Raw genomic sequence first — 57,671 nt, forward strand, 5'->3', positions numbered from 1 at the left:
GTTTCCCTGTGGGAGAGCAGTGTCCGCACTCCCACATACAAAAGCTGCGAAAGCCACGAGAGTCGCCATGAACCTCAAATTTCTCGAAACCTTCGTCTGGGTTGCCCGACTGCAAAGCTTCAGCCTGACCGCGGAGAAAATGTTCAGCACTCAGGCCGCTATCTCCAGCCGGATTGCCTCGCTGGAAGAGGAGTTGGGCCTGCGCTTGTTCGTGCGTGATTCGCGTGGGGTGTCGCTAACACCCGAAGGTGTGAAAGTGCTCGACTATGCCGAGCAGATGCTTGAGGTTCAGCGAGCGTTGAAGCACTCGCTGGACAACACCAGCCAGCAGCAGGGCCTGGTGCGTATCGGCGTGATGGATACGGTGATCCACACCTGGCTCAGCCCGTTCATGTCGACCTTGATGCAGACTTTCCCCACCGTGGAAATCGAGATCAACGCCGACGCCGCGCGCAACCTGTGCGACCAGTTGCAAAAGGGCTATCTGGACATCGTTTTCCAGACTGACCTGATCCGCCACGAAAGCGTACGTAATCTCGAACTGGCGCACTATCCCATGCACTGGATCGCCGCCAGCAACTCGATCTATGCCCGACCCTTTGCCTCCCTTGCCGAGTTGGCCAGTGAGCGCATCATCACCTTCGTTAAAAACTCACGACCTCATCAGGATGTACTCAACCTTCTGCACGCCCATGGCATCAGTACGCCGCGAGTCAGTTGCGTCAACTCTGTTTCGGCCATGACCCGGTTGATTCGAGACGGCTTCGGTATTGGCGCATTACCGGCCGCATTAGTGGCTAAGCCCTTGGCCAGTGGCGAGCTGATTCAGCTGGAACCGGGCACAAGCTTGCCGCAATTGGATGTCGTGGCTTCGTGGCGCGCCGGGGTCGGCCTGGAATTGATCGAGAGCATCGTAAACATGAGCCGCCAAGTGGTTTGCCAATACGCTGAAGATGTCGGCCCGCTTCGAATGGTTCCAACGCCCGGTCTCAACAGTCGACAGCCCCTTGAATAACTATTAGTTGTTCGGGGGTAACAACATTCCTAGTTGGACGGCGTCGTCATGGTTTTCTAAAAAGAGTCATCGAACCTGAAGAGATGCCGTGATGAATCAGTCAGTCCTGTCCTTTGAGCAATTGCAGCAGCGTTCCCCTCTGGCCCTGCGCCAAAGCATCGCCGCCGGGCAATATCGGGACCACACCAGCGGTCTGGCCCAAGGTCGGGTGCAAGCCAATATCGTGATTCTGCCCAATGATTGGGCTAACGAATTTCTCCGGTATTGCACGCTCAATCGGCAGGCGTGTCCGGTGCTCGACGTTACCGAGCCGGGTGATCCGCATTTTCGTAATCTCGGGACGGCCATTGATATCCGCCATGACGTGCCCCGATACAGGGTCTATCGCCATGGCGAGTTGAGCGAAGAACCGTCGGATATCGAGCATTTGTGGCAGGACGATATGGTTGCCTTTGCCCTCGGCTGCTCGTTCTCTTTTGAACAACCCCTGCTTGAGGCTGGTATCCGCCTCAGGCACATAGATCTGGGGCGCAATGTCGCGATGTTCCGGACCAACATCGACACACGCTCCACCGCTCGCCTGTCTGGCAAAATGGTGGTGAGCATGCGCCCGATGAAAGCCGCCGCGGCGATCCAGGCGATTCAGATCACCGCACGCATGCCCAATGTCCATGGGGCGCCCGTACACATCGGTGATCCGGCGCTGATCGGCATTCATTCGCTAAGCAGCCCGGACTACGGCGATGCCGTACCGATCGAGGCCGACGAAATCCCGGTGTTCTGGGCCTGCGGCGTGACCCCGCAATCGGTGGTGCAAGCTTCACGTCCGCCGCTGTGCATCACCCATGCGCCCGGTTGCATGCTGGTGACGGATTTATGGAATAGTGCTTTGTAAAGGCGTACGGGCTCATGTGTCATAGTCATGTGAGCCTCGAATGAGGCGGCTCTCAACCCAGTATGGATACGACGGACAAACAATGAACACTGCTCAACTATCGATTCGACAGTACATCAAAGCCAAGGACGGCAACCGTCCACATTTGTTAGACCAGGCCTTTGCGCCAGACGCGATACTGGACATGGTCGTGCACACCGGATCCATCTCGTTTCCACCCCACGTCGAAGGCCTTGGGCCTATCGGTGATGTGCTGGTCAGGCGGTTCGGCCAGACCTTCGAAAACGTCTATACCTTCTGCCTGGGACACCCGCCTGAACCGCAGGCCAAAACCTTCCAGTGCAAATGGCTGGTTGGCATGTCCGACAAGCACTCCGGCGACGCCCGGGTCGGTTGCGGTCTGTATGAATGGCAGTTCAGCCCCGAGTCGGGACTTGTCCAGAGGCTCACTATCACCATTGAGCACATGAAAACCCTGCCAGCGACTGATCTGCACTGCATCATGGAGTGGCTATCGCATCTGGATTACCCATGGTGCTGCCCGCAAGCGTTAGTGAGCAATGCTCCAGACATAGACACGCTTGAAGAGGTGATCCAGTACGTGAAACAGAGCTGATCGCGTTAGCTCAATAGCCGCTCGACCTGCGCCAACTCCCAGGTGCTCAGCAAGCTGACCGGGTCTGTACCGTAACGCCAGGCCTGGAGTGTTCCCTCGCGACCGTCCGGGCTCCGGCAGTGTTGGCAGTGGTGCAAGCGGTCGCCGTCGAAGTCGAGGGTCAGACGCCAGCCTTCGATATCGACCTGTACCTGACCGGGTTCACACGGTTCGTGGAGGCGCCGCAACGGGAGGACTTCCAGGGCGGCGTCTCGCAGGCGTTGGCAGACTTCGCGGGCGGTGAGGGCGGGTATCGGGGTTAGGCTCTGCAAGGTCATTCTCATTCTTGGGAGTGGCTTTTGGAGCATTGTAACGAGACACGCCGGCGTCATATCACCGGATACGGATTTTCGGCGTCACGGACATGCCGACTCGCAGCTTCGCCGCCGCGGGCTGATCGGGATCGATGCGAATGCGTACAGGCAAGCGCTGGACGATTTTCGTGAAGTTGCCAGTGGCGTTGTGTGGCGCAACGGCGGAGTAGGTGACTCCGCTGGCCGGCCCCAGGCTGTCCACCGTTCCTTGCAGCGTCTCGCCCGGCAAGGCATCCACCTCGATATCCACGGCTTGACCCTTTTGTACGCGCGCCAGTTGCGTCTCCCTGTAGTTGGCCGTGACATAGACGGCATCGAGCGGAACAATCGCCAGCAAGGGTTTCCCTGCATTGACGAAGGCACCGATACGTACCGATTTCTGCCCGATCGTGCCGCCGATCGGCGCAGTGATGCGGGTATAAGAAAGTTTCAGCTCTGCGGTGGCTTGTGCGGCTTGCGCGTGGGCAAGAGCCGCCCTGGCTTTCTCCAGATCAGCTTTCAGGATATCCACTTGTTGCCGAGCGGCCTGTAAACCCGCCTGGCTCGTTTCCCCACGGGCCTGTTGAATGCTCAATTGCGCTTCGGCCTGTTGCCGCGCTTGCACCGTTCCCGAGCCGTCGGTGGCCAGGTTGCGATAACGGGTCTGATTGACGCTAGCCAGCTTGAGCGCAGCGTCGTCTGCGGCAACGGCCGCTTGGGCCTGGCGGATGGCGGTTTCCTGCTGAATCAGGTGCGCTTGCAGGCTGGCGATGCCGGCCCGGGCACTGGCGACCTCGGCCTTTGCCGCGTTCAGGGCCGCAACGAAATCACGGTCGTCAATGATCGCGAGTAGATCGCCTTTCTTGACCAGCTGGTTGTCTTCGACCATCACTGAGTCGACCGTTCCCGACACCTGCGGTGCAACCGTGGTGAAGTCGGCGAGGACGTAGGCATCGTCCGTGGACTGGGTCGATGCGCTGGATTCGGGGCGATTGAGATAGAGAACACCGCCGATCGCCACTGCAAGCAGTAGCACCGCACTGATGATCCTGGCTTTCTTTGGCAAGGCCATGATGAGTTATCCGTGTGAGGAAGATGAAGGAGAGGTAGAGGGTGAGGCCGCGCGCACGTCGGGTGCGGGGATGTAGGTCAGCCGCAGCACCAGAGGAATCAACACCAGCGCCAGAATGCCCAGCACGCGATAGGCGTCGGCGATCGACAGCACCTGGGACTGCTGGCCGATGAGGTCCATCAATTGGGACGGCTCAAGCGCCAGGGCGTTATCTGTCAGGGCCGCATGGTCCAGCAGCATTTCCCCATGGAAACGACCGCGCACGGTCATCAGCTGTCCGACCACTGCCGCACCGGCCAATGAACCGAAGGCGCGCAGGGTGTTGATGGTGCCGGACACATAAGGTCCTTCGGGGGGCTGCACAACGCTGGTGACCAGAAACAGCATCGATACCACCGCCATTGGCTGGCCGAAGGCTTGCAGCGTTTGCACCACGACGAACTGCTCGCGGTTCCAGTCGGAGGTCAATTGCGCGCCGCAAAAACACGCCAGCGCGATCAACAACAACCCCAAGGCGAACACGAGGCGCGCATCGATCCACTTCTGATACAGCAGCAGCGCCACGACAGGCCCCAGGACCAGTTGCGGTAAGGCGACGATCAGACCGATCGATGCCATTTGCAGGGGGCGGTAGTTCTGCAACGGGCCCAGAAAGCTGGCCGGCAAGAGCGAGCTGGACATCAGCACCACCAACAGGCAGAAGAACAGAGTGCAGCCCAGTCCCAGGTTGCGGCGGCCGAGGATCTGCAATTTGATGAACGGCGAGGGGTGATACCACTCAGTCAGCAGGTAGACGGCCAGCAGGGCCAGCCCGGCCACCAGCGATAACGTGATCAAGGGCGAATGAAACCAGTCCAGCCGCACGCCTTGATCCAGTGCAACGGTGATCAAACCGAGCGCGGGCACACCGCAAGCCATGCCAGACCAATTGGCTTGCCCAAAGCGTGCGATCTGAATGGGCTCCCGCGGCAATCCCCATCCGACCAACAATCCGGCGATGAGGGCCAGGGGAATGATCTGCCAGTACACCCAGCGCCAGTCGAACAGCCCATCCGTCCAGTACCCGGCCAGCCAGATCGAGAGATTGGGCGCGAAGGTCGCGGTCATCGCATACAGCGCCAGCCCATACAGCCGGATGGGCGCTGGCAGGAATTTCAGCGCCGCCATCATCAGCAACGGAATCGTCGTGCCGCAGGCAATGCCTTGCACAAAGCGCAAGGTCAGCAGCAGGTTCAGATCGTGGATGAAGGGCAGGATCACCGCCAGCAGCGCACAACTGCCGAGCATCCACAGCTCGAAGCGGCGCAGCGAAAGCGTAATGGCGAACCATGCCGCAAAGGGCATGGCAATCAGTTCCCCGGCGCTGTACGCGGTGGTCAGCCAGGAGGCATCGTCGAGGCCAAAACCGAGTGCACCACGTACATCGGCCAACGCCAATGCGCCGACGCGGGTGTTCAACCCAGCCATCATGGCTGCGATGAAAATCCCGACGAGACCTGCCATTGGGCGTATCGAGGGATTGGCCACGGGCGTTGTGGTAGCAGGGACGTCCGCTGGCGACAGTGCGACTCCGTTCATTGGTCGGCCTTCGAGGGTGAAACGACCGGAGGCGCGAGGGCAACCGATGGAGGTGCCGTCGAATGATCGATGCCAGCCTGTGGGTCCCAACCGCCACCCAGCGACTTGTAGAGGTTGACCACGGTGAGCGTGGCGTTGGTCGCGCTGTCGTTGAGACTGGTTTGGCTGGCAAGCACATTGAGCTGCGCCGTCAGTACGCTCAGATAGTCCGTAGCGCCTTGCTGATAGCCGCGTTCGGCAGACTGCAGTGCTTGCTTGTTCTGTTCATACGAATCCAGCAATTCAGCGTGCCGGCGTTGTTGGGCCGCCCAGGCATCCAGGGCGTTGTCCACTTCATGCCAGGCTCGCAATACCGTTTGCCGATAAGCCAGCGCGGCGGTTTTTTGCCGTGATTCGTTCAGGGCCAGGCGCTGCGTCAACCGCCCCCCGTGGAAGATCGGAAGGTAAACCGTCGGGCCGACGGAAAAGAAGCGCGAGTCCCAACTCGCGAGATCGCCGCTTTCAAAAGCTTCCACACCGACTTTTCCTTTCAAGCCGATACGCGGGTAGAAATCAGCCTTGGCCACACCGATGGCGGCTGTCGCGGCATGCAGCTGGGCTTCGGCGCGCAGGATGTCGGGTCGCCGGTGAGCCAGTTCAGAAGAGACGCCGACCGGTACGCGAGTCGGCAGCGAAGGCAAGGGCATGGCTTGACGCAGTTGCGCATCGAGTGCGCGCGGCTGCTCTCCCAACAGCAACGCCAGTGCATTCATCAGGGCGTTGCGGCGCTGGGTCAGATCGGGAACCAAGGCTTTGATCGTCGCCAATTGCGCGCGAGCGGACGAGGTTTCGAAGCGCGTCGCGACGCCGTTACGCTCGCGGCTTTCGGCCAGGCCGAGGGTGCGTTCGGCAATCCTCAGATTTTGCTGCGCAATGTCCAGTTGTGCCTGCGTTCCGCGCAACTGCAAATAGGTGCGCGCCACTTCGGCGGACAAAGCTACCCGTGCCGCTTCGCGGTCATACACCGTGGCTTCCAGGGTCGCTGCAGCACCTTCGCGCGTGCGCTGGGTACGGCCCCACAGATCGAGCTCCCAACTGGCATCGAATCCAAGCTGCCAGAAATTATCGGGGGCAGTAGGCGCTCCCAGGGCGGCGAACTTGCCATGTTCGCTGAGCCCCTCACGCGTGTAGCTGGCATTGGCCGCCACGCTGGGCAGCAACTGCGAGGAGGCGATGCCCAGTTGCGCCCGGCTTTGTTCAATGCGTTCGGAGGCTATGAGCAGATCAAGGTTGTCAGCCTGCGCACGTGATTGCAGCTCGGCGAGCACGGCGTCGTTGAACAACAACCACCACTGGGAGGGCACTGCGGCGTCGGAAGTCAGGGGGACGCTTGGGTGGTCCTGTCTGGGCGCTAGCACCACTTCGCGAAGACCATTCTCAGGCTTCACGAAATCGGGGCCGACCATGCAGCCGGCCAGCGAAACTGCGCCTAGGGTTGCGATTGCGCACTGCCGTAATTGTGAAAGCAGCCGTTGTGAGGTCATTGCAGCGTCCTGTCGAGGAAGGTATCGCACCCCAGACCGACATCGTTGAATCGACGAAGCCGGCCGAGTAGGGCGTCACCGAGCACGCAGCTGGCCGCGTGTGCGGGCGGTGCTGTCAGTGCACCGGGGTAAAAATGGGCTTGCTCTTGTCCTTCAACAGGACGACCAGAAACTTGGCGGGTTTGGTGAGACTGGCGTTGCGCCCGACCGTGTGGACGTCGTCCGGGCCTTCGTAGAAGGTCTGGCCCGGTGTCAGCGTGACGGATTCGCCGCCGCGCACACCCATCACAATCGAACCCTCCAGCACATAGATGAATCCGTGTGCATTGTGCCGATGCACGGGATCGCCTCCACCCGGTGGAAACTCCACCGTGATCATCACCGCTTCCTTATCGGGATAGTCCGCCAGTGCTTTGGTCATCAGCGGTGTTACCTGCGCCGGTGGCAATGCCTCCTGTGCGCCAGCGGCGCCGGTGGTCAACAGAAGCCCTATGGCGAACGTTCTGAAAATGGACATGGCGTGTTCCTCGTTGTCGATCTGTCAGGGGTTAATGTCGGTCAGTCATTGTGGCGAGGGGGCTTGTCGGATCGCCGCATCGCCCCGTTTGAGTGCGTAGCACTCACAAGATCTTTGGTGTGTCAGAGATTTTGGGTCTGCTTCGCAGCCCAACGGGGGCAAGCCCCCTCGCCACAGGTCACTCCCACACTGTGCGCGGTCAGGACAGGCCGGACTTGTCTACGCCGAATGCCTTGTCGTACGAGCCGGGCACGACCTGGAAGCCCACGTTGATGCGATTCCAGGCATTGATCGACATGATCAGGAAGGTCAGGTCCGATAGCTCTTTCTCGGACAGTTGTATACGAACACGCTCATAGAGCTCATCAGGCACGCCATGGGCGGGAATCTGGGTGAGGATTTCGGTCCATGCCAAGGCCGCGCGTTCGCGTGGGCTGAACAGCGTTGACTCACGCCAGATGGCGACATGGTGGATCCTGAGCGGCCGCTCGCCATGGATCGTGGCTTCCTTCACGTGCATGTCCACGCAGAAGGCGCAGCCGTTGAGTTGCGATGCCCTGATATCCACGAGATCGCGCAGCGACTCCTCGATGGCGCATTGCTTGAAGGCAAGGCTGAACTCAACGAACTTCTTGAACAGCTCGGGGGATTGCTTCTGGTAATCGATGCGCTGGGTCATGGTGAATCCTCTGTGTGAGAAATACGTAGGTGGAGATTCGATAGCGTCCTGCCTGGCTGACTGGCGCGGTCCTTAAGCCGATGTGCGGCTGAGCCAGTTCAGGAAGCGTGTCGGACCGATGTGCGCGTCGTCGCCCGCGACCAGGGATCGATCATTCAACTCATCGCCGAAGTAGCGCGCATGCACGTCGGCGATGACCTGCCGTTTGTCGTGGTGCGCGGCAAGAAACTTGCGCGCCAGTTCGTCGAGAGGGAAACGATCCGGTCCGCCCACCTCGACCATGCCATTGACCGGCGCCCCGACCGCGAGATCGGCCAGCACCGCCGAGACGTCATCCGATGCGATGGGCTGGATGAGGGCGGGCGAAAGGTGAATCGTGTCGCCGTCTGCCCCTGAATTGACAATGCCTTCGATGAACTCGAAGAACTGCGTCGAACGCAGGATGGTGTAGGGGATCTTCGACGCCTTGATCAACTCTTCCTGGGCGACTTTTGCCCGGAAGTAACCGCTTTGCGGAAGACGATCGGGGCCTACGACAGAGAGCGCGACATGGTGCTCCACCCCAGCGGCCGCTTCGGCTGCAAGCAGGTTTCGACCGGACGTTTGAAAGAATTCCATGACGGCCCGGTCTTCAAATGAGGGAGAGTTCGCCACATCGACGACGACCTGGGCACCGGCAAGCGCTTCGGCCAGCCCCTCGCCAGTGAGGGTGTTCACGCCCGTACGTGGCGAGGCTGCCACCGTCTCGTGTCCATAGAGACGTAGCCTGCTGACAATGTTTGACCCGATCAGTCCGCTACCGCCAATAACGACAATTTTCATGTCCCGCTCCTCGGTTGGGTGTCGATCAAATTCGTTGCAGTGATCGATGTAGGGAGCATGCTCGCCAGCCGGGCGCGATACTTTGTCGAAGCCTTGGGTTTCCATTGAATTTGGCTTGGCTATTTGTCCAGGAACCCGTGTTATAAATCACGTCGCCTGGCCGCCAATCGTCGGCCGGTAACCACGGGCATGTGCCCGACGCGTGAGTACGGGACAGGAGCCCTGAATGCTATTGGTGTTTGATGACTGCGTGCTTGACCTGGACCGGCGAGAACTCCTTCGGGCCTCCCAGGTCGTTGCCACTGCGCCCCAGGTTTTCGACCTGCTGGTTTACCTGGCGCAGAACCGCGAGCACGTCGTCAGCCGGGACGACCTGATCAATGCGATATGGACCGGCCGAATCGTCTCCGAGTCGACCCTGGCCAGCCACATCAATGCGGTGCGCAAGGCAGTCGGTGACAACGGTCAGCAGCAGCGTGTGATTCGAACGGTGGCCCGCAAGGGATTCCGGTTCGTCGCCGACGTCAAGTCGCTGGATTGCGTTGGCCTTCCAGGCACCGAATCCGCCCCCTCGGTTCAAGCCTCTGCATCCGAGCCGGCGCTGCCGGCCAAACCGTCCATCGCGGTCTTGCCGTTCGTGAACTTGAGCGGGGACGAAGAGCAGGACTACCTGGCCGACGGCGTGGTAGGGGACATCATCGCGGCGCTGTCGCAGTATCGCTGGCTGTTTGTCGTCGCGCGCAACTCGAGTTTTACCTACAAGACCCGCACGGTGGACGTGAAACAAGTCGGTCGCGAACTGGGCGTTCGCTATGTGCTGGAGGGCAGTTGGCGCAAAGCCAACAATCGCGTGCGCATCACGGCCCAGTTGATCGATGCGACAACCGGGGCTCACCATTGGGCGGGTCGTTTCGAAGGTGTGTTGGGGGACATTTTCGAACTGCAGGACCAGATTACCGAGAGCGTGGTCGGCGCGATCGCGCCACAGCTTGAGCGAGCGGAGATCGAACGTGCGAGGCACACGCCCACCGAAAGCCTCGACGCCTACGATTATTACCTGCGGGCAATGGCCAAGCTTCATCATGGCACCCGGGAGGCCATCGACCAGGCGCTGCCGCTCTTCCATAGGTCCATAGAGTTCGACCCGGATTTTGCATCGGCCTATGCGATGGCGGCCTGGTGTCATAGTTGGCGCAAAGCCAATCGCTGGATGACTGATCACCCACGGGAGGTCGCGGAGGGTATCCGACTCGCTCGCCGGGCAGTGGAGTTGGACAAGGGCGATGCGGTCGCTCTCACCAGAAGCGGCCATACGCTTGGCTATCTTGCCGGCGACCTGCGGGGTGGCATTGCCTTGCTGGACAAGGCACTCGTGCTCAATCCGAACCTCGCCGCCGCGTGGTTCCTCGGCGCGTTCCTCAGGCTCTGGCACGGCGAAACCGATGCAGCCATCGAGTACTTTACGCACGCCATGCGGTTCAGCCCCCTGGACCCGGAGCTGTACAGAATGCAAGCCGGAATGGCGGTCGCGAATCTCTTCGTGGGGCGCTTTGATACGGCGTCGTCATGGGCAGAGAAAGCACTTCGGGAGTTGCCCGATTTTCTGTTGGCTGTCGCCATCCTTGCAGCGAGCCATGCGCTTGCCGGACGGATGGCCGAAGCGCAGCGTGCAATGGACCATTTGCGCAAGCTCGATCCTACGTTATGCCTCAGCACTATCTCTGATTGGCTACCGATCCACCGGCCGGAGAATCTCGCCACGCTGGTGGACGGTCTACGCAAAGCGGGACTGCCGGAATAAGGGGCGCCGCCTGTTCACTGAGCGCGGAGAGGCGTCTGGAGCAACCAGAATCGACATATCCAAACGCCCAACGCTGGTTAACGCTCCAGAGCCGCTTCGATCGCAGTGATGTCGATCTTGCCCATCCCCATCATGGCGTCGAACGCGCGCTTGGCCGCCGCTCGATCAGGATTGGCTATCGCGGCGCTGAGGACGCGTGGCGTGATCTGCCACGACAGCCCCCACTTGTCCTGGCACCAGCCGCATACATTTTCCTGACCACCGTTGCCGACAATCGCGTTCCACAAGCGGTCGGTTTCGGCCTGGTCGTCAGTCGCAACCTGGAACGAAAAAGCCTCGTTGTGCTTGACCCCCGGCCCACCGTTCAGTCCGAGACAAGGGATGCCCATCACCGTGAACTCCACCGTCAAGACATCGCCCTGTTTACCCGCCGGGTAGTCGCCAGGCGCACGAAGGACAGCACCCACCGCGCTGTCCGGAAACGTCTCGGCGTAGAACGTCGCAGCGTCCAGCGCAGTGCCGTCATACCAGAGACAAATCGTGTTCTTGCTGATCATCTTGGTTCTCCAGGGTTGGGACAGGTACGTGGATTTTAGCAGTGCAGGCGATCGCATATTCCTGATCTACGCTACAGGGCAGAACCGAGCGGCATATATGAGGTGGGGTTATGTCTGAGGATGGTTGTGGGCGCAGCAGGACAAGTATTTTTTTACCGGTTTTCAGTATCGGACAGTGCCCGATACGGCTAATGAAAAAGGCGCCTGACGACAGGATTGGAAATGCATTACTCATCACTTGTGGGGAGAGCCCATATATGATTTTTTAGCCGCTTTAGAGTCCCCCGAAACCGATAAACCAGGGGAGCATAGCCCCGCCTTTATGTCCTTTATACTCCGACTTTCTTCCAAGCTGCCTTCGACAATAAAGCAAGCTGATCATTGCTGGGATAAATAACAAGTTGAACAGCCATTGAAATGCATCTGTTGATTTCAAGGTGACCGCTGCAAGTAAATTTATTAGAACTATGCCAATGATTATAAGGTTGTATTTAATGTGTTGGCGATTGATTAAAGCAAAGCTTTCCCAGTCATAAATCAGCCAGTCGATGGAGAATTCGCCGCATTTAGGGCACTTATGGGTTGGCGGAAGTTTGTCTGCGATATAACCACAGCCAGGGCATAGAACTTTCATGGCGCTATCCTGAGACTCTCTCATTAGGTGACATGCCATGTCGCGTCTCTTGTCGCGGTAAGTGCGAGACCTATCGAGGGGAAACGCGACTGGGGCGACGGCAAGCCCGACTATGGTAAAGAGGGTAGCAGGGCCCCCCCTGTTTGCCACTAGTCTGTCCATCGACTGATTTTGGCCAATTTCTGCCTGTCACGAAGAGCAGCACCGACCCAATGCTGCCGGTCAGATCCCATGGATGTCGGACAAATAGCCCAAACGCCTATGGCATCATCCGCAGCGGATCAGCGTCGTCCGGTCCGGGTGCTCACATCTACCCACACGGCCAACACCAGAATGCTGCCCTTGACGATCATCTGCCAATAACTGTCGACGTCGAGCATGGACATGCCGTTGTCCAGGCTGGTGATGACCAGCGCGCCGAGGAGGGCGCCGTAGACAGTACCGGAGCCGCCGCGCATGGAGGTGCCGCCGATGAAGCAGGCGGCGATGGCGTCGAGTTCGCCCATGCTGCCGGCCGAGGGCGAACCGGCGGCCAGGCGCGCGGTGTTGACCACGCCGGCGAGGGCGCACATCACGCCCATGATCCCGAAAATCCAGAGCTTCACGGCCTGTACATTGATACCGGACAGGCGCGTCGCTTCCATGTTGCTGCCCACGGAATAGACGCGTCGGCCGAACACGCTCTGACTGGTCACGTAGCTGAAACCGCCCAGCAGGATCAGCAGAAGCAGGACCGGCACGGGAATGCCGTCATAGCTGTTGAGGGTCTGGACGAAACCGGCCAGTACCGCGCCGATCAACAGCACGCGTGCTACGTCACGCACCAGTGAATGGGCCGCCAGGCCGTGAAGGGCGCGATTGCGCCGTTGTTTCCAGGTCAGGAACAGCGTCAGTGCGAACAGCAGAACGCCCAGGCCTGTGCCGATCGTGTGTGGCAAATAACCCTGGCCAATGTAGACGAGCTCCGGCGACACCGGGGCGATGGTCGTGCCGCCGGTAATCCCCAGCAAAATGCCCCGGAAAGCCAGCATGCCCCCCAGCCCCACGATGAAAGACGGAATGCGCAGGTAGGCGGCCATGTAGCCGTTGGCGAGGCCGATCAGCAGTCCGCACAGGACGACAAGGCTCAGGTTCGCCAGCAGCGGTATGTGGTAGATAACGTCGAGAATGGCCGCGACGCCACCGAGCAGGCCCAGCAATGAGCCGACCGACAAATCGATCTCGCCGCTGATGATGACCAGCACCATGCCGCAGGCGAGAATCCCGGTAATGGACATCTGGCGCAGCAGATTGGAGAGGTTGCGCGGTGTCAGGAATCCGCCCTCGGTCTGCCAGCTGAAGAACAGCCAGATAAACGCCACGGCAAACACCAGCGCGAGCATCTTGTAGCGGGTGAAGAGTTGTTTGACCTGATTCATTTACGCGGATTTCCGATCTTTATTGTTATGGCTGTCAGGCTGACTGAGTGCGGCGGCGAGCACCTGTTCCTGAGTGAGTTCATGGTTGATGAAGTCGCCCTGCAACCGGCCTTCGCCGATCACCAGTACGCGGTCGGAAACGCCGAGCACTTCGGCCAGCTCCGAAGACACCATGATGATCGACACGCCTTCGGCCGCCAGCGCCCCCATCAACTTGTAGATCTCGTACTTGGCGCCGACATCCACACCTCGGGTGGGCTCATCGAGAATCAGGACCCGGGGTTTGGTCAGCAGCATCTTCGCCAATACGGCTTTTTGTTGATTGCCGCCGGACAGACTGGTGATCGGCAGGAACGGGCTCGCGGTCTTGAGGTGCAGGCGCGAAATTTCTCGATCGATGCTGCCGAGTTCGGCTTCGGCATCGATGCGGGTCAGTCTCGAGTAACTGTCCAGCACGGCCAGGGTGATGTTCTGGCCGACTCCCAGGTCTGGAATGATGCCCTGGCGCTTGCGGTCCTCGGGCACCAGGCACAGGCCGGCACGGATTGACTTGAGCGGCGTTCGGGTGTCGATGAGTTGGCCGTTCAGCCAGACTTCACCTTCGTGGCGACCGGGGTAGGCGCCGAACAGCGCGGTCACCAGCTCGGTGCGGCCTGCACCGACCAGCCCGGCGATGCCGAGGATTTCCCCGCGTTTGAGGTTGAACGAAATATCGTCGACCCGTTTGCGCCTGGGGTTGTCGACGTCGTAGCAGGTGATGTGGCGGGCTTCGAAAATCACCTCGCCAATGTCGTGTGGCTCGGTGGGGTAGAGGTTGCTCATTTCCCGTCCGACCATCTGGGTGATGATCTGTGGAATATCCATGTCCGCCATGGCGGTCGTGGCGATGTGTTTGCCGTCCCGGATCACCGAAATGGTGTCGCACACGGCGGCCACTTCATCGAGCTTGTGGGAGATGTAGACACAGGCAACACCCTTGGCCTTGAGGTCACGGATGATGTCCAGCAATACCTCGATTTCCGAACGGGTCAGGGCCGATGAAGGCTCGTCGAGGATCAGCAGGCGTGCCTGCTTGTTCAGTGCCTTGGCGATTTCCACCAGTTGCTGATAGCCGCCGCCGTACTGCGAAACCGGCAGCGATACGTTCATGTCCGGCACTTTCAGTTCACGCATCAGGGCTTCGGCGCGGTGGATCATCGCCGGGTAATTCATCCGCCCGCCAGGCAGCGTCAGTTCATGGCCCATGAAAATGTTCTCGGCCACCGACAGGTCGGGAACCAGCGTCAGTTCCTGGTGAATGATGACGATACCGGCGGCTTCCGTTTCGCTGATCGATTGCGCCTTGAGCGGTTGACCGTCCCAGAGGATCTCACCGTCCCAGGTGCCATGGGGGTACACCGCGGAAAGGATCTTCATCAGCGTGGACTTGCCGGCGCCATTCTCGCCGCACAGCCCGACGCACTCACCCGGCTTGACTTTGATATCGATGCCATTGAGCGCTTTGACACCGCCGAAGGTTTTGACGATACCGTTCATTTGCAGCAGATAGTCGGACATGGCAGAGACTCATAAGCGGCAGGTACGAGGCTGGTCCCGCAGGAGCGAGCTCCTGCAGGGGGGCATTACGGGGTGATGATCACTTTCCGGCAATCTGCGCCTTGGTGTAGAACCCGTCCTGTTCCAGCAGGTCGATGTTGTCCTTGGTCAACGGAGTCGGAGTGAGCAGGATGGTGTCGACTTTTTTGCTGCCGTTGTCGTACTGCGAGCTGTAGGCGGGTTTCTCGTTACGCGCCAGTTGCACCGAGAGCTTGGCGGCTTCGGAGGCGATGAGTTTCAGCGGCTTGTACACGGTCATGGTTTGAGTGCCGGCGATCACTCGCTTGACCGCTGCGAGGTCCGCGTCCTGCCCCGAAATTGGCACCTTGCCGGCCAGTTGCTGAGCGGCCAGGGCCTGGATGGCGCCGCCTGCCGTAGCGTCGTTGGAGGCGACGATGCCGTCGATTTTGTTGGCGTTGCGGGTCAAGGCGTTTTCAACAATGCTCAGCGCTTCGGTAGGGTTCCACTCCTTCACCCATTGTTGGCCGACGATCTTGATATCACCCTTGTCGATGGCCGGTTGCAGCACTTTCATCTGACCTTCGCGCAGGACTTTTGCGTTGTTGTCGGTAGGCGCACCACCGAGCAGAAAGTAATTGCCCTTGGGCGCTGCGTGCAGCACGCCGCTGGCCTGCATCTCACCGACCTTTTCGTTATCGAAGGAAATGTAGGCGTCGATATCCGCGTTGAGTATCAGACGGTCATAGGACACGACCTTGATTCCGGCTTTCTTCGCTTCGGCCACTGCATTGGTCAGGACCGTGGCGTTGAACGGCACGATGACGATGACATCGACGCCACGGGAAATGAGGTTTTCGATTTGCGAAATCTGCTTTTGCTCGTTGGCATCGGCCGACTGTACGAAGACTTTGGCGTCCATTTTCTCCGCCGCCGCAACGAAGTAATCGCGGTCACGTGACCAGCGTTCCAGCCGCAGATCATCAATGGAGAAACCGATTTTCGGGTGGGCAGCATCGGCCATCACCGGCAGCGACAGCAGAGCCAGGGCGCTGGCAAATAGCGCGCGTTTTACGTTCTTCATGGTGGTGCGTCCTTTTATTTTTGTTTGAAAGACACGGCCTGACGATGAGTATCGGGCTGGTAGAACTGTAGAGAATCTGCAGACGCAGAGGACACAGATTTGTCGTGCGAATGTCACAGCGTTGTTGCGCCCGCAGACCCCGTTGGCGATCAGCGATAGATAAACCGGTTGACGAGGTTTTCGAGCATCTCCTGCCTGCCGCTGACGGCCTGCGGATTCAGCTCGTTGGCGAATGCGTGTTCGGCCAATGACTGGAGGTTGAACTCACCCGCCAGCACCGCCTGCCCGAACGACTGCTGCCAGCCGGCGTAGCGTTGATCCTTGAGCTGCTGAAGCTGGTCGTTCTGCACCATGGCGGCTGCCCGCTCCAAGGACAGGGCTAAGACGTCCATTGCGCCGACGTGACCATGGAACAGATCGATCTCATCGAGGCTCTGGCGGCGGACCTTGGAGTCGAAGTTGAACCCGCCATTCTTGAACCCGCCGGCCTTGAGAATTTCATAGGTGACCAAGGTCATTTCTTCGACGCTGTTGGGGAATTGATCGGTGTCCCAGCCGTTTTGCGGATCACCGCGGTTGGCGTCGATGCTGCCGAAAATCCCCAGCGAGACGGCCGTCGCAATCTCGTGATGTAAGCTATGACCGGCCAGGGTCGCGTGGTTGGCCTCGATGTTGACCTTGATTTCCTTTTCCAGGCCGAACTGCTGGAGAAAGCCAAACACGGTGGCGCTGTCGTAATCATATTGGTGCTTGGTCGGCTCCTGCGGCTTGGGTTCGATCAGCAGGTCGCCTTTGAAACCGATCTTGTGCTTGTGCTCGACCACCATGCGCATAAAGCGGCCCAGTTGTTCGCGTTCACGTTTCAAGTCGGTGTTGAGCAGGGTTTCGTAGCCTTCGCGACCGCCCCACAACACGTAGTTGGACCCATTCAGGCGTTGGGTCGCGTTCATGGCGCTGAATACCTGGGCAGCGGCGCAGGCGAACACTTCGGGGTCAGGGTTGCTGGCGGCGCCTGCGGCAAAGCGCGGGTTGCTGAAGCAGTTGGCAGTTCCCCACAGCAGCTTGATCCCGGTTTCTTCCTGGTGTCGCTCCAGATGATCAATCATTTGCGCGAAGTGGTTGCGGTACTCCTTCAGTGAATTGCCTTCCGGGGCAACATCCGTGTCGTGGAAGCAGTAATAGTCGATACCCAATTTGGAGAAGAACTCGAACGCGGCTGCCGCCTTGCCAATGGCCAGCTCCATCGGATCGCCGGCGTGTTGCCACGGGCGCTTGAAAGTACCTGCACCGAACACATCCGAACCCGGCCAGACGAAGGTGTGCCAATAACAGGCGGCCATGCGCAGGTGTTCGCGCATGGGTTTGCCGAGGATGATTTTGTCGGCGTCGTAGTGACGGAAGGCGAGGGGAGAATCGCTGGCAGGGCCTTCGTAGCGGATCCGGTCGACATCGGGGAAGTACGGCATTGGCAATGTCCTTGTTGTTCTTGGGCGTGTCTCGATACTAACAACGGCCCCATGCCTGCTGATTATGAAAATCACCAACAGCGGGTGCGATTTTGCGTATTGAGATTCGCCGTCTGCACGCCTAGTCTGTGCAAACCGCCTCCGCGACAAGGGGCTCGGAACAAGCCTGAAAACAATGAAAACCGTACCGCCTGTTCACCGCATCGCACTGTTGTTCAACGGGAGCAAGATCTATGACCGCGGCATCATCAGCGGCATCGGCAACTACCTGAGCAGCACCCGCGCGTCCTGGGACCTGTTCCTGGAAGAGGACTTTCTCTGTCGGTTGAAAGGGATCGAGCGCTGGCAAGGTGATGGAATCATTGCCGACTTCGACGATCCGCTGATTGGCGAGGCGCTGGCCGATATCAAGTTGCCCGTGGTGGCGGTGGGTGGTTCTTATCAGGATGAACGGGCCTATCCCAAAGGGATCCCGTACGTCGCTACCGACAATAACGCACTGATCACACTGGCTTACGCGCACTTGATCGAGGCAGGGCTGCAGCGTTTTGCCTGCTTCAGCCTGCCTGAAGCGCAGGCAAATCGTTGGGCTCAGGAGCGGGAAAAATCCTTTCGACGACTGATGCAACGTGACGGCTTGCACGCCGAGGTCTATCGCGGCATGGGTACCAGCGCACCGCTCTGGGACAGCGCCGTCGAACAACTGATCGCCTGGCTCCAGAGCCTGCCCAAGCCCATTGGCATCATCGCCGTCAGTGACGCCCGCGCCCGGCAGTTGCTGCAAGCCTGCCTGACCGCCGGAATCGCCGTACCGGAGCAGGTGGCGTTGATCGGCATCGACAACGACCCCCTGACACGCTGCCTGACCCGGGTCCCCCTGAGCTCGGTCATCCAGGGCACCGAAACCATGGGCCGCACCGCCGCGCAACTGCTGCACCAGATGCTGCACGGCAAGCCGTCCACGGGCACGCACATCCTGATCCCGCCTGATGCAATCAACGTGCAGGTGTCGAGTTTGCACCAACCTTTGGGCAACCCCTACGTCATGCAAGCGCTGCTGTTTATCCGCCAGTATGCCTGCCAGGGCATCAAGACGGCGCAAGTGGCGGCTTATGTTGGCGTGTCGCGCTCATCGCTGGAGTCGCACTTTCGCACTGTGCGAGGCTGCAGCGTGCACGACGAGATTCTGCGCTTCAAACTGGCGGCCGCCACCAGCGGCCTGGAAAATACTGACACAGCGATTGCGGACGTTGCCCGTAATTGCGGTTTCAAATCCGCTCAATATCTACACACGGTGTTCCGTCGCGAGTTTGGATGTACGCCCCGTGAATACCAGCAGGGCGCAAGATAACGATGCGGGGTGCAATTGGTCGATTGTTGTGTGGTGCGAAGGGCTGGATTCAACTGGTCGATACAACACTCCTTCTACCTGTTGAATCCACAGTCCAAAGCGGACCTAACCGGTTTTTGAAGTCATCCAGGTCAAAAAATTATGGAGCTGAGTCGTAAACTCTTTTGGCTTAGCGTACGGGTTCCTGGCCTGGGACAAGAAAAAAGATATCTGCATTCTCATACACGGGTAATGCTGAACAAACAGCTCGACATGCTCTTCCAGTGTTTGCGGCCACATCAGGTCCTGTTCAGAGCGAAGTACTTGAGTTGACCGGATGAGTTTGCGCGAAGCTTCGCGTTGCAAGCGTAGCGATTGCGTCGGTGTGGTCGCCTGATCAATAAGATCGGCATATCGGGTCAGTACGGATTCAAAGTCACCATTCACGGCAATGGCGATATCACGCGACGGCTTGAACCGGTCGAAGCGTTTGGTCAGATCATTCCCCCATAAGCAACGACAGTGATGCTTGAGCCAATACCCCCAGCTCAATCGATTGTCAGCCGCCAACACTTCAGAGCGACTACCGATGTCGAAATCGATCTTGATGACTTCGGTATGCCGACTTTCCAGCATGCGCCTTTTCGACTCCAGCATTTCGAGACTCTGCGACGTAGGAGGGCTGTGCAGAACAAGGGTTAGGTCCAGGTCAGAAACCTCCGGGACAGCATCGCCCCTAGCGACGCTGCCATAAAGATAAACCCCGTCCAGCAGAGGTTCCGAGCGAGCGAGCGTCATGCAAACGTCCACCAGTAAATCCTGAAATTGTGGCTGCACCTCGACGTTGGGCACGGTGAGGATATAACCGTCTGCATCAATGCCACGAGGATGGAATCGTTCCATGAAGCCGTCCGTGAGTTGTGTTCAGAGAGGTACTTTAACAGCCAATAGTGACTGCTTTTGACCCCGAGTATGTCAAAACCCTTGTTAGCCGCTTTCCACTCCGGAATGTTTTGCTCTACTCAACCATCACCCGGGATCTGCCGTCTTTCCAGCAGCTTTATGATGAGCGCCTCTCCACGCTGCCCAACGTCCAGCGCCTGACATCCACCCTGGTGATGAAACGGGTCATTCAGGATCGTTCTCTTCCTTTGTGATTTGAACCTGTTTTTTGGGTGGTGCCGGATCAGATCATTCCACCACCCGATTGTCCTCCGAGCAGGTGAGGAAATGGACGCTTCTCATCCTTTTTGACGCGGCTCGTCAATTTCCGTTTTCAGTAACGCCTCCCCATTACCTTGATGGCGTGTCGCAAACGCTCCCTGACGTGTCGTCCCGGGCCAACTGCGCAAAACACAGGTGCGCTTGGTAATAAGCGTTATTAGAGATTGATCTAGGCAATTGCATTCTAAAAGCGACGCGATTCTTTTCTGTAAGCGACCAAGTCATTTTTCGAATAGATAAATAACTGAATGAATTTAAAGGAGAAATACAAAATTCACGGTGAATTTTTTATGTGTTTTCTATGTATACACAAGAAATACAATCTATTGACCACCCCGAAAACCCATGCGAGTCTGACCCCATCAGCCACCCGCATCTGACGGCGAAATCAACTCTGGAGGTCGTTCGTGAAAAACGGCAAAACCTGTCTCTACGAAGACTTGAAACGTCAAATCCTGACGATGGAACTGGACCCAGACGAGGCGCTGGATGAAGTGATTCTCAGCGAGCGTTATGGCTTATCCCGCACCCCCGTTCGAGAAGTTTTCCGTCGTTTGGCCGGTGAAGGTTATATCGACATTCGAGAGAACCGCGGCGCGCGGGTTATCCCGATGAATCACTCGACACTGCGCAATTTCTTCCTGGTTGCACCGATGATGTACGCAGCCATCGGTCGTCTCGCGGTGCAGAACTTCAAGCCACGTCAGCTGATCGATCTGAAAGACACGCAATACCGCTTCCGCCACGCCACCACCTCACGGGATGCGCTGGCGATGGTCGTCGAGAACAATCGCTTTCACGCGATCATGGGCGAAATGGCCGGCAACCAATATCTGCAGCCCAGCCTGGAAAGACTGCTGATTGATCACGCCCGAATCGGTAATACATTTTTCCGACCTCAGAATGAGGATATGGAACAACGCCTTGATCTGTCCGCCTGCCACCATGATTCGTTTATCGAGGCTATCGAGCGTCGCGATGAAGGTGCAGTCGTTGATCTTGTGTTTGAACACTGGGAACTGTCCCGAGAAAACATGGAAATTTTTATCGCGCCTCAAGGCATCCAGGCGGACGCACTCATTGACCTTCCACGTCACTCATCTTCGGAGAAATCATCTTGAAATTTGAAGGCATCTATACCCCCGCGGTGACTCCTTATAATCCTGATGGGGAGATCGACTGGAACGTGTACTCCGAAGTATTGGAGTCGCTGATCGAAGCGAAAGTACACGGCATTATTATCGGCGGGTCGACCGGCGAATATTATGCGCAGACTGCAGAAGAACGTACTGAGCTTGCCGCTTATGCGAAAGATGTGATCGGCACTCGGGTGCAACTGATCGTCAGCACCGGGGCCATTCGCACTGAAGATGCGGTGCAGTATGCAAAGGATGCCAAGGCGATCAAAGCGGACGCCATTCTCGTCACCAGTCCGCCGTACGTGCTCCCTACCTCCGAGGAAAACGCGATACATGCATTGACCATTGATCGCGCTGCCGACCTGCCGATCATGCTTTACAACTACCCGGGTCGCATGTGCGTTTCGATGGATGAGGATTACTTCACCCGTGTGAGCCAATCGAAAAACGTAATTGCCATCAAGGAAAGCTCCGGCGACATGGGGCAGGTGCATCTGCTCGCGCGTAAGTTCCCCAACATCGCACTGTCATGCGGCTGGGATGACCAAGCACTGGAGTTTTTTGCCTGGGGTGCCAGAAGTTGGGTGTGTGCCGGTTCCAACTTCCTGCCCAAAGAACATGTGGCGCTTTATGAAGCCTGCGTGATCGAGAAAGACTTCGATAAAGGCCGTCGGATCATGTCGGCGATGATGCCGCTGATGAATGCTTTGGACGGCGGCAAGTTCGTGCAGTCGATCAAGTACGGTTGCGAGCTTAACGGTCTGAAAGTAGGGGAGGTGCGCTTGCCGCTCCAACCGCTTAATGCCGAAGAAAAGCAAAGCCTTGCATCGGTCATCGCCGAACTGAAACGCAACGTTGCCAACATCACTTCGGGAGCCAGCCATGGGTGATCTTCTGAGCAAGGCCGAATACGCTGCCATCGCCAAGAGCATTTCGTTGCCTTCCAACGCATTTATCAATGGCGCGTTCAAACCGTCCCTCTCTGGCAAAACGTTCGTTACAACCAATCCGGCAACGGGTGAGTTTTTGACAGACGTCGCTGCCTGTTCGTCCGAGGATGTCGACGTAGCGGTCAGTAATGCCAAAGAGGCATTTGAGGATGGACGCTGGAGATCGATTTCTCCCAGGGAGCGCAAAGCCGTTCTCCTGAAGTTCGCGGATCTGCTTGAAAACCATCAGCACGAACTGGCAGTTTTGGAGAGCCTCGATAGCGGCAAGCCTGTCAGTGAATGTCAGTTGGTCGATGTACCAGACACCATTCACACCCTGCGCTGGCACGCGGAATTGATCGACAAGATTTATGACAGCACCGCCCCGGTGGGCAGTGACGCACTGACCATGGTTGTGCGCGAGCCGATTGGCGTGGTGGGCTGCGTATTGCCCTGGAACTTCCCCCTGTTGATGCTGGCCTGGAAAATCGGCCCGGCGCTTGCGGCTGGATGCTCGGTCATCGTCAAGCCTGCCGAGCAGACCTCGCTGACCACGTTGCGGGTCGCGGAACTGGCGTTCGAAGCGGGTGTGCCTGCCGGCGTGCTGAACATCGTGACCGGCACTGGCAAGGAAGTCGGAGAGCCGATCGGTTTGCATAACGATGTCGACATGGTGAGCTTCACGGGTTCCACCGCCACCGGTCGTCGTTTCCTGCATTACGCAGCCGATTCGAACCTCAAACGCATCGTGCTCGAATGTGGCGGTAAAAACCCAGCCGTGGTGATGGACGATGCCGAAGACCTGGACCGTGTTGCCGAACATGTGGTTAACGGTGCGTTCTGGAACATGGGCGAAAACTGCTCTGCAACCTCACGCCTGATCGTCCACGAGTCCGTGAAAAACGAGCTGCTGCAACGCATGGGCGCCTACATCCGCGAATGGAAAATGGGTGATCCCCTCGATCCGCAAAACCGTGTGGGGGCGCTGGTCAGCCCTGAGCATTTCGCGAAAGTTAAGTCGTACCTTGAGCAAGCCACCGCTGGAAAGCTGGCGGTTGTGTACGGCGGTGAGACTAAAGACGGCGCCTTCGTACAGCCAACCGTGATTGACGGTGTCGACAGAGAAAGCCGGTTGTTCCAGGAAGAGATCTTTGGCCCGATTCTGTCGGTCACCACCTTCAGTTCGATCTCCGAAGCGATCGCCCTGGCCAATGACACGGTGTACGGCCTGGCCGCCTCTGTTTATACCGGTAGCCTGCGCCGGGCCATCAAGTTGTCGCGAGAAATTCGCGCCGGCATCGTCACTGTGAACTGCTTTGGTGAGGGTGATGCTTCGACGCCTTTCGGCGGCTACAAAGAGTCGGGATTCGGTGGTCGGGACAAATCCATTTTTGCTCACGATCAGTACACCGAAATCAAAACCATCTGGATCGATGTGTCTGATCGGTCGGTTGATGAGACCGAAAAATGAGCACCCATACCATCAAGCGTCTGCCGGTAGACACCGGGGTTTCAGGTTGGGAGGCGATATCCACACGCACTGCGCCTGTCCGCATGCTTGATGGGCGCGTGACGGCGGACTGGCTGATTATCGGTGCAGGCTTTGCCGGTCTCTCCGCCGCTCGCAGGTTGTCCCAGTTGCATCCGGGCGACAGCATCGCGATTGTCGACGCCCATGAAGTGGCGAAGGGGCCGGCCGGCAGGAACTCGGGCTTCATGATTGACGTGCCGCACAGTCTTTCATCCGGGGAGTATTCGGTTGCCGGTGAGTCTGCAACGGCGCAGGAAATCGCTCAGAACCGCTTTGCCATTGCTTTCGCAGCAGAAGCCGCGCGCGAGTACGGCATGTCTACGGAGACTTTCGACCCCTCCGGCAAGATTAACGCGGCGGCAACAGAGCGGGGGATGAGGCTCAATGACAACTATGCAAAATCACTGAAAGGCATTGGTGAACAGTACGAGTTGCTGGACGCTGCGCAGATGCGAGAGATTACCGGTTCTCACTATTACCACAGCGGGCTTTATACACCTGGTGCGGTAATGATTCAGCCGGCTCAATACATAAGGGATCTTGCATTCGGACTTGATAAAAACGTCAGTCTGTATGAGCGGTCACCGATTATCGAGTTGTCGAAGTCAGGAAATAGTTGGACGGCCAAGTCCCATCGCGGTGTAGTTAATGCTCCTAAAGTGATTCTTGCAGTCAATGGTCATGTTGAAGACTTTGGCCATTTTCAAGGAAGACTGTTGCATGTGTTTACCTATGCTTCGATGACCGCTGCTTACAGTCATGATGAGTTTGACAGGCCGGTGACCGGCAAACCGCGTTGGGCTTTATTACCGGCGGATCCCATGGGGGCGACTGTTCGCAAGATCACTTCAAACGGACTTTCGCGCATTGTTATTCGAACCAAGTTTACCTATGACCCCAGTATTCAAGTAACGCCGATGCGTGTTGCTGAAGTGGCCGAAGAACAACGGCATTCGCTGGACGCACGCTTCCCGGAGTTGAAATCGACTCCGCTGGAATTCAGCTGGGCAGGGCGGCTCTGCTTGAGCCGCAACAGCGCGCCAGCCTTTGGCGAAATAGAAGAAAACCTCTACTCGGCGTGCTGCGAAAACGGGCTGGGGACGGTTAAAAGTACGTTGGCAGGCGTGATGGCTGCCGAATTGGCCAGCGGGGCACATTCACCGCTGTTGGAAAGTTTCAGTCAAATGCCAGGGCCTAGCCGGCTTCCACCCAGGCTATTAACCAAACTGGGTGTCAACTCGGTTATTCGTTGGCAGGCGCTGAGGGCAGGGCGAGAGGGCTGAATTGCTTCAAACATCCGGCTTTTATTTCATAAAGGCCTAATCTCAAGTTGTAAACCGTAGATCGGAGTTCGCCATGAAAAAGATTTGGAAGGCTATCTGCGCTGTCGCTGTGGCTGGCTTAATGAGTTTGCCAGTTCACGCCGAAGAAAAAACGATCACCATGGGTACCTTGTCATGGGAAGACTTGACGCCTATTACCGGTATTACCAAAAAAGTACTTGAGGATTCCGGTTATAGCGTAAAAGTTGTTGAGTTTTCCGAGTGGGGTATTGCTTACGCGGCGCTGACCAAGGGCGATATTCAAGTGCTCGCCTCTCAAACAGATTATGCAGCGAACGACTATTGGAGCAAAAACAAGAACCGCCTGGAAAAGCTGTCCCCAGTTTCTTATGGACTCTACCAAGGTATCGCCGTTCCTAAATATGTGGATATCGACTCTGTCGATCAGTTGAACGACAACTCGGAAAAGTTTGGCGGAAAAATCATCGGTATCGAACCGGGTTCGGGCTTGATGAGCGATGCGACCAAAGCCGTCAGCGCTTACGGCATCAAGTTGAAACTGCTCGAAGGCAGTACCGCAGCGATGACCGCCGCATTGAAATCGGCCGTTGATCGTAAAGAGTGGGTGGCGGTCACCGTTTGGGAACCGTCGTGGATGGCGCAGAAATTCGACCTGAAGTTCCTCAAAGACCCAAAAGGCGTTTTCCCGCCGCCACAAGGTTACTACTGGATCGGTCACAAGGGTTTCACAGAGAGCTACCCGCACGCACGTGAAGTGATGGCCAGCGTGTATGTGCCGATCAACGACATCACCGCAATCAATGGTGAAGTGAAGGACGGCAAAACCATGGAACAGGCCGTTAAAGGCTGGACCGATAGCCACGCCGAGCTGCTGAAGCGCTGGGAAGACATAAAGAAATAAGCAACGACTTTTTCCAAGCCACTGCCGCCCTTTGATTCATTAGAAAAACCAGAAAAACTGGTTCGACGGGTACGAAAATGACAACCCCCAAAATAGACACGAACGAAGTGCTGGTAGATTGCCAGTCCGTCTGGAAAATCTTTGGTAAAGGCGCACCTGCTGCGATGAACGCTGTCGTTCAGCAGGGGCTGACCAAGACCCAGATCCTGCAAGATTACAGCTGCGTGGTCGGGGTCTCCGACGTCAGTCTCCAGGTTCGCCGAGGAGAAATCTTTTGCATCATGGGATTGTCCGGCAGTGGCAAATCCACCCTGATCAGGCTTCTGAACAAACTGATCACGCCCAGTGCCGGTAAGGTTCTGGTCAAAGGCAAAGACCTTTCATCCTTGACTCCCGCAGAGCTGCGGGAGGTGAGGGCGCGTCACATCGGCATGGTCTTTCAGAGCGTTGCTTTGCTGCCTAACCGCACGGTTCTGGAGAACACCGCGTTTGGCCTGGAAGTACAAGGCGTGGGCAAGGCCGAGCGTTACAAAGTAGCCGAGCAGGCGTTGGCCAAGGTGGGTTTGAGCGACTGGATTTCGCGCTATCCCAGCGAGTTGTCCGGTGGCATGCAACAACGGGTAGGGCTGGCGCGAGCGATCACGGCGGATCCTGAAGTGATCCTGATGGACGAGCCGTTCAGTGCGCTTGACCCCTTGATTCGTCGGCAGTTGCAGGACGAGTTCCGGCAACTGACCAAGGAGCTCGGCAAGTCCGCAGTCTTTATTACTCACGACCTGGACGAGGCGATCCGTATCGGTGACCGCATCGCGATCATGAAAGATGGCGCGATCATTCAGGTGGGCACTGCCGAGGAGATCGTGCTGAACCCGGCGGATGACTACGTGGCGGAATTTGTCGCAGGCATTTCCAGATTGCATCTGGTCAAAGCTCAATCGGTGATGACACCCGTCGAGCCTTACAGGGTTGCGAACCCTGGCTGCGACATCGCCAAGCTGACCAAAACCTCGCCCGACGCGGATATTAACGAGCTGATCGGCTTGACGATGAAGTCCGACCGCGATGCGCTCGCCGTGGTGGATAACGGTGCGGTGGTCGGCGTCATTACGCTGCGTGATCTGCTGCGTGGCGTTCAAGGTATTCCGAATGAGTTCGCTGGCTCATCAGCCGCCACTGTTCTGGAGGAATCATGAGCACGCCTGACTTTTCCAACCAATTCGATTCGGCCGTCAACTCGAGCCTGGAATGGCTGATGGATAACGGCGAGTTTGTGTTCGACACTGCTAATACGTTGCTGAAGGGCATTTACCAAAGCGTTCTGTGGTGCATTGCCTATCCGCCGTATTACGTCATCGCGATTGTCCTGGCCTTGATCGGCTGGCGAGCGGTTGGCGTTCGATTCGCGATTCTCACCGGTCTGGCGTTGATGTTCTGCGACATCATTGGCTTGTGGCCAGAGACGGTCAGTACGCTCGCCCTGGTACTGACCGCCACGGTGTTGGCACTGGTGGTGGCGATTCCGTTGGGCGTGCTGGCTGGTTTGGCGCCATCCTTTGATCGCGTCGTCGATCCTTGTCTGGATCTGGTGCAAACCTTGCCGCCCTACATCTATCTGCTGCCGGCCATTGCACTGCTCGGCTACGGCCCGGCCACGGCACTGTTGGCGACCTTCATCGTTGCGGTGCCGCCGGCGATGCGGCTGACTTCCCTGGGGATTCGCATGACCCCACGGGAGTTCATCGAGCTGGGGGATGCCAGCGGCGTCACCCGGTGGCAGATGTTTTTCAAAATCCGCTTGCCGTTCGCCATGCCCAGCATCATGGCCGGGGTTAATCAAAGCCTGATGATGGCCTTCGGCATGGTGGTGATCGCTGGCATCGTCGGCTCTGGTGGTTTGGGCGAATCAATTTACGGGGCGGTACGCACACTGGATATCGCCAAGTCGATCAACGCGGCAATAGCCATCGTCATCCTGACCATGATCCTGGATCGGTTGGCCCAGAGTGCTGCACGGTCCCGGATGGGAGAATCCCAATGACAACGCAAATCCAATTTTCTCCAGGCGAGTTTCTGGCACCCGCTGTTGACTGGCTGAACGCCAATTTACACGGCTTGTTCATGGGCATTAGCCACGTCATCGAGGCGATACTCGGCGCAGTGGAAACGGCTCTGCTTGCTCCCCATCCTTATTTATTCATTGGAATTGTCGTTGTAGCGGCGTTCTTTTTTGCTAACAAGCGAGTCGCTGTTTTCGCTGCTTTGATGTTGGCTTTTTGCTTGTTCTCTGGACTGTGGGTTGCTTCCATCCAGACTATTGCGCTGGTATCCGTGGCGGTCTTGATATCGGTCGCCATCGCCTTTCCGCTGGGTGTCCTGGCGGCTCGTGTGAAGCGGGTCGACGAGGCGTTTTTACCGATCCTCAACATCATGCAAACCGTACCACCGTGGGTTTACCTGATTCCCGCTGTGATTCTCTTCAGCCTGGGACGCGTGCCGGCAATCATCGCGACGATTGTGTATGGCATCCCACCGATGCTCAGACTGACGACCCTTGCTTTCAAGCAGCTACCAAAAGATCTGCTCGAGTTGGGCCAAGCTTCCGGTGCTTCGCCAAGGGACATTCTGTTCAAGATCGAACTGCCGACTGCCGCACCCACGCTGTTGGTCGGTCTGAACCAATGCATCCTCATGTCCCTGGCGATGGTGGTGCTGGCAGGTCTGGTAGGGGCGGGAGGTCTTGGGGCTGAAGTGACCCGAGGCCTCTCCAGGATGGAGATGGGGTTAGGGCTGCGTGCCGGTCTGGCGATTGTTGCTATTGCACTGCTGCTGGATCGCCTGTCACGCGGCGCGTTGCAGCGTCATTCCCCAAGCCAACATCTTTGAATGGTTTTCAGCATGAGACATAGTTTTTTTTGCATTGACTCCCATGCGTGCGGTAACCCGGTGCGGGTGGTGGCAGGTGGCGGGCCTCTGTTGCCGTCGGTGTCGATGGCGGAACGACGTGAGATCTTTGTGCGCGACCATGACTGGGTTCGCACCGCGTTGATGTTCGAGCCCAGGGGGCACGACATCATGTCTGGCGTCATTATCTATCCGCCTTCGCGTGACGATTGTGATTTTGGTGCGTTGTTCATTGAGGTCAGCGGCTGTCTGCCGATGTGTGGGGCGGGCACCATAGGCTTGTCGACCGTGGTGGTTGAAGAGGGCCTGGTCACACCGCGTGAGCCGGGCAAGTTGGCCATCGAGACGCCTGCGGGGCGCGTCGATGTCGACTACAGCATGAGCGGTGAATTCGTTGACTCGATTCGTCTGTTCAACGTAGCCAGTTATCTGCACAGCGCTGATGTGCTGGTCGATGTGCCCGGCGTCGGCGAGCTGATTGTGGACATTGCCTATGGCGGCAATTTCTATGCGGTGGTCGAGCCGCAGGAGAATTGGGCGGGCTTGCAAGGGCTGAGCACGGCAGACATCGTCAGCCTGAGCCAGAAACTGCGCTCGGCCTTGGCAGAGGTTTGCAATCCCGAGCATCCCGAGAACAGCAGAATCAATGGCGTTCACCACATCATCTGGTGCGACGACGACGGGCACGGCACCGCAGCCGATGGCCGTAGTGCGGTGTTCTACGGCGACAAAGCCATTGATCGGTCTCCCGGCGGTACCGGCACTTCGGCGCGGATGGCTCAACTGGTCGGAAAGGGACGGTTAAAGGTAGGCGACACGTTCCGCAATGAAAGCCTGATCGGGACGATCTTCGAAGGGAAAGTCGAATCTTCGATAAAAGTCGGTACGTTTGACGGCATCAGGCCCAGTATCTGCGGCTGGGCGCAGATCACCGGCCACAACACCATTTTTGTCGATGACAAAGACCCGCTTCGTCACGGCTTTCAACTGGCTTGATCGGTCGCATAATGGTGCTAGGGCTTTTTGCGCTTCTACAGTTAGCATTAGGCTTTATCTACGCAGTAACCGAGTGGGTCGAACATTGATCGAACGACGTCAATTCAGCGGAGGCATGAAGGGGAAAAATCTCCGCTATCTGAATGAAAACCCTGATGAGCCTGCTCGAATGACCCGAGCAGGCTTTGTGCTGCTCGAGCATTTTTCGCTGCCCGCGTTCACCCAGGCACTGGACACCATTGTCACCGCGAATCTTCTACGACCCAGGTTGTTCTCTTCGCGAACGTTCGGCTTGAACGACGGCGAGGTCATCAGCGATCTGGGCCTGGTCATCCGGCCGGATGCACGTCTGGATGCTTCAGCCATTCACGACCTGGATCTGCTGGTGATTTGTGGCGGCTACAGGACAGAGCTCAAGGCTGATGATGAGTTCATCAGCCTGTTGCGAATGGCGGCGAACCAGGGTATCTGCCTGGCCGGGTTGTGGAATGGCGCATGGTTTCTGGGCAGCGCAGGTTTGCTCGATGGGTATCGTTGCGCCATTCACCCCGAACATCGCCCCGCACTCGCGGAAATCTCCAAGGCGACGCAAGTCACCAGTGAACCCTACGTCATTGATCGCGACCGCCTCACCGCGTCCAGCCCCTCGGGGGCATTTCATATGGCGCTGGACTGGATCAAGGGCTTGCACGATAAAGCCCTCGTCGAGGGGATCGAGGACATTCTGGCGTTCGAGGAGTCTCGCTATCGGCGCATCAAACCGGCTGAAAATATCTGTGTGAGCGCGCCCTTGCGCGAGGTGGTCAAGCTGATGGACGCCAACCTCGAAGAGCCTCTGGAGCTGGAGCAACTGGCGGCCTATGCCGGTCGTTCCCGGCGGCAACTGGAACGCTTGTTCAAGGAGCAACTCGGTACAACGCCGCAGCGGTATTACATGGAGCTGCGCATCACTGAAGCGCGGCGACTGCTCCAGCACACAGAACTGTCCCAGGTCGACGTGTTGGTGGCTTGTGGCTTCGTGTCGCCAAGCCATTTCAGCAAGTGCTATAGCTCGTACTTCGGGTACAGACCTTCCAAGGAAAAGCGGCTCGTTAAGTAAGGACTTTCTTGCGAGTCTGCGTACCTGGCTTCCGGCCCGATTGCTGCCCCGTCCCGCAGGGCAGCCATCGATCGGCTTTTGACGCTATTTGTAATGCTGCTCAAACATCGCCACCTGATCCGGCGTGGCACCCAGACATTTGCCTCGACCGATTCCCACCCACCCTGCGTTCGTCACCGGGAGGGTTTACGTTATCTGGAAAACGCCTGTGGTCTCAGGTCATGGGCACTACATTTTGCGGTTTCTGGGATCATCCGCCGGGTTGAGGTAGGTGATCCCCCAAGGCCCCGTGCCGTGGAGTTGGAGCACGGTTTCCTGTTCTCGACTGGCGCCGTACATCGACGTGCCGACTGGAATGATCAGAGTGTCACCTGGTCGATAGGCCTTGGCCTGTGCTGCATCGAAGGTGTTGCCGGTGGCGAAGTAGAAGGTGCCGGAGATAACGGTGACGCGTTCGGTCACGGGATGGGTATGCACGCCGATTTTTGTATTGGCTGGCAGCTTCAGACGCAGGGTGAAAGGTTCGGCGGCTTTCAGGTCACCTTCAATCATCGCAATCATTACGCCGGGGCCCAACGCCGGCGCAGCTGTCCACTTGAGTTCGGATGGTGTGGCAGCAATGAAACCCGCTTCCCCAGCCAAGGCAGCAGGGGACAGGGAGGCTGCGCTGAGCAAGGCCAGCAAAACAGCAGCAACTTTGTGGGCGCTCATCATGGTTTCCTCGTATCTGGGAGCTAGAGCGGGGTCCGCGCGATCAAGTCATATAAGATGACGGTAGCTGAATGGTGGCGCGTGGATATATCCATTGTGAACCAGCGCTATAACGCACAGCTATGGAGTGTGGGCTGGCCCGGGTTGCGGGCGCAGCTGGTTCTGAGCGGCTATATAAGCGTTTTCAGGTCGATATCCTCGGCCATCGCCTTGTTGCCGGCATCGCCGGGATGCAAGTGGTCGCCGGAGTCGATAGTCGGCAGTAAGCGACTTGGGTGTTCAGGGTCGCGGGTCATGAAATCAAAGTCGATCACGGCATCGAATGCGTGGCTGGTCCGTATCCAGTCATTAATGACCTGGCGCAGTTGTTCTTTCTCGGCGCTGTGATAATTCTTCACGATCGTTCCCTCCAGGGCGCCTTCGACCGGCATCAGGGTTGTTCCAATGATGCGAATGTTGTTCAGGTGCGCTTGATCGATCAGTTGCCGATAGCCCGCAATCAACTGTTCCTTGGCTGGCAGGCGTTCGTTCGGAGCGAAGGAGGAGCCCGGCCAACTGATGTCATTGATGCCGAGCATCACAATTACCGTTTTTACTCCGGGCTTGCCCAGCACATCGCGCTTGAAACGCGCCAGTGCGCTGACACCCATGCCATCTTCGAGCAGGCGAGCCCCGGATATCCCGGCGTTGAGCACCGCGAGGCTCTGCGCGGCCAAGCGTTGAGCGAGGAAGTCCGGCCAGCGTCGATTGTTGTCCAGGGTCGAGCCATTGCCATCGGTAATCGAGTCGCCGAGCACCACCAGGGCACGGGCGTCGGCCGGTGCATCCACCAGGATGTCGCTGAGAAACAGCCGCGCCTCCACCCGCTCGCTGCCTTCCAGTCGCTGAGCGTCGATGTGTTTGCCAGGGGTGATAAACGCGGTTTGTTTGCCATCCCAATGGAACGTCGTCAACGGCGTGTGCTGCGGCAGATAAAGAGAAATCGCAAGCTCACTGAGTGCCGGCACTGCCAGATCTATCGGATCACTGATCCGCGTTTCACCCGCGGCGAGGGTGACCTGTTCCTGATCGTTGAACTTCAGGCTGTGCCCGGAGCCTGCGCGAATCTGATCGACGCCCTCAACGAAGGCGATACGCGCGGCACCGATGACCAGCGGTTGCTTGCCATATTCGTTGGAAACCACCACCCGTACCCGGCTTCCGCCGCTGCTGATGCGCACTCTCTGGTGAAGGGTGCTGTCGGTCAGCGCTTCAGGAATTCGCGTGGGCAGTGGCAGTTCGTTGCCCCAGGTGGGTTGAGGGCTGGCCATCCAGGTGGTGACCCAATTTTCCGCCGCCATGACAGGGCTCGCGGCAAGCAGGGCGGTCAAGGCGAGAGGCAACGGTATTCTTGAGTGAAGGGCTTTCATTCAGGTGTCTCCTTGAGGGTAATGGATCAAGAAGGCCAGATTGGTCTATTCAAAATACGTGTGGTAGAAGGGGGAACTGCATACAGCCCATTCCAGAATCGAATGCCTATGGACAGTCTTAAAGCGATGCACTGTTTTGTCCGCGCCATTGAGCTCGGAAGCCTGTCATCTGCCGCGCGTGAGTTAGGCAGTACTCAGCCCACCGTCAGCAAACTGGTCGCAGCCCTGGAAAAGCAATTGGGAGCCCGTTTGTTGATTCGTGGCTCCACCGGGTTGACGCCTACCGAACAGGGAAAGCGTTTCTACGAGCGTGCCAAAGGCGTGCTGGAAGAGTACGGCGAGGCCGTTGCGGATGTGCGTGGTCTGACCGAACGCCCCGAAGGTTTTCTGCGCGTCAACGTTCCGGTCAGCCTCGGTGTGTTGCGGTTGAATGCGTTGCTGTTGTCGTTCATGGAGCAGTACCCGGCTATTGAAGTTGAACTGATCCTCAATGATCGTTTCGTCGACCTCACTGAGGAAAACGTCGACCTGGCCCTGCGCCTGGGGGGCAGCCTGCCACCGAACGCCGTCGCCCGACGCATAGCGACTTCACCGCGCTATCTGGTGGCTGCACCGGAGTACCTGCGCAACCATTCCCCATTGAAAAGCCCGGCAGACCTGAGCGAACACAACTTCCTGCGTTTTGCGTGGTTGACCGCGGGCGACCGTCTGGAGCTCAACGGCCCCCATGGTGAGCAGGTCAGTGTCACGACTCAGGGGCGCTATCGAACCAACAGTTCATTGGCCATTCGCGACGGTCTTCTGCAGGGCGCGGGGCTGTGTATCACGCCGGCCTGGCTGGTCAGCGACCTGCTTGAAAGCGGGCAGTTGGTCCGGGTGCTGCCCGACTGGAGCGGCCCACCGAACGACGCTTTTCTGATCTATCCCGAACGCCGCTACCGCCCGCTGCGCACGCGTTTATTGATGCAGTATCTGGCCGAACGGGTAGGGCAGTTGCCTGGTTTCTTGCCTTGACGGAGCACCCTTGATTTGACGGGTATTTGGTTGTGCTATACAACTAAATGCACATTTTGTTCGAGGTGCTTGCCGTGACCCATGCCCAGTCAGACCTGATCAACCAAGTCCGTTCAGCGTCGCGCCTCATGGTGCGCGAGTTGGGGTTCATGCAAGCCACGCTGGCGGCGACGGACTATTCGCCTTCGTTTGTTCACACGATCGTGGAGATTGGGGATCGGGGTTCGCTGACGGCGGGGGAGCTTGTGGAGCTTCTCGGCCTGGAAAAATCCACCGTGAGCCGGATGGTGCGCAAGCTCATTGAGGCCGGTGAGATCGAAGAAATTCCACACGAGGAGGATGCGCGCTCCAAGAAGCTGCGACTCACGGTGCGGGGCAAGAAAACCCTGCGAGCCATTGATTCGTTCGCCAGGCAACAGGTGGACGCTGCCTTGGTTTATCTGACGAATGAGCAACAACAGGCGGTGAGTGAGGGCATCGCCAACTATGCCAGCGCCCTGCAAGCCCATCGACTCGGTACAGCGCCGCAGCCCCCCGCGCAGCTGGATATCGCTCGGGGCTATCGGCCCGGAATCATCGGCCGCATGGTGCAAATGCATGCTGACTACTACGCAAGGCATTCGAATTTCGGCCAGCCGTTCGAAAGCCTGGTTGCATCGGACATGGCGGAGTTGATGGGGCGTTTGCACAATCCACGCAACGAAGTCTGGGTGGCTCTGGATGGCGAGCGAATTGTCGGTTCCATCGCGATCGACGGTGAAGGCGAGGGCGGCGAAGCGATTCTGCGCTGTTTCATTCTGGATGACTCGGCGCGAGGCAAGGGCGCAGGCAAACGCTTGCTGGCTGAAGCCATGAAATTCTGTGACGAACAGGGCTTTTGCGCGACGCGGTTGTGGACGTTCAAAGGCCTGGATGTGGCTCGCAAACTGTATGAAGACTTTGGCTTCAAGTTGGAACAGGAGCAGGAGGGCCAGCAGTGGGGCGCAACGGTTATCGAACAGTGTTTTGTCCGACCTGGCCCGGTTGCTGGGCCGCTAAATGGAGTTGGCGATACGCATCCACCAATTGATCTTGCGTGAATGCGCGATTTCGCCCGCTGGGATTGGGCAGGACCCAGACCGAGGCATCACCAAAAGTTTTTGACTGAAGCCCCCACGCAATTTCCCGTTGACCGGACAACGCGCTGTACGCAGCTTTGCCGAGAAACGCCACAAAGCGTGGCGCATAGTGTGCGATCTTTTGTTCAAAATCCGCGGCGGCAGCGGTGAACTCATGCACGGACAGCTGATCCGCTCGCGCTGTAGGCCGTTCAACCACTGCGGTTAATCCACATTGATATTGCAAGATCGTCCGGTCGTTTTCCGGGTGCACCTCTGTAGGCGTAAAACCGGCTAGATGGAGTGTGCGCCAGAAGCGATTGCCTCGACCCGCAAAATGATGGCCCAGGGCGGCGGCAGTCACGCCCGGATTAATGCCGCAAAAAATCACCGCAAGCCGTTCGGTGAGAATGTCTTCGAGTCCTTCACTCACCCTACACCTCACACACCGCAAATCACGTTGACCGCATTGCGGGCAAGCTCCGTCAATTCCGCGCGGGATTTGCCCGCCCGCGCCCGTATCGAAATGCTATGCAACAGGGATGACGCGAGTACGGCGAGGGCGGCTGGGTCGACATCGTCTTTCAACTCACCGGCGCTGACTGCCGCGCGCAGACGTGTTTCCAGATCGGCATCGAGCCGGCTGAGCCGGTCCGCAAGAACCTCTCGTATTGCAGAATCCTCGACGGCTTCGGTCGTCGCCGTGCCGATCGCAAAGCAGCCACGCGGTTGCCCCTCGCCCGAGAAGTAGATCGACAACTGCCCCTCATAGAAGCCCATTAGCGCCTGCTCCAGAGTCAGGTCTTTGTCCGTAAGCGCCTCCTGCATGGCAGCGGAGGCAGACTCCCAATACTGCTCGAGTGCCTTGATGTAAAGCGCGTGCTTGTCACCGAATGCCGCATAGAGGCTTGGGCGATTCATGCCGGCCGCAGTGGCGATGCTGTCCAGGGAAGCGCCGGAATATCCGGTGCTCCAAAAAACCCCAAGTGCCTGTTGCAGCGCTGTCTGCGGGTCATATGCGCGGGGGCGGCCTCGGCCTTTGCCCTCTGTAATTTTTTTTTGTGCCATGTCGTACAAAATCCTTGTGTGGGGATGAGCTGCTCTATATTCTTACACCATCGCACAAAATTAAGGAACCAGAAGTTCCTGAACGTCAGGTTTGTTGTAGCTGAGCTCGAACTGGGTGTTGCGGCGACGAAACCGGTGCGGCGGAGCGATCCTCCCTGACCGTGCACGGGTTTGCTTTCTCACAGCAATTTTTGCCATCAGGGCCGCAGGCGATTCTCGCAGGTGCTGGCCCGATTTCCCGGTTAAAGGTGTATTCGATCATGACTAAACAGTTCGACATCCCGGCTACGCAGACCTTCGAGCACGCAAGGCCTGACGCGCCCATCAAAAAACCGTTCAAGCAGAAATTGCGGCCATTGCTGATCGTGGGTTTGCCGGTGCTCTTCGCAGCGCTGGGCTATGCCCGCTATCAAGCAGGCGAGGCGTTCATTTCGACCGATAACGCCTACGCCCGAGTGGCGAAGGCGTCGATCAACGCGCGTATTTCCGGACAAGTCGTCGAAATCGCCGTCGAGGACAACCAACCGGTTCACAAAGGCCAGATGCTGTTTCGGATCGACCCGAAACCGTTTCAGATCGCGGTTGACCGTGCGCAAGCGCAGCTGAGCGTGGCGCGGCTGCGCATCGATGGGCTCAAGGCCGGTTACCGCCAGCAGCAGGCTGAACTGCAATCGGCCAAAGAGTCGGCCGATTTCGATCAGCGCGAGTTTGCCCGCAAAAAAGCGCTGGTCGCTACCGAGTTTGTCTCGCGGGCGATTTACGAGCGCGCCGACACCGACCTTAAAGTGGCCCGGCAACGCATCGCGTCGATCGAGCAACAGATCGCCAGCACGGTTGTCGCGTTGAACGGTAATCCGGACATCGAAGCCGATAACCACCCGACGGTTCGTGAGGCGAGGGCGCAGCTGGATGAGGCGCAGCTCTACCTCTCATATACGACGGTATATGCGCCGGACGATGGCATCGTGGCCAAAGTCGACGATCTGCAGGTAGGCAACTACGTCAGCAACGGTGCGCCGGCCTTTGCGCTGCTGTCCGATCGGCAGATTTGGGTCGAGGCCAACTTCCGCGAAACGCAGGTGACCCACATGCGTCCAGGCCAGGAAGCAACCATCAGCATCGATACCTATCCCGATCACGTTTTCAAAGCCCACGTGACCAGCATGAGCCCCGGTGCCGGATCGGACTTCGCCTTGCTGCCGCCTGAAAATGCGACCGGCAACTGGGTCAAGGTTGTCCAGCGGGTACCGGTGCGCCTTGAACTCGACGAGGCCGACCCTGCGTTTCCGCTTTTTTCGGGCACCAGCGCCACGGTCAAGGTCGATACCGGGTATCACACGCCATGGTGGCATCCGCTCAAGGCGCTGTTGACCGCAGGTAACTTCTGATGAACGCCAACCTTGCCAGACCTCAAGGTGCGGGAACATTGAGGTTCGCCGCGCTGCTCGCGACCTATATGCAGTCGGCGAACCTGCCGTTGCCGAATGCGGTACTCAGGTTTATCCAAGGCAGTCTGTCGATGACTGACGACCAGGCAGGCTGGGTATTCACCTCATACCTCGCGGCGAGCGCCATCACCATGCCGGTTGCGCAGTGGCTGGCCGGGCGTTATGGCTTGAAGCGGGTTTATCAGGCCGCGTTAGCCTTCTTCGTTCTTGGCTTGCTGCTCGCCACAGTTGCGACGACTCCGCTGGAGTTCGTCGGTGCGCGAATTATTCAAGGCCTGGCGAGTGGCGTGCTGGCGCCGCTGTCGATGGCGATTTCAATGGAGACGTTGCCTCTGGAGAAGCGTGCGAAATTTGGCGCGACGTGGACGGCAATCGTGCTCTTGGGCATCGTCAGCGGCCCGAGCATCGGTGGTTGGGTCAGCGAGCATTTTGGCTGGCGCCCGATCTTCTACATCAGCCTTCCGTTGTCGGCATTCATCTTCCTGGTGATGGCGCTTTTGCTTGCCGAGAAGAAGGCCGAGCAACGTCCGTCGTTCGATTTCTTCGGCTTCGGCAGCTTCACGCTGGCGTTGATCAGCCTGCAAATGTTGCTCGACCGCGGCGAACGCCTGGACTGGTTTGCCTCGACCGAAATCTGGCTGGAGGCGGCGGGCTGCGCGTTGGGGCTGTACCTGTTCGCCGTGCATCTGTTGAGCAAGAAGGTGCATTTCCTCAACAAGCGTCTGTTCAAGGACCGCAACTTCGTACTGTCGACGATTATCTTTTTCGCCGTGGGTTTCGTGCTGTTGTCGACCATGGCACTGACGTCGCCGATGCTGGACGAGATCCTCGGCTATCCGCCTGATACGACAGGTTCGCTGACGATACCGCGTGGTGTGGGGCTGGTAGGGGCTTTCCTGCTGATGGGCCGTGTTCCCGAGCGTTTCGACCGTCGGTTGTTCGTGGCGATTGGCGTGGCCGTGGTGATTTACGCCAACTGGCTGATGCTCGGTTATTCGCCGTTGATGGACTGGTCGCCGGTGGCGATTGCCGGGGCGATCCAGGGGATTGGCATCGGCATCTTGATGCCGTCGCTCACCAAGATCGCGTTCAGCACGCTCGATCCCAAGTTACGCCCTGAAGGCACCGGTTTTTTCAATCTGTCGCGTGTTTACGGGAGCACCCTCGGCGTTGCGATCGTGCAGATTTTCTTCTTCAACAATACGCAAGCGATGCACCTGGCACTGGTCAGCCATCTGACGCCTTATCGCGCCGCTGCGCATGCCGCGCCGATGTCCCTGCAAGCACTGGCGGGGCTCAACGAAATGATCACCGGCCAGGCGGCTTTTATCGCGGTGGTCGACCAATTCAAGCTGTTGATGGTGGCGATGCTGGTGGTCAGTCCACTGGTTGTCTTTCTTCGCAAGCCCGTTCCGACCAACTAGTTTTCGTGGAGTTTGCCCAATGAAATCCAATGCACGCTTCATCAACAGACAGACGTTAAAAACCACGTTCGGTGCGGTGTCGGTTCTTGCGTTCCTGACAGCCTGCACCGTCGGCCCCGACTATCAAATGCAGCCGCCGAGCCTGTCGCAGCACTACGACCAACAGGCCGAGCAGCGTCTCGGCCAGGGCGGCAACCAGCCTGGCGGGCAACACATCAACCTTGGCCAAAAGGTCAGCGGTGACTGGTGGACGGCCTTCCATTCGCAGAAGCTCGACCAGGTTGTGCGTCGCGCCATCGAGGGCAATCTTGAGCTCGTGGCGGCGGATGCAACGATCCGGCAAGCGGCGTCGTCCGTCGCGGCGGCGGAGGGTGCGCTTTATCCGCAGGTCGACTTTGGCGCCCAGGCGGGGCGTCAGCGGGTACACAACGCAAAAGAGCCTTCGATCTCCAATTTCTACGCGATCGGGCCGCGGGTCGGTTTTGACCTTGATGCGTTCGGCGGTAACAAGCGGCGGGTCGAGCAGCAGCAAGCGTTTACCGATCTTCAGAAACATCGATACGAAGCGGCGTACCTGACCCTGACGGGGAATGTCGCCAGCCAGGCATTGTTGGTGGCGTCTGCCAATGCGCAGATGGCAGCCGTCGAAAAGCTGCTCGCCAATGACGCCAAGAACCTCGACTTGGTGCGCAGGGCACATGCCAGCGGCGTCACCACGCAGATCGACGTTTCGCTGGCTGAGACCCGGCTCGCCCAGGACCGCACACTGTTGCCGCCCCTCGCTCAGCAGCGTGATGCCGCGCGCCATGCGCTGTCGATTCTCACGGGCAAAGGCCCCGGCGACTGGATCGCGCCGGACTTCGATTTTGCCGAGTTCGTATTGCCGGCCAACGTGCCGGTGAGCGTGCCTTCGGAAATGGCCCACGGCCGACCGGACGTCCTGCAAGCAGAGGCCGAGCTGCACATGGCCAGCGCGGCAGTCGGTGTCGCGACTGCGAACCTCTATCCCCATGTAACGCTGTCCGCCTCGCTGGTACAGGCCGCTTCCGGCAATGGTGGTGCCGCGCTCTGGGGTTTGGCTGCAGGGTTGGCGGGGCCGATCTTTGACGGCGGAACGCTCAAGGCTGAACGTCAGGCTGCCGTCGACGGTTACAAGGCGACGCTCGCCGGTTATCAGCAGACGGTCATTCAGTCGTTCGGTCAGGTCGCGGACTCGTTGCAGGCAATCAACCATGACGCCGAGCAAAACCAGGCGCAGGAAGACGCGTTACGCGCTGCAGAAACCAGTTTTCGGTTGAACCAGCAAGCCTACGCGCAAGGCGAGAACAGCATTCTCCAGGTGCTGGAAGCGGAACGTGCCTACGAGCAAGCGTTGCTGGGGCAAATCCGGGTGAAGACCGCGCAGTATCTCGACACGGTGCAACTGTATGTAGCCCTCGGCGGTAATTCCGTCGGCGCGTTTGAGCAACGGATTGCCAGTCGCGAAGCACAGAACCCTTCGTATCAATAACGGCTACGGCCCCGAACATTGGAGTCAAGAGATGTCTTACGAAGCTTTTCACGATGCACTTCGCGATACCCGGTTTGCGCTGAACCACGGCTCAGGTGAAATGCCGGCTGTTGGGTTTGGCACGCTGTTCAGTGATCTCAGTGTCACCACACAAGCGGTCAAGGACGCCTTGGAAGCGGGCTTTCGCCATTTCGATTGTGCAGAGCGCTATCGCAATGAGGAGCGTGTCGGCGCTGCGATAAAAGAGGTGCTGGAGGCGGGCAAGATCCGCCGGGAGGACGTGTTCATCACCACTAAACTGTGGAACACCAACCATCGTCCCGAGCGAGTCAAACCTGCTTTCGAGGCCAGCTGCCGCCGCCTCCAAGTGGACGCTATCGACTGCTACCTGATCCATACGCCGTTTGCCTTTCAACCCGGTGAGAATCAGGACCCGAGAGACGAGGAAGGTCGAGTTATCTACGACTCCGGCGTGACACTGATCGAGACCTGGAGAGCACTTGAACGCCTGGTGGATGAAGGCCGCTGCAAGTCGATCGGCTTGTCTGATATCACGCTGGAAACGTTAAAAGAGATTGTGGCAGTGGCCCGGATCAAACCTGCCGTGGTGCAGGTCGAGTCCCACCCTTATCTGCCGGAATGGGAACTGCTTGAGTTCTGCAAACAGCATGGAATCGTCCTCCTGGCGTTCGCGCCACTGGGCCATGGCATGGAGCCGAAAGTGTTGGAGGATTCGGTGATTACAGGGATCGCCAAGCGCTTGCAGAAGACTCCGGCTCAAGTGGCATTGGCCTGGTCTGTACAACGGGGCGTTGCTTTTTTGACCACGTCCGCTACACCAAGTCATATCAAGGAAAACCTGGATATTTCCACCCTGCCGCATAGGGCGATGCTTGAGATCAAGGAAGATATTACGACCAGGATACGATTCAACTCGGTCGTGGAAACCGGTGTGCCTGGATTTATTCCACGGAAGAAGTGACACATGACGAGGAGGGCGGTCTTCTGTAAGGCCGCCCTCTGTTATCCACGCCCTTGAGGTGAAAACGATGGACGTTTTCCAAACCATGCGGTTTTTCATGGCTGTTGCCCAGAGCGGCAGTTTTACGGCGGCAGCCGAGCTATTGGACACCACGACAACCAACGTTTCCAAAGCCGTTTCCAGTCTGGAGACCAGGCTTCAAACCCGCCTGATTAACCGCACCACCCGACGCCTGGCGTTGACCGAAGCGGGTGCACGCTATTTGCAACGATGCGAGAGGATTCTTGACGAGGTACGTGAAGCCGATGAGGAAGCCGGTACCGCTCACACCCGGCCCATGGGCAGGCTGAAAATTCATGCCATGTCAGCCATCGGTAATCACTACGTGATCGATGCCATTGCCAAATACAGAGAGACTCATCCCTCGGTCATGTTTGATTTGACGCTGACCAATCGGCTACCTGACTTGCTCGAGGAGGGGTATGACATGTCGATTGTTTTAGCGCGGGATCTACCCGATTCGGGGTTTGTCGCTCAGCGGCTTGGCATCACTTACAGCATCCTCTGCGCTTCGCCTGCTTATCTGAAGAAACGCGGAATCCCGGACTCTCCAGGTTCTCTTGGTGCACATGATTGCTTGAGGATTGTTAATACGGTAATGCCGGTTGAACACTGGGCATTTGAGGGGCCTGAAGGCGTGGAGTCAATCAACGTCCCATTGTCTCCCTTTCACATCAATACGGCTGATGGAATGACCGTTGCGATAACAAACGGGATGGGCATCGGTATTCAGCCGATTGCTTCTGCGGTCAATGGCCTCAGGGCCGGGACGTTAGTGCGCGTGTTGCCGGAGTATCGGCTTGAAGAGTTGAATCTATTTGCAATCTACCCATCACGAAAATTCGTGGATGCGAAGACAAAGACTTGGGTGGAGTTTCTTAAACATCACATCCCGGGCATGTTGGCATCCGATGAAAAAATCGTAGGCTCAGGAAAAACATCAGTTTTTGAGTGAGTTGCACCGCAGGCATGGAGTGTCGACCCTCCATCGTCCGCACAGCACTCAACCGTTTGAACATCCAGTGCCCATGACTTGATACTGCATGACATGCTGTTGATCGTGGGAGTCTTCATACGTCATTTGCACCGGGACCGGTTTGCACTCGTCCGGAATCTCTGTGATGTTAATGACTTTCTTAATGTCGAGCTTCGTTTCGTACGTGTAGATCTCAACAGGTGTTTTGCTGGTCGCGTTAGTTGAATGGCCATCGTCTGCAATGGCGTGTGCGCCTATACCGGCAAGCGCCAGAAGAACCGCAATTTTTAAAGTTTTCATTTTATTCACCGTATCGTCCTAGGTTGACTCTGCGTCCGAGATGATCGTAAAGGTCATATCGGATTTCCGAGTGACTACCTCGTGAGCTAATGGATACTGACGCTATTGGCTCACTGGGTAGAGACGATGTTAGGTGTCTGAACTTCTTTCAAATAGCGGTCGACTGGACAAACACTGTTGCCGGTTTTCGCATGAATGGCCCAAAGATCGCAGGCTCCTACAGGGCATGGGTACGGGGGTACTCAACCTCTGCAGGAGCCTGCGATCTTTCTATTTTTGGCTACCCGACAAGGGCGGGGTGCGAGGCGGTATCAAGCGTTTCGTCCCCGTCGACTCGAACGCCGAAGCCAAGCGAAGCAGCGTCGAGTCGTCATAGGCGCGGCCAGCAAATGTCAGCCCGACGGGCATGCCGATGTCCGGCATGACGCCCATCGGCACCGTGACCGTTGGAACGCCCAGGTGGCGGATGGCGAGATTGCCGTTGGCAACCCATACCCCGTTACTCCACGCGATGTCCGCAGACTTCGGATCGACATCGGCATTCGCCGGCCCAACGTCGGCTACCGTAGGGAAAATCACCGCGTCGAGCCCCAGCCGATCCATCCATTCCTCCAGATCGATTCGACGGGTCTGTTCCAGCCCGCGCAATCCATCCGGCAGCGTGTCGATCTGATCCCACGGCGTAATGCCGCGTTCGGCCATCCGCACGTACTCGTCCATGCCCGCGGCAAGATCACCCTCGCGGTTGGGCAGCGTCCCCGGGTCGTGGGGGAAAATCAGCGGCCCGTTCACGTCGATCAGGCGATTGAGTTTTGGATCGCCGTTGGCTCGCAGAAAATCATCGAACGCCCAAGCCGTCAGATCCCACAACTCATGGTGCAGGAACTCTTTGGACACCAGGCCCCGATTAAACACAGTCGGTGCGCCAGGACGATCGCCCTCGCAATTGGAAACCAGCGGGAAATCGACCTCGAGCACTTCAGCGCCGGCCGCTTCGAGTGCCTTGCGCGCCTGCTCCCAGAGCCCGATCACGGAGGGGCGGGTGTTGATGCGCTGGCCCGTCGGCCCACCGATGCCAGGCGCATCGCTGGTGCCCGCGTCGGGATCGGCGTTGATGTACATGCGAGGCACGCCGAAGCGCTTTCCTTTCAGCGCATCGCTTTTCGCGGCCAGCGACCCATAGAAAGCGGGGCGCACCGAAGCGACACTCGGAATTGGCACCCAAGGTTGCATCCGCCATAGATCGCCGCGTGTGTCGGGATCATCGGCCACCACCACATCGAGCACCTCGAGCAGGTCCGCCATCGTCCGGGCAAACGGCACGACCACGTCCATCGTCGGCGTCAACGGCCAGTTGCCGCGCACCGAGATCACCCCACGCGAAGGCGTATAAGCACACAAACCGTTGTTCGAAGCAGGGCCACGTCCGCTCGACCAGGTTTCTTCCGCCAGACCGAAGGCCGCGAAACTGGCGGCGGTTGCGGTGCCTGCGCCGTTCGATGAACCCGAGGCAAAAGGGGCGGTGAGGTAGTCGGCGTTGTACGGACTCTCCGCACGGCCATACACCCCGCGCTGCATGCCGCCGTTGGCCATCGGCGGCATATTGGTCTTGCCCAGGCAGATCGCCCCGGCGGCGCGAAGCCGTTCGATGGTGAACGCATCGCGATGAGCGATCAGGTTGGCGAAGGCGGGACTTCCAGAGGCGGCGGTCAGCCCCTTCACCAGATAACTGTCCTTGGCCGTGTAGGGGATGCCATCGAGCGGCCCCAGCGTCTCGCCCTTGGCCCGACGAGCATCGGACGCCTGCGCTTCCTTGAGCGCATCGGGGTTGCGCACCACCACCGCGTTGAGGGCGGTGGGCGTGTCGGCGCCGTCGTAGGCGTCGATCCGGGCGAGATAGGCCTGCACAAGCTCAACCGCCGTGGTCCGGCCGGATTCGAGCGCGGCACGCAGCTCGGCGATGGAAACTTCGGTGACCTCGATCATGCTGTTACCACCGGCTGTTGATGGGGGGCGCGGTGGATGTTTCCATTGCGCTGGATTTTGGGCTCAGAGACATCATTTTTCTCAAAATGGGGTTTCATATCGGTTCTCGTTGCACTGCATTGCGCGACAGTATCGGAGAACTTATGGCCCTCTGTCATTCGCCGAACGCTTTGAACTGATAAGACGGCGTGAAGGGTATTGACCTAATTGCCATCCGCCACCTTGCGTTCTATCTCGGCTATTTTTCGACGGAGCTTTTCAGCCTCCTGCTCTTGGGTTTGAGTCGTAGTGGCCTGATCTTCACCGTCGAGGTCGCTGTCCACATCGACCGGTTTATCAGGTGTATCGGTGGGCGGAGTGTTCGAGGTGGTTTCTGATTCGGTGCTTTTAACACTGTCATCGTTGTTCATTTCGCTTACCTCCATTGGCTTACCCATTGGATTCAGCGATAGGGGGTGAGTTCGAGATTTTTCCCGAAACCAGGCCAATGTTCTGTCCCAGGCAAGTCTGGCGGCGACATCATATCGAGGCGGGAGCACAGAGGGGCCTTGATGCGCGCGTGCCGTAGCAGCTGCCGAGCCTGCGAGGCCGCGTTCGGCGGCGCCGCAGTCGTCAAACCAGACCTTGCGGTGCATCAGGCAAACCGCGTCAGTCGGATTCACGACTGCTGCGCAGCCGAACGCAGCCTCGCAAGCTCGGCAGCTGCTACAGACCGCATTACGACCCAGCCTGTTTATTCAACTCCTCTTCGACAGCCGCGATTTCTGCCTGCCGCTTGATGATCATGTCGCCCACGGGCGGGCCCTGGAAGCGTCGTTTTTCGAAGCTGAACCAGATGATGGCCGTCAGAATCAGAAAACCGATGGTGATGTACAGCGCCCAATCGTTCGGCGGTTGGATACCGATAGCGAAGATCAGCACCATCGAGAGGACCGAGAGGATGGCGAACAACGAGTAAAACGCTCGCCCCATGTTCCACGGTCCCATGGTCGGCCACTTCGAGGTTCCGTAGGTGAACAGGCCCAGCACGATGGGGATGATGAACGAGAAGAACAGGAAGATCACCGTGCAGGAAACCACAATCGTGTACACCGGCGTTTCGCCGATCGACACCAGCGACGATCCCCACACGAACAGCACCGCGAGGATGGAACCGGTCCAGATCGCTGCCACCGGGCTGCGATGGCTTGGCGAAACCGTGGCCAGCGCCTTCGAGAAGGGCAGGCCGCCGTCACGGGAGAACGCGAAGATCATGCGCGAGACCGAGGTCACGGTCGCCAGCCCGCAGAGGAACTGCGAGATGAAAATCGCCACGTAAAGCGCCATTTTGATCGCCGGGTTCACCTGGGTGTCCATCGCCCAGAAGAACACATTCCAACCCTGCTTCGCCGCTTCATCCATGTTCGGCAACATCAGTACAAACGAGCAGAGCATGACCCAGCCGAACATCAACGACCAGGCCACCGACGTGACCATGCCGATCGGCACCGACACGGCAGCCTTGTGGGTCTCTTCAGAAGTATGCGCGGAGGCGTCATAGCCGGTGATGGTGTAGATCGGCAGGAGCAGGCCGAGCATGAACACCCAGCCGTTCGACACTTGTGGCCAGACGTTGCCGCCCGCCGCGCCGGAGTAGTTGCTGAAGGTCACCAGGCGGACGAATTCATAGCTGGGCGCGGCGATCAGGCAGACGATGGTCAGCGCGGTTGCCGTGGCGAAGATCAGATAGCCCGAGAAGTCGGTGAGCTTGGCGGTCAGGCCGATGCCGAAGTGGTTACACAAGGCCTGGATGCCGGTCAGGATCGCCAGGAAAACGATCCGTGTGGTGATTGTGTCTTGCATGCCCAGGGCCGGTCCGAAGGCTCCGAAAAAGAAGTAATAAGTGCCGACGTTGATCGCGCCGAGCACCGTGATCAGCCCCAGCAGGTTGAACCAGGCCGTCAACCAGCCGGTGAAGCGGTTACCGAGAATCGAGCCCCAGTGATAGAGGCCACCGGCGGTGGGGTAGGCCGAGGAAATCTGCGCCATGGCCAAGGCGAAAACCCCGGAGATCAGGCAGCCCAGTGGCCAGCCGATGCCGATGGCCGCACCGCCTGCACCCGAAGTGCCCTGTGCCAGCGAGTTGATGCCACCGGAGAGGATGCAGATGATCGAAAAGGAAATGGCGAAGTTGGAGAAAACACCCATGCGTCGCGAGAGTTGCTGGGCATAGCCCATGCTGTGCAACACCTTGATGTCGTCGTCTTGTGGCGCGGTGGCGCCGGGTTGGCTTACAGGACTCATAATGTGTGCCTTGTCAGGTTTGATACACATCCATCCGCGTTGTGCGTTGCCGGATGGGACTGTCTTCAACCCCCTGTCTTACTGCTCCTGCGTCTAATGGATAAAACCCATCCATGTTGTGGCCGTTCTAAAGACGGCCGTGATAAGCCGCTTCGAAAATTTCTGCCGCGCCATTTCGTGTCAATGGCAGCGGATTACCGCCGGCGCAGGGATCGACAATCGCCATGTCGGCGATCAGGTCGGCCTGCTGATCATCCACCCCCAGCTCCACCAGCGTATGCGGCACGCCGATGTCCTTGCGCAGCTTGAGGACGAAGGCCATAAAGCTGTCGAAGCCCGGGGAGGGCAGGCGCAGATACGCCGCCAGACGGGTGATGCGCTCCTCAATGGCCGGGCGATTGAACTTCAGCACATAGGGCATGAACGTGGCATTGGTCATGCCGTGGTGGGTGTCATACAGGGCGCCCACCGGATGCGAGAGCGCGTGCATTCCTCCCAGGCCTTTCTGGAACGCAGTGGCGCCCATCGCCGCCGCCGCCAGCATTTGTGCGCGCGCGTCGATGTCGGAAGGGGTGTGCACCGCCCGCACCAGGGCATTGGCCACCAGGCGCATGCCTTCCACCGCGATGCCTTCGGCCATGGGATGAAAACCGGGAGCGCAGTAGGATTCCAGGCAATGGGAAAACGCGTCCATGCCGGTGCCGGCGGTGACCTTGGCGGGCATGCCGACGGTAAGGGCGGGGTCGCTGATGACCACCCGCGGCATCATCTTCGGGTGGAAAATGATGCGTTTGGTGTGCGTGCGCTCGTCGATGATCACCGCCGCACGGCCGACCTCGGAACCGGTGCCCGCAGTGGTTGGCACCGCGATGACCGGGGCGATGCGGCTTTCGTCGGCGCGTGTCCAGTAGTCGCCGATGTCTTCAAAATCCCACACCGGTCGGGTCTGGCCGCTCATGAACGCGATGAGCTTGCCCATGTCCAGGCCGCTGCCACCGCCGAACGCCACCACGCCGTCATGGTTGCCGTCGCGCCAGGCGTCGAGCCCACCCGCCAGATTGGCCTCAACCGGATTGGGCTTGAGGTCGCAGAACAACGCGACACCGAGGCCGGCGGCGCGCAAGGATTCCAGCGCCGCCGTGGTGATCGGCGCACGCGCCAGGCCACTGTCGGTGACCAGCAACGGTCGCTGGATCCCTTGGCTGCGGCAGACTTCCGCCAGTTCGGCGATGCGGCCGACACCGAAGCGGATGCTCGTGGGGTAGTTCCAGTTCGCGGTCAGGCTCATGGCTCAGATCTCGTGGCGCAGATGGAAGGATTTGGCTCGGGTCAGATGCTCATAGCCCAGGCGCGACAGCGTTACGCCGCGCCCGCTGTTCTTCACCCCGGTCCAGGCCAGGGCCGGGTCCAGGTAATCGCAGCGGTTCATGAACACGGTGCCGGTGGCGACTTCGTTGCCGATGCGTTCGGCGGCGGCCAGGTCTTGCGTCCAGATCGAGGCGCTGAGCCCGAACTCGCTGTCGTTCATCAAGGCGATGGCTTCGTCGTCGCTGGCCACCGGCATGATGCCCACCACCGGGCCGAAGCTTTCCTCGCGCATCACCGCCATTTGATGGGTGACGTCCACCAACACCTGCGGCGCGAGGTAGGCGCTGCCCGGCGTGTCGGCGGCAAAGTCCTTTGGATCGATCAACGCCCTGGCCCCTTGTGCCAGTGCATCGGCGATCTGCTTGCGAACGAACTCAGCGGCGCCCGGTGTGACCATTGGCCCGAGGGTGGTGGCTTCGTCCAGCGGGTTGCCCAGCACGTATTGGCGGGTCAGGGCAGCGAAGCGCTCGACAAAGGCCGGGTAGATTTTCTCATCGACATAAATCCGTTCGACGGCGCAGCAGCTCTGCCCGGAATTGAAGAAGCTGCCGTCTACCAGGTTTTCCACCGCATGATCGAGGTTGGCGTCTGCCCGGACGTAGGCCGGGTCTTTGCCGCCAAGCTCCAGGCCCACGCCGAGGAAACCTCCAACGGCCGCGTGTTCCATGGCCTCGCCACCGCTGACAGAACCGGTGAAGTTCACCTGCTGCACCCGTCCGGAGGTAATGATCGCCGCCGCATAGACATGACTGAGCAGCAGGTTATGGAACAGGCCTTCGGGCAGATGGGCGCGACGAAAGGCTTCGGCGAAACGCTCCCCGACCAGCAGCGTTTGCGTGGCGTGTTTGAGGATCACGCTGTTGCCCGCCATCAGCGCCGGAATGATCGTATTCACCGCCGTCAGATAGGGGTAATTCCACGGAGCGACGACCAGCACCGTACCCAGCGGCTCGCGTTTGATATAGCGCTGAAAACCCGCAATAGGCGCGGGCTCAATCGCTGCCAACGCTTCGGGTGCAATGGCGATCATATGCCGGGCACGTTCTTCGAAACCGCGCAGTTCGCCAGCGCCGAAGCGTATCGGGCGGCCCATTTGCCAGGCCAGCTCCGGCACGATCTCGTCCTTCATCGCCAGCATCGCGTCCACGGCAGCGCTGCAAAAGGCGGCGCGTTCGCTCAGTGGTCGGCGTTTCCATTGCGCCTGGGCGGTTTCGGCCGCCGTCAGGGCTTGCTCGATCTGCGCCGCATCGGCACGGCGGCGTTCGGCATAGACCCGGCCATCGACCGGGGAGATAAGTTGAACGGTCTCAGTCATGGCGTGCTCAATAGCGCTCGAAGCCGCGCTGCAGTTCCCAGTCGGTTATCCGTCGGTCGTACTCTTTCTGTTCCCAGTCGGCGGTGTGCACGTAGTGGTCGATCACTTCATCACCGAACGCCTCGCGCAACATGCTCGACGCCTTGAGCGCGGCGCAGGCCTCGCGCAGGGTTTTCGACACTTCAGGCAAATGCTCATCGACGTAGGCATCGCCCTCGAACGGCGCCGCGAGTTCGAGCTTCTCGTCGATCCCGGCCAGGCCTGCTGCGATCAACGCGGCGAAGGCCAGATAGGGGTTGAGGTCGGCACCGCCGATGCGACATTCGATGCGGATGGATTTGCTGCCCTCGGCGCACAAACGAAAGCCGGCGGTGCGATTGTCCCGACTCCAGACCGCCCGCGTCGGCGCGAAGGTGCCGGCCTGAAAGCGTTTGTACGAATTGATGTAGGGCGCAAGAAAGCAGGTGACGTCGTTGGCGTATTTGAGCTGCCCGGCGACCCACGAGCGCATCAGCTTCGACATGCCGAACTCGGCCTTGGGGTCGAAGAACAGCGATTTTTTGCCGTTCTTGTCCCACAGCGAATTGTGGATATGGCTACTGGAACCGGCCGCGTCATAGCGCCACTTGGCCATGAACGTGATCGCCTTGCCTTGCAGTTGCGCGATCTCTTTGCAGGCGTGCTTGATGATGACGTGGTGGTCGGCCATGGTCATGGCATCGGCATAACGGATGTTGATTTCTTCCTGCCCCGGCCCCCATTCGCCCTTGGAGTTTTCCACGGGAATGCCGGATGCCTGCAGGTGCTTGCGAATCGCCCGCAACACCGGTTCCTCGCGGGTGGTCTGCAGGATGTTGTAGTCCTCGATGTAATGGCCGGCGGTCTTCGGCTGGTGGTAGTTGCGCTCGTGGATTGCCTCATAGCTCTCATCGAACAGATAGAACTCCAGCTCAGAGGCGAACATGCCGGTATAGCCGCGCTCGCGCAGGCGCTCGACCTGTTTTTTCAGGATCGCTCGCGGGCTGTGGGGCAGGTCTTTTCTGTGGTGATGATCGAGCACATCGCACAGCACCAGCGCCGTGCATTCCAGCCACGGCACGCGTCGCAACGTGGACATGTCGGGTTTGAGCACAAAGTCGCCATAGCCTTTGCTCCAACTGGCAGCGGCGTATCCCGGCACCGGCTCCATGTCGATGTCGTCGGCCAGCAGGTAATTGCAGCAGTGGGTTTCTTCGTGGCCGCTGTCGATGAAAAACTCGACCTGGAATCGCTTGCCGACCAGTCGCCCCTGCATATCGACCATGCACACCAGCACGGTATCGATTTCGCCGGCGGCAGCGGCGCGTTTAAGTGCTTCGAAACTGAGAAGGGGCTCGGTCATCGCGTCAGTCCTGCATGAATGATCTGGACCTGTCTGAAATAGCTGTTGCAGACGCTCTCCAGAAAAAACCAAAACCTGCAGACGCGAGCATCGTGAGCAATAAGCTGCTGAAAGCTTAGCCTACTGTTGCTAGGCGCACGTTTCGGTGAGTGGGGCTTGATGATTCAATGCTGTTCACTTAGGCAGTTTCAGTCGCGACGCGTTCTTTGTAGCAGCTGCCGAAAGCTGCGTTTGGCTGTAGCAGCTGTAGCAGCTGTCGAGCTTGCGAGGCTGCGTTCGGCTGCGAAGCAGTCGTCAAACCAGACGTTGCGGTACGTCAGGCAGACCGCGTCAGCCGGATTCACGACTGCTGCGCAGCCGAACGCAGGCTTCGCCAGCTGCTACAGATCGCAGCATTGGCCTGTGTGGTGGCGGTTAGCTCCACTGCTTTGGACGTTCGTTTCCCCAATCTGGTGTGGCGAGGAGCAAATCCCCTCGCCACCGGTTGCGTTAGTTATTCCTTCGGTTCGACGTGATCCAGCGCCTGGTTCACCGCCAGTTCACCGAGCATGACCACTTGCGCAATGCCCAGCAGGGTCTTGCGATGTGAGGTCTCCAGCAATGCTGCGAAATTGTTGAGCATGAGGGTGGCCGAGCCGAGTGTTTCGCTGGCGTTGGCCAGCAGGGCTTCGGTGTTGTACTTCGGGTTGGCGAGGTACATGGGTTCGGGTTCGTGGGTGGAGGCCATGATCTGGGCGGCCGGGTTGAGGTAGTGGTCGAGGGCGCGCTCGGCGGCTTCGTGGAGTTTTTTTAACACCGTGGGTGTATGTGGTGATTCGCCCCGTCAGGAAAGGACTGACGGGGCGTTTTTTGTTGCGTTGGGTGCAAATCTATCGCTGCTCTTACGTGTGATGAATCTCCCGATCCTTGGTTTCCGGCAGGAAGAAAGTACCAAGGATGGCCGTCATCACCGCGATCACGATCGGGTACCACAGCCCGTAGTAGATATCACCCGTGGCCGCGACCATGGCGAACGCAACTGTGGGCAGGAAGCCGCCGAACCAGCCATTGCCGATGTGGTAGGGCAGCGACATCGAGGTGTAGCGGATGCGCGCCGGGAAGAGCTCCACCAGCCAGGCAGCGATTGGGCCGTAGACCATGGTCACGTAGATCACCAGGATGGTCAGGAGCAGCAACACCATCGGATAGTTGGTCTTGGCCGGGTCGGCCTTCTCGGGGTAGCCGGCGTCCTTGAGGGCGGTACCGAGGGTGGCGACGAAGGCGTCGTTGCGGGTCTTGAAGTCAGCGGCGGGCATGCCGGTGCCTTCGAAACTCGGGATCACCTTGTCACCGATGCGCACCTGCGCGACGGCGCCAGGCGCGGCTTTCTCGTTTTTGTAGGGGATGGCCTTCTTCGCCAGCACAGTCTTGGCGAGGTCACAGGAACTGGTGAATTTGGCCTTGCCCACCGGGTCGAACTGGAACGAGCACTGGCCGGGATCGGCGACCACCGTGACCGGATTCTTCGCCTGCGCGGCAAACACGTCGGGGTTACCGAACTCGGTCAACGCATGGAAGATCGGGAAGTAGGTCACGGCTGCGAGGATGCACCCGGCCATGACGATGCCCTTGCGGCCGATGCGGTCGGACAGGCTGCCGAACAGGATGAAGAACGGCGTGCCGATCAGCAGCGAGCCGGCAATCAAATAGTTGGCGGTCTGCGGGTCGATTTTCAGTGTTTGCAGCAGGAAGAACAGCGCATAGAACTGCCCGGTGTACCAGACCACCGCCTGGCCGGCCGTGCCGCCGAGCAAGGCCATGATCACAATCTTGAGGTTGTCCCAGCGGGCGAAGGATTCGGTCAGCGGTGCCTTGGAAGACTTGCCTTCTTCTTTCATCTTCTTGAATACCGGCGACTCGGCGAGTTGCAAGCGAATGTAGACCGAGACGATCAGCAGCAGGATCGACAGCAGGAAGGGAATCCGCCAGCCCCAGGCCTCGAAGGCTTCGGTGCCGAGCAGGGTGCGGCAGGCGAGAATCACCAGCAACGACAGAAACAGGCCGAGGGTCGCGGTGGTCTGGATCCACGAAGTGAAGTAGCCGCGCTTGCCTTTGGGCGCATGCTCGGCCACGTAAGTCGCCGCGCCGCCGTACTCACCCCCTAGGGCCAGGCCTTGCAGCAGACGCAGGGTGATCAGGATGACCGGTGCCGCCACGCCGATGGTCGCGTAGCCGGGCAGAAAACCCACGACGGCGGTGGAGACACCCATGATCACAATGGTGATGAGGAACGTGTGCTTGCGCCCGATCATGTCGCCCAGTCGGCCGAACACGATGGCGCCGAAGGGCCGCACGGCGAAACCCGCAGCGAACGCGAGCAGCGCAAAGATGAAGGAGGTTGTTTCATTGACGCCCGCGAAGAAGTGCTTGGCGATGATCGCCGCGAGGGAGCCGTAAAGATAGAAGTCGTACCACTCGAAAACCGTGCCCAGGGACGAGGCGAAAATGACCTTGCGTTCCTCCTTGGTGATCCCTCGGTTGGGCATGCTGCCCGTGGCTGTAGTGTCAATCGTGGCCATGAGTCTTCTCCGTCTTGCTCTTGTTGAAGGCCGGAGTACCTCATCACTTTTGCCGCACCCAGGCCCTAGGGCTGATGTCGTCGGATTACCAATTGCGCGAATAATGGAAACAGGGCTGACGGCCTCGCATTGCTGCATGGTTTCTTGAAGCATAATCGGCTTCGCGCAGATATCCACTCGCCAACGTGCCCGGCGGGGGCCACTCCCACCGGGCACGTTCGCGGATTTAGCCCTTGGCCGCCATCGCGGTGACTTCCACGCGCATGCCTTCGACCGCCAACGCGGCCACGCCCACGGCGGCGCGAACCGGCCAGGGCTTGGCAAAGAAGCGCTGGTAGACCTCGTTGAACGCGGCGCGGTCGGCCATGTCGGTGAGGTAGATGGTCAGATGCAGCACCCGGTCCATGGAACTGCCGGCGTTCTCCAGCGCGACCTTGAGCGCCTGCAGAGTGCACTCGCTTTGCAGGGTGATGTCGCCCAGCTCCAGACTGCCGTCGGCGCGGGTAGGAATTTGAGTGGAGACCAGCAGGCCGCCGAAACCGGCGACGTCGGAGGAGATGGATTCCGCGTCGGGATCGGGGAGGAACGTGATGTCGTGGTTTGCCATGGGGGTCTCTTGTTTGTGGGGGTGAAGGGGGGCTGGGGCATTCAATGGTGCGACGCCTTTTTTGCGCGGCCAGTTTACAGCCTCATCGTCAGGCCGTTCGTTCTGTTGTGTATCACCTGCTAAACACTTTCAGCCACATCAATCTGCAACGAAAGCATGCACTTCGCTGCGCTGTCCGACGCTGGATCTATCGCGGCATCCACCATGGCCCTGACCGCCGTTTGCGCCAGCGCCTCGATCGGATGTGACAGCACGGCTTGAACGATGCCGTCACGCAGGGCGGTCCCGGTGATGGGGGTCAGGTCGTGGCACACCACGACGGGTAGCGCGATGTGCTGGGCTTTCAGTTCGCGCAAGGCGTTGATGACCCCTTCGATACCGCCACCTGCCACATACAGGCCGACCAGGTCGGGCTGGCTGGTGAGCAGGTCGAGCGTGCCGGCATAGGCGAATTCCTCGTCCTCCAGGGTCAGGCGCGTAGCCAGCAATTCCCAGTCCTGGGGTTGTTCCGACAGGAAGGAGCGAAAACTCATTTCACACAGTTCCTGGCACTGAAAGCGCTGGGTGCCGACCATCACGGCCACTGGCCCCAGTTGCGCTGCCAGGTGCTTGATGAACCAGCCGGCGGTGCGGCCCATGGCACGGTTGTCGACGCCGACATAACCGGCCCCGGCCGAGGCGCTCAGCTCGGACACCAGGGCGACCACATGAATGCCGGCCGCTCGCAATTGCGCCATGGCCTCGCGAACAGCCGGATGGTCGGCGGCCACCACGCCCAAGGCATCGACTTCGCCTTGCAACTTGAGGATGCGTTCTGCGGTGGCGGCCGGGGCCAGGTCGTCGATGTAGTGGATCAGCACCCGAACCTGGGCCCGCACGCTGGCCGTCGCCGCCTCAGCCAAGGCCTTTGCCAGCCCCTGATAAAACGCCACGCCACGCTTTTGCAGCAGAAACCCCAAACGCACGGTCGGGCGCTGCTGCAGCACTCGTTGCTCGATCACATTACGCCCGTAGAAGCCCAGTCGGGCGGCAGCCTCGGCAATGCGTTGCGCGGTATCGGCGCGCACGTTGGCCCGCAGGTTCATCACCCGGTCCACAGTGGACAGGCTCACCCCGGCGGCCAGGGCCACGTCTTCCATGGTTGAACGACGACCGATCGGGTTGTCGGCTTTTGACGAAGAATGCTCTGACATGAAATGAAAGCCTATCTGAAACTTTTGACGGGTTTTGACAGGTATCGCCGACCGACTATAGCAGCCATGGACCTGCCCGCCTTAGGATTTCTCCCAGCGAAACATCGCTACCCATAACAATAATCACCGGAGCCTGACATGACCCTCCACATTTCCACCGCGCCTTGTTGCTGGGGCGTCGACGACGTCAACAATCCTCATCTGCCGGCGTGGCAACAGGTTCTTGGCGAAGCGGCGCAAGCGGGGTATCGCGGCATCGAATTGGGGCCATACGGTTACCTGCCACTGGACGCCGACGCGGTGGGCTCGGTGCTGGTCGAACACGGCCTGCATGTGGTGGCTGGCACGGTATTCGACAATCTGGTCGACCCCGCCAACCTGCCCAGCCTGCTGAATCAAACCCGCAATATCTGCGCATTGCTCAAGCAGTTGCCGGCAATTCCCCTGGAGCCGGGGCAACGTTTCGCCATGCCGTGTCTGGTGGTCATCGATTGGGGGCATGAGGAGCGTGACTACGCCGCTGGCCACTCTGACCGCGCGCCGCGCCTGGCGCCCGATGCCTGGCGGGGCATGATGGCCCACATCCGCGCCATCGCCGAGTTGGCGTGGACGGAATTCGGTGTGCGCACGGTGATTCATCCGCACGCCGGGGGCTACATCGAGTTCGCCGACGAGTTGGCCCGACTGGTCGAAGACATCCCCTACGAAGTGGCCGGCCTGTGCCTGGACACCGGCCATCTGTACTACGCCGGCATGGACCCGGTGCAGACCCTGCGCCAGTACGCGGACCGCGTGGATTACCTGCATTTCAAAGACATCGATCAGGCCGTGTTCGATCAAGTGCTGGGCGAACACATCACCTTCTTCGCCGCGTGCGCAAGAGGCGTGATGTGCCCGATCGGCCAGGGTGTCATCGACTACGGCGCCTTGCGCGAGCTGATCACCGAGATCGGTTACCAGGGTTACATCACGGTCGAGCAAGAGCGTGATCCACGTAACGCCCATGGCAGCCTGCGCGACGTGGCTGCCAGCCGTGACTACCTGTCCCGGGCGGGTTTCTGATTTCTCTCATGCGAAGGACATTTCGATGATCAATGGCAGCAAGCGAATTCCTCAACCAATCCGCTGGGCGATGGTGGGCGGCGGGCGTGACAGTCAGATCGGCTACATCCATCGTTCGGCGGCCCTGCGTGACCAGTCGTTTGCACTGGTGGCCGGTGCCTTCGACTTGGACCCGCAACGCGGTCGCGACTTTGGTGTGCAACTGGGGGTCGACCCCGAGCGTTGCTACGCCGACTATCGCAGCCTGATTGAGGGCGAAGCCGGGCGGGCAGATGGTATCCAGGCTATTTCCGTGGCGACGCCCAATGGCACTCACTTTGAAATCACCAAGGCCGCTCTGGAAGCGGGGCTGCATGTGGTCTGTGAAAAGCCGCTGTGCTTCACCCTTGAGGAGGCGCAAACCCTGCGCGAAATCGCGTTGTCGCGAAACCGGGTGGTGGGGGTGACCTACGGCTATGCCGGGCACCAGTTGATCGAGCAGGCGCGGGAAATGATCGCCCTGGGTGAGTTGGGTGAGGTGCGCATGGTGCACATGCAGTTTGCCCATGGCTTCCACTGTGAGGCGGTCGAGGTGCAGAGCGAGGCGACCAAGTGGCGGGTCGATCCGCGCCTCGCTGGCCCCAGTTATGTGCTGGGAGACGTTGGCACTCATCCGCTGTACCTGTCGGAAGTCATGCTGCCCGAGCTCAAGATCAAACGGCTGTTGTGCACACGCCAGAGCTTTGTCAAAAGCCGCGCACCACTCGAGGACAACGCCTACACACTGATGGAATACGAAGGCGGGGCCATGGGCAGTGTGTGGTCGAGCGCGGTGAACGCCGGCTCCATGCATGGCCAGAAGATTCGCGTGATCGGCTCCAGGGCCAGCCTTGAATGGTGGGATGAGCGGCCAAACCAGTTGTCATTCGAAGTCCAGGGTAAACCTGCCCAGGTGCTGGAGCGCGGGATGGGTTATCTGCATCCCCATGCGTTGCTTGATGACCGGATCGGTGCCGGGCACCC

The 57,671-nt window shown here is 58.9% G+C and carries 53 protein-coding genes and 1 pseudogene (1 of these 54 running past the window's edge); 25 read left to right on the top strand and 29 right to left on the bottom strand.

Annotated features, from left to right (window positions below):
* Positions 1-67 precede the first annotated feature (67 nt).
* From AF70_RS03390 to AF70_RS03400, 3 genes are all read left to right on the top strand, one after another.
* The gene (locus tag AF70_RS03390) at positions 68-1,015 is read left to right on the top strand and encodes a LysR family transcriptional regulator (protein WP_018930034.1); all 948 of its coding nucleotides are present in this window, start codon (positions 68-70) and stop codon (positions 1,013-1,015) included.
* 91 nt (positions 1,016-1,106) lie between these two features.
* Complete coding sequence (locus tag AF70_RS03395) at positions 1,107-1,910, top strand: putative hydro-lyase (protein WP_026286717.1); 804 nt, start codon at positions 1,107-1,109, stop codon at positions 1,908-1,910.
* Between the two features lie 82 nt (positions 1,911-1,992).
* The gene (locus AF70_RS03400; protein ID WP_019580208.1) at positions 1,993-2,526 is read left to right on the top strand and encodes a hypothetical protein; all 534 of its coding nucleotides are present in this window, start codon (positions 1,993-1,995) and stop codon (positions 2,524-2,526) included.
* 5 nt (positions 2,527-2,531) lie between these two features.
* Here AF70_RS03400 and AF70_RS03405 read toward each other — a convergent pair whose 3' ends face one another.
* The 7 genes from AF70_RS03405 to AF70_RS03435 all read right to left on the bottom strand — a co-directional run bounded on the left by AF70_RS03405 (position 2,532) and on the right by AF70_RS03435 (position 9,049).
* Positions 2,532-2,843, bottom strand: coding sequence for a hypothetical protein (locus tag AF70_RS03405; RefSeq protein ID WP_019580209.1), 312 nt, complete (start codon positions 2,841-2,843; stop codon positions 2,532-2,534).
* A 55-nt stretch (positions 2,844-2,898) separates the two neighbouring features.
* Positions 2,899-3,930, bottom strand: a complete 1,032-nt coding sequence (locus AF70_RS03410; protein ID WP_019580210.1) for an HlyD family secretion protein — start codon at positions 3,928-3,930, stop codon at positions 2,899-2,901.
* A gap of 6 nt (positions 3,931-3,936) precedes the next feature.
* Positions 3,937-5,433, bottom strand: coding sequence for an MFS transporter (locus tag AF70_RS03415; protein ID WP_155954679.1), 1,497 nt, complete (start codon positions 5,431-5,433; stop codon positions 3,937-3,939).
* A 71-nt stretch (positions 5,434-5,504) separates the two neighbouring features.
* On the bottom strand, positions 5,505-7,031 hold the full coding sequence (locus tag AF70_RS03420; RefSeq protein WP_028941362.1) for an efflux transporter outer membrane subunit: 1,527 nt from the start codon (positions 7,029-7,031) through the stop codon (positions 5,505-5,507).
* A 115-nt stretch (positions 7,032-7,146) separates the two neighbouring features.
* Positions 7,147-7,548, bottom strand: a complete 402-nt coding sequence (locus tag AF70_RS03425; protein WP_028941363.1) for a cupin domain-containing protein — start codon at positions 7,546-7,548, stop codon at positions 7,147-7,149.
* 199 nt (positions 7,549-7,747) lie between these two features.
* Entirely contained in the window at positions 7,748-8,227 is a 480-nt protein-coding gene (locus tag AF70_RS03430; RefSeq protein ID WP_018930043.1) for a carboxymuconolactone decarboxylase family protein, read from the bottom strand.
* Between the two features lie 72 nt (positions 8,228-8,299).
* The gene (locus AF70_RS03435) at positions 8,300-9,049 is read right to left on the bottom strand and encodes an SDR family oxidoreductase (RefSeq protein ID WP_028941364.1); all 750 of its coding nucleotides are present in this window, start codon (positions 9,047-9,049) and stop codon (positions 8,300-8,302) included.
* A gap of 226 nt (positions 9,050-9,275) precedes the next feature.
* Between AF70_RS03435 and AF70_RS03440 the strand changes: the two genes are divergently transcribed.
* Complete coding sequence (locus AF70_RS03440) at positions 9,276-10,850, top strand: winged helix-turn-helix domain-containing protein (protein ID WP_028941365.1); 1,575 nt, start codon at positions 9,276-9,278, stop codon at positions 10,848-10,850.
* A gap of 77 nt (positions 10,851-10,927) precedes the next feature.
* Here the strand turns inward: AF70_RS03440 and AF70_RS03445 are convergent, their stop codons facing one another.
* From AF70_RS03445 to xylA, 6 genes are all read right to left on the bottom strand, one after another.
* Positions 10,928-11,407, bottom strand: a complete 480-nt coding sequence (locus AF70_RS03445) for a VOC family protein (RefSeq protein WP_028941366.1) — start codon at positions 11,405-11,407, stop codon at positions 10,928-10,930.
* Positions 11,408-11,681: 274 nt separating this feature from the next.
* Complete coding sequence (locus AF70_RS03450) at positions 11,682-12,041, bottom strand: hypothetical protein (protein WP_032831217.1); 360 nt, start codon at positions 12,039-12,041, stop codon at positions 11,682-11,684.
* A 281-nt stretch (positions 12,042-12,322) separates the two neighbouring features.
* Positions 12,323-13,459: a sugar ABC transporter permease gene (locus tag AF70_RS03455; RefSeq protein ID WP_028941368.1), complete on the bottom strand. Its 1,137-nt coding sequence runs from the start codon at positions 13,457-13,459 to the stop codon at positions 12,323-12,325.
* Positions 13,460-15,016, bottom strand: a complete 1,557-nt coding sequence (gene xylG / locus AF70_RS03460; RefSeq protein WP_028941369.1) for a D-xylose ABC transporter ATP-binding protein — start codon at positions 15,014-15,016, stop codon at positions 13,460-13,462.
* A gap of 79 nt (positions 15,017-15,095) precedes the next feature.
* Positions 15,096-16,097 (bottom strand): D-xylose ABC transporter substrate-binding protein, encoded by a 1,002-nt coding sequence (gene xylF, locus AF70_RS03465; RefSeq protein ID WP_019648608.1) that lies wholly within the window; start codon positions 16,095-16,097, stop codon positions 15,096-15,098.
* A gap of 149 nt (positions 16,098-16,246) precedes the next feature.
* Positions 16,247-17,563: a xylose isomerase gene (xylA, locus tag AF70_RS03470; protein WP_028941370.1), complete on the bottom strand. Its 1,317-nt coding sequence runs from the start codon at positions 17,561-17,563 to the stop codon at positions 16,247-16,249.
* Between the two features lie 175 nt (positions 17,564-17,738).
* Between xylA and AF70_RS03475 the strand changes: the two genes are divergently transcribed.
* The gene (locus AF70_RS03475) at positions 17,739-18,914 is read left to right on the top strand and encodes a XylR family transcriptional regulator (protein ID WP_028941371.1); all 1,176 of its coding nucleotides are present in this window, start codon (positions 17,739-17,741) and stop codon (positions 18,912-18,914) included.
* Between the two features lie 105 nt (positions 18,915-19,019).
* On the opposite strand, the gene AF70_RS03480 is transcribed toward AF70_RS03475, so the two are convergent.
* Positions 19,020-19,796 (bottom strand): nucleotidyltransferase domain-containing protein, encoded by a 777-nt coding sequence (locus tag AF70_RS03480; protein WP_028941372.1) that lies wholly within the window; start codon positions 19,794-19,796, stop codon positions 19,020-19,022.
* Positions 19,797-19,921: 125 nt separating this feature from the next.
* Between AF70_RS03480 and AF70_RS03485 the strand changes: the two are divergent.
* The 11 genes and pseudogenes from AF70_RS03485 to AF70_RS03535 all read left to right on the top strand — a co-directional run.
* A pseudogene (locus AF70_RS03485) lies at positions 19,922-20,050 on the top strand (Lrp/AsnC ligand binding domain-containing protein); the annotation flags it as partial.
* A 474-nt stretch (positions 20,051-20,524) separates the two neighbouring features.
* On the top strand, positions 20,525-21,238 hold the full coding sequence (locus AF70_RS03490; RefSeq protein ID WP_028941373.1) for a GntR family transcriptional regulator: 714 nt from the start codon (positions 20,525-20,527) through the stop codon (positions 21,236-21,238).
* Entirely contained in the window at positions 21,235-22,146 is a 912-nt protein-coding gene (locus AF70_RS03495; RefSeq protein ID WP_028941374.1) for a dihydrodipicolinate synthase family protein, read from the top strand. The genes AF70_RS03490 and AF70_RS03495 overlap by 4 nt, the downstream gene beginning before the upstream one ends.
* On the top strand, positions 22,139-23,656 hold the full coding sequence (locus tag AF70_RS03500; RefSeq protein WP_028941375.1) for an aldehyde dehydrogenase: 1,518 nt from the start codon (positions 22,139-22,141) through the stop codon (positions 23,654-23,656). Before AF70_RS03495 ends, AF70_RS03500 begins: the two co-directional genes overlap by 8 nt.
* Positions 23,653-24,999 (top strand): FAD-binding oxidoreductase, encoded by a 1,347-nt coding sequence (locus AF70_RS03505; RefSeq protein WP_028941376.1) that lies wholly within the window; start codon positions 23,653-23,655, stop codon positions 24,997-24,999. Before AF70_RS03500 ends, AF70_RS03505 begins: the two co-directional genes overlap by 4 nt.
* Positions 25,000-25,072: 73 nt before the next feature.
* Positions 25,073-25,921 carry a glycine betaine ABC transporter substrate-binding protein gene (locus AF70_RS03510; protein WP_028941377.1) on the top strand — a complete coding sequence of 283 codons (849 nt, stop codon included), beginning with the start codon at positions 25,073-25,075 and terminating at the stop codon, positions 25,919-25,921.
* A gap of 77 nt (positions 25,922-25,998) precedes the next feature.
* Complete coding sequence (locus AF70_RS03515) at positions 25,999-27,114, top strand: glycine betaine/L-proline ABC transporter ATP-binding protein (RefSeq protein ID WP_028941378.1); 1,116 nt, start codon at positions 25,999-26,001, stop codon at positions 27,112-27,114.
* On the top strand, positions 27,111-27,959 hold the full coding sequence (locus tag AF70_RS03520) for a proline/glycine betaine ABC transporter permease (RefSeq protein WP_028941379.1): 849 nt from the start codon (positions 27,111-27,113) through the stop codon (positions 27,957-27,959). Before AF70_RS03515 ends, AF70_RS03520 begins: the two co-directional genes overlap by 4 nt.
* Positions 27,956-28,804: a proline/glycine betaine ABC transporter permease gene (locus AF70_RS03525; protein WP_028941380.1), complete on the top strand. Its 849-nt coding sequence runs from the start codon at positions 27,956-27,958 to the stop codon at positions 28,802-28,804. Before AF70_RS03520 ends, AF70_RS03525 begins: the two co-directional genes overlap by 4 nt.
* 12 nt (positions 28,805-28,816) lie before the next feature.
* Positions 28,817-29,818, top strand: a complete 1,002-nt coding sequence (locus AF70_RS03530) for a 4-hydroxyproline epimerase (protein ID WP_028941381.1) — start codon at positions 28,817-28,819, stop codon at positions 29,816-29,818.
* Positions 29,819-29,933: 115 nt separating this feature from the next.
* Positions 29,934-30,917, top strand: coding sequence for a GlxA family transcriptional regulator (locus tag AF70_RS03535; protein WP_028941382.1), 984 nt, complete (start codon positions 29,934-29,936; stop codon positions 30,915-30,917).
* 228 nt (positions 30,918-31,145) lie between these two features.
* Here the strand turns inward: AF70_RS03535 and AF70_RS03540 are convergent, their stop codons facing one another.
* Positions 31,146-31,628 carry a cupin domain-containing protein gene (locus tag AF70_RS03540; protein ID WP_028941383.1) on the bottom strand — a complete coding sequence of 161 codons (483 nt, stop codon included), beginning with the start codon at positions 31,626-31,628 and terminating at the stop codon, positions 31,146-31,148.
* Positions 31,629-31,798: 170 nt separating this feature from the next.
* Positions 31,799-33,037, bottom strand: coding sequence for an SGNH/GDSL hydrolase family protein (locus tag AF70_RS03545; protein ID WP_028941384.1), 1,239 nt, complete (start codon positions 33,035-33,037; stop codon positions 31,799-31,801).
* 108 nt (positions 33,038-33,145) lie between these two features.
* Between AF70_RS03545 and AF70_RS03550 the strand changes: the two genes are divergently transcribed.
* Complete coding sequence (locus AF70_RS03550; RefSeq protein WP_019580235.1) at positions 33,146-34,051, top strand: LysR family transcriptional regulator; 906 nt, start codon at positions 33,146-33,148, stop codon at positions 34,049-34,051.
* A gap of 47 nt (positions 34,052-34,098) precedes the next feature.
* Positions 34,099-35,130, top strand: coding sequence for a helix-turn-helix domain-containing GNAT family N-acetyltransferase (locus AF70_RS03555; RefSeq protein ID WP_028941385.1), 1,032 nt, complete (start codon positions 34,099-34,101; stop codon positions 35,128-35,130).
* On the opposite strand, the gene mug is transcribed toward AF70_RS03555, so the two are convergent.
* Positions 35,042-35,581, bottom strand: coding sequence for a G/U mismatch-specific DNA glycosylase (gene mug / locus AF70_RS03560; RefSeq protein WP_081791096.1), 540 nt, complete (start codon positions 35,579-35,581; stop codon positions 35,042-35,044). The two genes, AF70_RS03555 and mug, sit on opposite strands and share 89 nt — an antisense overlap.
* An 8-nt stretch (positions 35,582-35,589) precedes the next feature.
* Positions 35,590-36,216, bottom strand: coding sequence for a TetR/AcrR family transcriptional regulator (locus tag AF70_RS03565; RefSeq protein ID WP_019580237.1), 627 nt, complete (start codon positions 36,214-36,216; stop codon positions 35,590-35,592).
* Between the two features lie 260 nt (positions 36,217-36,476).
* On the opposite strand from AF70_RS03565, the gene AF70_RS03570 reads away from it, so the two are divergent.
* The 5 genes from AF70_RS03570 to AF70_RS03590 all read left to right on the top strand — a co-directional run bounded on the left by AF70_RS03570 (position 36,477) and on the right by AF70_RS03590 (position 42,595).
* A complete protein-coding gene (locus tag AF70_RS03570; RefSeq protein WP_019580238.1) occupies positions 36,477-37,604 on the top strand; it encodes an HlyD family secretion protein in 1,128 nt (375 codons plus the stop codon).
* Positions 37,604-39,088, top strand: coding sequence for a DHA2 family efflux MFS transporter permease subunit (locus AF70_RS03575; protein ID WP_019580239.1), 1,485 nt, complete (start codon positions 37,604-37,606; stop codon positions 39,086-39,088). The genes AF70_RS03570 and AF70_RS03575 overlap by 1 nt, the downstream gene beginning before the upstream one ends.
* Before the next feature lie 19 nt (positions 39,089-39,107).
* Positions 39,108-40,598 (top strand): efflux transporter outer membrane subunit, encoded by a 1,491-nt coding sequence (locus AF70_RS03580; RefSeq protein ID WP_028941386.1) that lies wholly within the window; start codon positions 39,108-39,110, stop codon positions 40,596-40,598.
* Positions 40,599-40,629: 31 nt separating this feature from the next.
* Entirely contained in the window at positions 40,630-41,580 is a 951-nt protein-coding gene (locus tag AF70_RS03585; RefSeq protein WP_028941387.1) for an aldo/keto reductase, read from the top strand.
* Between the two features lie 67 nt (positions 41,581-41,647).
* Complete coding sequence (locus tag AF70_RS03590) at positions 41,648-42,595, top strand: LysR family transcriptional regulator (RefSeq protein WP_019580242.1); 948 nt, start codon at positions 41,648-41,650, stop codon at positions 42,593-42,595.
* Between the two features lie 48 nt (positions 42,596-42,643).
* Here AF70_RS03590 and AF70_RS03595 read toward each other — a convergent pair whose 3' ends face one another.
* From AF70_RS03595 to AF70_RS03645, 11 genes are all read right to left on the bottom strand, one after another.
* Positions 42,644-42,916 (bottom strand): DUF2790 domain-containing protein, encoded by a 273-nt coding sequence (locus AF70_RS03595; RefSeq protein ID WP_028941388.1) that lies wholly within the window; start codon positions 42,914-42,916, stop codon positions 42,644-42,646.
* A gap of 270 nt (positions 42,917-43,186) precedes the next feature.
* Entirely contained in the window at positions 43,187-44,902 is a 1,716-nt protein-coding gene (locus AF70_RS03600) for an amidase (protein WP_028941389.1), read from the bottom strand.
* 203 nt (positions 44,903-45,105) lie between these two features.
* The gene (locus AF70_RS03605) at positions 45,106-45,312 is read right to left on the bottom strand and encodes a hypothetical protein (protein WP_019580245.1); all 207 of its coding nucleotides are present in this window, start codon (positions 45,310-45,312) and stop codon (positions 45,106-45,108) included.
* Between the two features lie 307 nt (positions 45,313-45,619).
* A complete protein-coding gene (locus AF70_RS03610) occupies positions 45,620-47,185 on the bottom strand; it encodes an amino acid permease (RefSeq protein WP_019580246.1) in 1,566 nt (521 codons plus the stop codon).
* Positions 47,186-47,312: 127 nt separating this feature from the next.
* On the bottom strand, positions 47,313-48,473 hold the full coding sequence (locus tag AF70_RS03615; RefSeq protein WP_028941390.1) for an iron-containing alcohol dehydrogenase: 1,161 nt from the start codon (positions 48,471-48,473) through the stop codon (positions 47,313-47,315).
* Between the two features lie 3 nt (positions 48,474-48,476).
* Positions 48,477-49,868 carry an aldehyde dehydrogenase family protein gene (locus tag AF70_RS03620; protein WP_028941391.1) on the bottom strand — a complete coding sequence of 464 codons (1,392 nt, stop codon included), beginning with the start codon at positions 49,866-49,868 and terminating at the stop codon, positions 48,477-48,479.
* 7 nt (positions 49,869-49,875) lie between these two features.
* Entirely contained in the window at positions 49,876-51,249 is a 1,374-nt protein-coding gene (locus tag AF70_RS03625; protein WP_028941392.1) for a glutamine synthetase family protein, read from the bottom strand.
* A gap of 493 nt (positions 51,250-51,742) precedes the next feature.
* The gene (locus AF70_RS03630) at positions 51,743-52,045 is read right to left on the bottom strand and encodes a DUF6124 family protein (RefSeq protein WP_050438339.1); all 303 of its coding nucleotides are present in this window, start codon (positions 52,043-52,045) and stop codon (positions 51,743-51,745) included.
* Positions 52,046-52,130: 85 nt separating this feature from the next.
* A complete protein-coding gene (locus AF70_RS03635) occupies positions 52,131-53,807 on the bottom strand; it encodes an MFS transporter (RefSeq protein WP_028941393.1) in 1,677 nt (558 codons plus the stop codon).
* A 226-nt stretch (positions 53,808-54,033) separates the two neighbouring features.
* Positions 54,034-54,414, bottom strand: coding sequence for a RidA family protein (locus AF70_RS03640; protein WP_019580252.1), 381 nt, complete (start codon positions 54,412-54,414; stop codon positions 54,034-54,036).
* A 119-nt stretch (positions 54,415-54,533) separates the two neighbouring features.
* On the bottom strand, positions 54,534-55,607 hold the full coding sequence (locus AF70_RS03645) for a LacI family DNA-binding transcriptional regulator (RefSeq protein WP_028941394.1): 1,074 nt from the start codon (positions 55,605-55,607) through the stop codon (positions 54,534-54,536).
* A 138-nt stretch (positions 55,608-55,745) separates the two neighbouring features.
* On the opposite strand from AF70_RS03645, the gene AF70_RS03650 reads away from it, so the two are divergent.
* Together AF70_RS03650 and AF70_RS03655 are read left to right on the top strand one after the other, a co-directional pair.
* Positions 55,746-56,669 (top strand): TIM barrel protein, encoded by a 924-nt coding sequence (locus tag AF70_RS03650; protein ID WP_028941395.1) that lies wholly within the window; start codon positions 55,746-55,748, stop codon positions 56,667-56,669.
* A gap of 25 nt (positions 56,670-56,694) precedes the next feature.
* On the top strand, positions 56,695-57,671 hold the 5' portion of the coding sequence (locus AF70_RS03655; protein WP_019580255.1) for a Gfo/Idh/MocA family protein. It continues 193 nt past the right edge of the window; only the first 977 of its 1,170 coding nucleotides appear in the window; its start codon is at positions 56,695-56,697; the stop codon falls past the right edge of the window.

The organism is Pseudomonas sp. KD5, assembly GCF_012932895.1.
Taxonomy (GTDB): domain Bacteria; phylum Pseudomonadota; class Gammaproteobacteria; order Pseudomonadales; family Pseudomonadaceae; genus Aquipseudomonas.

Bases quoted from the DNA above. Each gene is read 5' to 3' on its own strand.
- AF70_RS03390 (WP_018930034.1), top strand. From the start codon at position 68: ATGAACCTCAAATTTCTCGAAACCTTCGTCTGGGTTGCCCGACTGCAA.
- AF70_RS03395 (WP_026286717.1), top strand. From the start codon at position 1,107: ATGAATCAGTCAGTCCTGTCCTTTGAGCAATTGCAGCAGCGTTCCCCT.
- AF70_RS03400 (WP_019580208.1), top strand. From the start codon at position 1,993: ATGAACACTGCTCAACTATCGATTCGACAGTACATCAAAGCCAAGGAC.
- AF70_RS03405 (WP_019580209.1), bottom strand. From the start codon at position 2,843: ATGACCTTGCAGAGCCTAACCCCGATACCCGCCCTCACCGCCCGCGAA.
- AF70_RS03410 (WP_019580210.1), bottom strand. From the start codon at position 3,930: ATGGCCTTGCCAAAGAAAGCCAGGATCATCAGTGCGGTGCTACTGCTT.
- AF70_RS03415 (WP_155954679.1), bottom strand. From the start codon at position 5,433: ATGGCAGGTCTCGTCGGGATTTTCATCGCAGCCATGATGGCTGGGTTG.
- AF70_RS03420 (WP_028941362.1), bottom strand. From the start codon at position 7,031: ATGACCTCACAACGGCTGCTTTCACAATTACGGCAGTGCGCAATCGCA.
- AF70_RS03425 (WP_028941363.1), bottom strand. From the start codon at position 7,548: ATGTCCATTTTCAGAACGTTCGCCATAGGGCTTCTGTTGACCACCGGC.
- AF70_RS03430 (WP_018930043.1), bottom strand. From the start codon at position 8,227: ATGACCCAGCGCATCGATTACCAGAAGCAATCCCCCGAGCTGTTCAAG.
- AF70_RS03435 (WP_028941364.1), bottom strand. From the start codon at position 9,049: ATGAAAATTGTCGTTATTGGCGGTAGCGGACTGATCGGGTCAAACATT.
- AF70_RS03440 (WP_028941365.1), top strand. From the start codon at position 9,276: ATGCTATTGGTGTTTGATGACTGCGTGCTTGACCTGGACCGGCGAGAA.
- AF70_RS03445 (WP_028941366.1), bottom strand. From the start codon at position 11,407: ATGATCAGCAAGAACACGATTTGTCTCTGGTATGACGGCACTGCGCTG.
- AF70_RS03450 (WP_032831217.1), bottom strand. From the start codon at position 12,041: ATGAAAGTTCTATGCCCTGGCTGTGGTTATATCGCAGACAAACTTCCG.
- AF70_RS03455 (WP_028941368.1), bottom strand. From the start codon at position 13,459: ATGAATCAGGTCAAACAACTCTTCACCCGCTACAAGATGCTCGCGCTG.
- xylG (WP_028941369.1), bottom strand. From the start codon at position 15,016: ATGTCCGACTATCTGCTGCAAATGAACGGTATCGTCAAAACCTTCGGC.
- xylF (WP_019648608.1), bottom strand. From the start codon at position 16,097: ATGAAGAACGTAAAACGCGCGCTATTTGCCAGCGCCCTGGCTCTGCTG.
- xylA (WP_028941370.1), bottom strand. From the start codon at position 17,563: ATGCCGTACTTCCCCGATGTCGACCGGATCCGCTACGAAGGCCCTGCC.
- AF70_RS03475 (WP_028941371.1), top strand. From the start codon at position 17,739: ATGAAAACCGTACCGCCTGTTCACCGCATCGCACTGTTGTTCAACGGG.
- AF70_RS03480 (WP_028941372.1), bottom strand. From the start codon at position 19,796: ATGGAACGATTCCATCCTCGTGGCATTGATGCAGACGGTTATATCCTC.
- AF70_RS03500 (WP_028941375.1), top strand. From the start codon at position 22,139: ATGGGTGATCTTCTGAGCAAGGCCGAATACGCTGCCATCGCCAAGAGC.
- AF70_RS03505 (WP_028941376.1), top strand. From the start codon at position 23,653: ATGAGCACCCATACCATCAAGCGTCTGCCGGTAGACACCGGGGTTTCA.
- AF70_RS03510 (WP_028941377.1), top strand. From the start codon at position 25,073: ATGAAAAAGATTTGGAAGGCTATCTGCGCTGTCGCTGTGGCTGGCTTA.
- AF70_RS03515 (WP_028941378.1), top strand. From the start codon at position 25,999: ATGACAACCCCCAAAATAGACACGAACGAAGTGCTGGTAGATTGCCAG.
- AF70_RS03520 (WP_028941379.1), top strand. From the start codon at position 27,111: ATGAGCACGCCTGACTTTTCCAACCAATTCGATTCGGCCGTCAACTCG.
- AF70_RS03525 (WP_028941380.1), top strand. From the start codon at position 27,956: ATGACAACGCAAATCCAATTTTCTCCAGGCGAGTTTCTGGCACCCGCT.
- AF70_RS03530 (WP_028941381.1), top strand. From the start codon at position 28,817: ATGAGACATAGTTTTTTTTGCATTGACTCCCATGCGTGCGGTAACCCG.
- AF70_RS03535 (WP_028941382.1), top strand. From the start codon at position 29,934: ATGAAGGGGAAAAATCTCCGCTATCTGAATGAAAACCCTGATGAGCCT.
- AF70_RS03540 (WP_028941383.1), bottom strand. From the start codon at position 31,628: ATGAGCGCCCACAAAGTTGCTGCTGTTTTGCTGGCCTTGCTCAGCGCA.
- AF70_RS03545 (WP_028941384.1), bottom strand. From the start codon at position 33,037: ATGAAAGCCCTTCACTCAAGAATACCGTTGCCTCTCGCCTTGACCGCC.
- AF70_RS03550 (WP_019580235.1), top strand. From the start codon at position 33,146: ATGGACAGTCTTAAAGCGATGCACTGTTTTGTCCGCGCCATTGAGCTC.
- AF70_RS03555 (WP_028941385.1), top strand. From the start codon at position 34,099: ATGCACATTTTGTTCGAGGTGCTTGCCGTGACCCATGCCCAGTCAGAC.
- AF70_RS03565 (WP_019580237.1), bottom strand. From the start codon at position 36,216: ATGGCACAAAAAAAAATTACAGAGGGCAAAGGCCGAGGCCGCCCCCGC.
- AF70_RS03570 (WP_019580238.1), top strand. From the start codon at position 36,477: ATGACTAAACAGTTCGACATCCCGGCTACGCAGACCTTCGAGCACGCA.
- AF70_RS03575 (WP_019580239.1), top strand. From the start codon at position 37,604: ATGAACGCCAACCTTGCCAGACCTCAAGGTGCGGGAACATTGAGGTTC.
- AF70_RS03580 (WP_028941386.1), top strand. From the start codon at position 39,108: ATGAAATCCAATGCACGCTTCATCAACAGACAGACGTTAAAAACCACG.
- AF70_RS03585 (WP_028941387.1), top strand. From the start codon at position 40,630: ATGTCTTACGAAGCTTTTCACGATGCACTTCGCGATACCCGGTTTGCG.
- AF70_RS03590 (WP_019580242.1), top strand. From the start codon at position 41,648: ATGGACGTTTTCCAAACCATGCGGTTTTTCATGGCTGTTGCCCAGAGC.
- AF70_RS03595 (WP_028941388.1), bottom strand. From the start codon at position 42,916: ATGAAAACTTTAAAAATTGCGGTTCTTCTGGCGCTTGCCGGTATAGGC.
- AF70_RS03600 (WP_028941389.1), bottom strand. From the start codon at position 44,902: ATGATCGAGGTCACCGAAGTTTCCATCGCCGAGCTGCGTGCCGCGCTC.
- AF70_RS03605 (WP_019580245.1), bottom strand. From the start codon at position 45,312: ATGAACAACGATGACAGTGTTAAAAGCACCGAATCAGAAACCACCTCG.
- AF70_RS03610 (WP_019580246.1), bottom strand. From the start codon at position 47,185: ATGAGTCCTGTAAGCCAACCCGGCGCCACCGCGCCACAAGACGACGAC.
- AF70_RS03615 (WP_028941390.1), bottom strand. From the start codon at position 48,473: ATGAGCCTGACCGCGAACTGGAACTACCCCACGAGCATCCGCTTCGGT.
- AF70_RS03620 (WP_028941391.1), bottom strand. From the start codon at position 49,868: ATGACTGAGACCGTTCAACTTATCTCCCCGGTCGATGGCCGGGTCTAT.
- AF70_RS03625 (WP_028941392.1), bottom strand. From the start codon at position 51,249: ATGACCGAGCCCCTTCTCAGTTTCGAAGCACTTAAACGCGCCGCTGCC.
- AF70_RS03635 (WP_028941393.1), bottom strand. From the start codon at position 53,807: ATGGCCACGATTGACACTACAGCCACGGGCAGCATGCCCAACCGAGGG.
- AF70_RS03640 (WP_019580252.1), bottom strand. From the start codon at position 54,414: ATGGCAAACCACGACATCACGTTCCTCCCCGATCCCGACGCGGAATCC.
- AF70_RS03645 (WP_028941394.1), bottom strand. From the start codon at position 55,607: ATGTCAGAGCATTCTTCGTCAAAAGCCGACAACCCGATCGGTCGTCGT.
- AF70_RS03650 (WP_028941395.1), top strand. From the start codon at position 55,746: ATGACCCTCCACATTTCCACCGCGCCTTGTTGCTGGGGCGTCGACGAC.